The 55,722-nt window shown below is 69.6% G+C and carries 55 protein-coding genes and 2 tRNA genes (1 of these 57 only partly in view); 20 read left to right on the forward strand and 37 right to left on the reverse strand.

Annotation, left to right across the window (positions count from 1 at the left end; all coding sequences use genetic code 11):
- The first annotated feature begins 263 nt into the window (after positions 1-263).
- Positions 264-488 (forward strand): hypothetical protein, encoded by a 225-nt coding sequence (locus J2S41_RS27155; RefSeq protein ID WP_310371733.1) that lies wholly within the window; start codon positions 264-266, stop codon positions 486-488.
- A 538-nt stretch (positions 489-1,026) separates the two neighbouring features.
- Here the strand turns inward: J2S41_RS27155 and J2S41_RS27160 are convergent.
- Positions 1,027-1,677: a TetR/AcrR family transcriptional regulator gene (locus tag J2S41_RS27160; protein WP_310371735.1), complete on the reverse strand. Its 651-nt coding sequence runs from the start codon at positions 1,675-1,677 to the stop codon at positions 1,027-1,029.
- An 86-nt stretch (positions 1,678-1,763) separates the two neighbouring features.
- On the opposite strand from J2S41_RS27160, the gene J2S41_RS27165 reads away from it, so the two are divergent.
- Positions 1,764-3,215 (forward strand): MFS transporter, encoded by a 1,452-nt coding sequence (locus J2S41_RS27165; protein ID WP_310371737.1) that lies wholly within the window; start codon positions 1,764-1,766, stop codon positions 3,213-3,215.
- 213 nt (positions 3,216-3,428) lie between these two features.
- Here J2S41_RS27165 and J2S41_RS27170 read toward each other — a convergent pair whose 3' ends face one another.
- The 7 genes from J2S41_RS27170 to J2S41_RS27200 form a co-directional block, all read right to left on the reverse strand.
- The gene (locus tag J2S41_RS27170) at positions 3,429-4,226 is read right to left on the reverse strand and encodes a carbon-nitrogen hydrolase family protein (protein WP_310371739.1); all 798 of its coding nucleotides are present in this window, start codon (positions 4,224-4,226) and stop codon (positions 3,429-3,431) included.
- Between the two features lie 10 nt (positions 4,227-4,236).
- Positions 4,237-4,887, reverse strand: coding sequence for a GNAT family N-acetyltransferase (locus J2S41_RS27175; protein ID WP_310371741.1), 651 nt, complete (start codon positions 4,885-4,887; stop codon positions 4,237-4,239).
- A gap of 44 nt (positions 4,888-4,931) precedes the next feature.
- Complete coding sequence (gene clpX / locus J2S41_RS27180) at positions 4,932-6,227, reverse strand: ATP-dependent Clp protease ATP-binding subunit ClpX (RefSeq protein WP_307239582.1); 1,296 nt, start codon at positions 6,225-6,227, stop codon at positions 4,932-4,934.
- Between the two features lie 326 nt (positions 6,228-6,553).
- Entirely contained in the window at positions 6,554-7,219 is a 666-nt protein-coding gene (locus J2S41_RS27185) for an ATP-dependent Clp protease proteolytic subunit (protein WP_310371743.1), read from the reverse strand.
- Positions 7,220-7,230: 11 nt separating this feature from the next.
- On the reverse strand, positions 7,231-7,863 hold the full coding sequence (locus tag J2S41_RS27190; protein WP_310371745.1) for an ATP-dependent Clp protease proteolytic subunit: 633 nt from the start codon (positions 7,861-7,863) through the stop codon (positions 7,231-7,233).
- A 192-nt stretch (positions 7,864-8,055) separates the two neighbouring features.
- Positions 8,056-9,390, reverse strand: coding sequence for a trigger factor (gene tig, locus J2S41_RS27195; protein WP_310371747.1), 1,335 nt, complete (start codon positions 9,388-9,390; stop codon positions 8,056-8,058).
- Between the two features lie 187 nt (positions 9,391-9,577).
- Positions 9,578-9,651 (reverse strand) — tRNA-Pro (locus tag J2S41_RS27200).
- Between the two features lie 137 nt (positions 9,652-9,788).
- Between J2S41_RS27200 and J2S41_RS27205 the strand changes: the two genes are divergently transcribed.
- Positions 9,789-9,862, forward strand: a tRNA-Gly gene (locus tag J2S41_RS27205).
- A 145-nt stretch (positions 9,863-10,007) separates the two neighbouring features.
- Here the strand turns inward: J2S41_RS27205 and J2S41_RS27210 are convergent.
- From J2S41_RS27210 to J2S41_RS27265, 12 genes are all read right to left on the reverse strand, one after another.
- On the reverse strand, positions 10,008-11,183 hold the full coding sequence (locus J2S41_RS27210; RefSeq protein ID WP_310371748.1) for a tyrosine-type recombinase/integrase: 1,176 nt from the start codon (positions 11,181-11,183) through the stop codon (positions 10,008-10,010).
- On the reverse strand, positions 11,183-11,401 hold the full coding sequence (locus J2S41_RS27215; RefSeq protein ID WP_310371750.1) for a helix-turn-helix domain-containing protein: 219 nt from the start codon (positions 11,399-11,401) through the stop codon (positions 11,183-11,185). The genes J2S41_RS27210 and J2S41_RS27215 overlap by 1 nt, the downstream gene beginning before the upstream one ends.
- Positions 11,402-11,421: 20 nt before the next feature.
- Positions 11,422-13,143 carry a replication initiator gene (locus tag J2S41_RS27220; protein ID WP_310371752.1) on the reverse strand — a complete coding sequence of 574 codons (1,722 nt, stop codon included), beginning with the start codon at positions 13,141-13,143 and terminating at the stop codon, positions 11,422-11,424.
- Entirely contained in the window at positions 13,140-13,703 is a 564-nt protein-coding gene (locus J2S41_RS27225; RefSeq protein WP_310371754.1) for a DUF2637 domain-containing protein, read from the reverse strand. Before J2S41_RS27225 ends, J2S41_RS27220 begins: the two co-directional genes overlap by 4 nt.
- Complete coding sequence (locus J2S41_RS27230) at positions 13,700-15,133, reverse strand: FtsK/SpoIIIE domain-containing protein (protein WP_310371755.1); 1,434 nt, start codon at positions 15,131-15,133, stop codon at positions 13,700-13,702. Before J2S41_RS27230 ends, J2S41_RS27225 begins: the two co-directional genes overlap by 4 nt.
- Entirely contained in the window at positions 15,124-15,507 is a 384-nt protein-coding gene (locus tag J2S41_RS27235; protein ID WP_310371757.1) for a hypothetical protein, read from the reverse strand. Before J2S41_RS27235 ends, J2S41_RS27230 begins: the two co-directional genes overlap by 10 nt.
- Before the next feature lie 178 nt (positions 15,508-15,685).
- Complete coding sequence (locus J2S41_RS27240; protein ID WP_310371759.1) at positions 15,686-15,880, reverse strand: hypothetical protein; 195 nt, start codon at positions 15,878-15,880, stop codon at positions 15,686-15,688.
- Between the two features lie 122 nt (positions 15,881-16,002).
- Positions 16,003-16,434 (reverse strand): hypothetical protein, encoded by a 432-nt coding sequence (locus J2S41_RS27245; RefSeq protein WP_310371761.1) that lies wholly within the window; start codon positions 16,432-16,434, stop codon positions 16,003-16,005.
- A gap of 122 nt (positions 16,435-16,556) precedes the next feature.
- Positions 16,557-16,946, reverse strand: coding sequence for a hypothetical protein (locus J2S41_RS27250; protein WP_310371762.1), 390 nt, complete (start codon positions 16,944-16,946; stop codon positions 16,557-16,559).
- Between the two features lie 21 nt (positions 16,947-16,967).
- Positions 16,968-17,696 (reverse strand): GntR family transcriptional regulator, encoded by a 729-nt coding sequence (locus J2S41_RS27255; RefSeq protein WP_310371764.1) that lies wholly within the window; start codon positions 17,694-17,696, stop codon positions 16,968-16,970.
- Between the two features lie 78 nt (positions 17,697-17,774).
- The gene (locus tag J2S41_RS27260) at positions 17,775-18,056 is read right to left on the reverse strand and encodes a hypothetical protein (protein WP_310371766.1); all 282 of its coding nucleotides are present in this window, start codon (positions 18,054-18,056) and stop codon (positions 17,775-17,777) included.
- Positions 18,053-18,307: a hypothetical protein gene (locus tag J2S41_RS27265; RefSeq protein ID WP_310371768.1), complete on the reverse strand. Its 255-nt coding sequence runs from the start codon at positions 18,305-18,307 to the stop codon at positions 18,053-18,055. The genes J2S41_RS27260 and J2S41_RS27265 overlap by 4 nt, the downstream gene beginning before the upstream one ends.
- Before the next feature lie 495 nt (positions 18,308-18,802).
- Between J2S41_RS27265 and J2S41_RS27270 the strand changes: the two genes are divergently transcribed.
- Both J2S41_RS27270 and J2S41_RS27275 read left to right on the forward strand, forming a co-directional pair.
- Positions 18,803-19,570: a GntR family transcriptional regulator gene (locus J2S41_RS27270; RefSeq protein ID WP_310371770.1), complete on the forward strand. Its 768-nt coding sequence runs from the start codon at positions 18,803-18,805 to the stop codon at positions 19,568-19,570.
- 21 nt (positions 19,571-19,591) lie between these two features.
- A complete protein-coding gene (locus J2S41_RS27275; protein ID WP_310371772.1) occupies positions 19,592-20,257 on the forward strand; it encodes a YdcF family protein in 666 nt (221 codons plus the stop codon).
- On the opposite strand, the gene J2S41_RS27280 is transcribed toward J2S41_RS27275, so the two are convergent.
- Entirely contained in the window at positions 20,236-20,658 is a 423-nt protein-coding gene (locus J2S41_RS27280) for a hypothetical protein (RefSeq protein WP_310371774.1), read from the reverse strand. The two genes, J2S41_RS27275 and J2S41_RS27280, sit on opposite strands and share 22 nt — an antisense overlap.
- 177 nt (positions 20,659-20,835) lie before the next feature.
- Here J2S41_RS27280 and J2S41_RS27285 point away from each other — a divergent pair, with 177 nt between their 5' ends.
- The 3 genes from J2S41_RS27285 to J2S41_RS27295 all read left to right on the forward strand — a co-directional run bounded on the left by J2S41_RS27285 (position 20,836) and on the right by J2S41_RS27295 (position 22,479).
- A complete protein-coding gene (locus tag J2S41_RS27285) occupies positions 20,836-21,675 on the forward strand; it encodes a helix-turn-helix domain-containing protein (RefSeq protein WP_310371776.1) in 840 nt (279 codons plus the stop codon).
- Positions 21,663-21,854 carry a DUF397 domain-containing protein gene (locus J2S41_RS27290; protein WP_310371778.1) on the forward strand — a complete coding sequence of 64 codons (192 nt, stop codon included), beginning with the start codon at positions 21,663-21,665 and terminating at the stop codon, positions 21,852-21,854. The genes J2S41_RS27285 and J2S41_RS27290 overlap by 13 nt, the downstream gene beginning before the upstream one ends.
- Positions 21,855-22,011: 157 nt before the next feature.
- Positions 22,012-22,479, forward strand: coding sequence for an NUDIX hydrolase (locus tag J2S41_RS27295; protein ID WP_310371780.1), 468 nt, complete (start codon positions 22,012-22,014; stop codon positions 22,477-22,479).
- 202 nt (positions 22,480-22,681) lie between these two features.
- Here J2S41_RS27295 and J2S41_RS27300 read toward each other — a convergent pair whose 3' ends face one another.
- Both J2S41_RS27300 and J2S41_RS27305 read right to left on the reverse strand, forming a co-directional pair.
- On the reverse strand, positions 22,682-22,954 hold the full coding sequence (locus tag J2S41_RS27300; protein ID WP_310371782.1) for a hypothetical protein: 273 nt from the start codon (positions 22,952-22,954) through the stop codon (positions 22,682-22,684).
- Positions 22,955-22,964: 10 nt separating this feature from the next.
- Entirely contained in the window at positions 22,965-26,891 is a 3,927-nt protein-coding gene (locus J2S41_RS27305; RefSeq protein ID WP_310371784.1) for an NACHT domain-containing protein, read from the reverse strand.
- Positions 26,892-27,144: 253 nt separating this feature from the next.
- Between J2S41_RS27305 and J2S41_RS27310 the strand changes: the two genes are divergently transcribed.
- Complete coding sequence (locus J2S41_RS27310) at positions 27,145-27,693, forward strand: restriction endonuclease (protein WP_310371785.1); 549 nt, start codon at positions 27,145-27,147, stop codon at positions 27,691-27,693.
- A gap of 522 nt (positions 27,694-28,215) precedes the next feature.
- Here the strand turns inward: J2S41_RS27310 and J2S41_RS27315 are convergent.
- The 4 genes from J2S41_RS27315 to J2S41_RS27330 all read right to left on the reverse strand — a co-directional run bounded on the left by J2S41_RS27315 (position 28,216) and on the right by J2S41_RS27330 (position 30,904).
- Positions 28,216-28,614 (reverse strand): type II toxin-antitoxin system VapC family toxin, encoded by a 399-nt coding sequence (locus tag J2S41_RS27315; RefSeq protein ID WP_310371787.1) that lies wholly within the window; start codon positions 28,612-28,614, stop codon positions 28,216-28,218.
- Positions 28,599-28,856 carry a type II toxin-antitoxin system Phd/YefM family antitoxin gene (locus J2S41_RS27320; protein ID WP_310371789.1) on the reverse strand — a complete coding sequence of 86 codons (258 nt, stop codon included), beginning with the start codon at positions 28,854-28,856 and terminating at the stop codon, positions 28,599-28,601. Before J2S41_RS27320 ends, J2S41_RS27315 begins: the two co-directional genes overlap by 16 nt.
- Before the next feature lie 727 nt (positions 28,857-29,583).
- The gene (locus J2S41_RS27325; RefSeq protein WP_310371790.1) at positions 29,584-29,892 is read right to left on the reverse strand and encodes a hypothetical protein; all 309 of its coding nucleotides are present in this window, start codon (positions 29,890-29,892) and stop codon (positions 29,584-29,586) included.
- 448 nt (positions 29,893-30,340) lie between these two features.
- The gene (locus J2S41_RS27330; protein ID WP_310371792.1) at positions 30,341-30,904 is read right to left on the reverse strand and encodes a Uma2 family endonuclease; all 564 of its coding nucleotides are present in this window, start codon (positions 30,902-30,904) and stop codon (positions 30,341-30,343) included.
- Between the two features lie 572 nt (positions 30,905-31,476).
- Between J2S41_RS27330 and J2S41_RS27335 the strand changes: the two genes are divergently transcribed.
- Complete coding sequence (locus J2S41_RS27335) at positions 31,477-31,866, forward strand: RDD family protein (RefSeq protein ID WP_310371793.1); 390 nt, start codon at positions 31,477-31,479, stop codon at positions 31,864-31,866.
- Here the strand turns inward: J2S41_RS27335 and J2S41_RS27340 are convergent.
- Both J2S41_RS27340 and J2S41_RS27345 read right to left on the reverse strand, forming a co-directional pair.
- Positions 31,856-33,115 (reverse strand): hypothetical protein, encoded by a 1,260-nt coding sequence (locus J2S41_RS27340; RefSeq protein WP_310371794.1) that lies wholly within the window; start codon positions 33,113-33,115, stop codon positions 31,856-31,858. The genes J2S41_RS27335 and J2S41_RS27340 overlap by 11 nt on opposite strands.
- A complete protein-coding gene (locus J2S41_RS27345; RefSeq protein WP_310371795.1) occupies positions 33,084-33,419 on the reverse strand; it encodes a hypothetical protein in 336 nt (111 codons plus the stop codon). The genes J2S41_RS27340 and J2S41_RS27345 overlap by 32 nt, the downstream gene beginning before the upstream one ends.
- Before the next feature lie 90 nt (positions 33,420-33,509).
- Between J2S41_RS27345 and J2S41_RS27350 the strand changes: the two genes are divergently transcribed.
- A complete protein-coding gene (locus J2S41_RS27350) occupies positions 33,510-34,058 on the forward strand; it encodes a flavoprotein (protein ID WP_310371797.1) in 549 nt (182 codons plus the stop codon).
- Here the strand turns inward: J2S41_RS27350 and J2S41_RS27355 are convergent.
- A complete protein-coding gene (locus tag J2S41_RS27355; protein ID WP_310371801.1) occupies positions 34,045-34,929 on the reverse strand; it encodes a LysR family transcriptional regulator in 885 nt (294 codons plus the stop codon). The genes J2S41_RS27350 and J2S41_RS27355 overlap by 14 nt on opposite strands.
- 100 nt (positions 34,930-35,029) lie before the next feature.
- On the opposite strand from J2S41_RS27355, the gene J2S41_RS27360 reads away from it, so the two are divergent.
- Complete coding sequence (locus tag J2S41_RS27360; RefSeq protein ID WP_310371802.1) at positions 35,030-36,256, forward strand: MFS transporter; 1,227 nt, start codon at positions 35,030-35,032, stop codon at positions 36,254-36,256.
- 17 nt (positions 36,257-36,273) lie between these two features.
- On the opposite strand, the gene J2S41_RS27365 is transcribed toward J2S41_RS27360, so the two are convergent.
- Positions 36,274-37,629 (reverse strand): serine hydrolase domain-containing protein, encoded by a 1,356-nt coding sequence (locus J2S41_RS27365; RefSeq protein ID WP_310371803.1) that lies wholly within the window; start codon positions 37,627-37,629, stop codon positions 36,274-36,276.
- A gap of 73 nt (positions 37,630-37,702) precedes the next feature.
- On the opposite strand from J2S41_RS27365, the gene J2S41_RS27370 reads away from it, so the two are divergent.
- On the forward strand, positions 37,703-38,872 hold the full coding sequence (locus tag J2S41_RS27370) for a trans-sulfuration enzyme family protein (RefSeq protein ID WP_310371805.1): 1,170 nt from the start codon (positions 37,703-37,705) through the stop codon (positions 38,870-38,872).
- A 58-nt stretch (positions 38,873-38,930) separates the two neighbouring features.
- Here J2S41_RS27370 and J2S41_RS27375 read toward each other — a convergent pair whose 3' ends face one another.
- Positions 38,931-40,463: a chitinase gene (locus J2S41_RS27375; RefSeq protein ID WP_374728169.1), complete on the reverse strand. Its 1,533-nt coding sequence runs from the start codon at positions 40,461-40,463 to the stop codon at positions 38,931-38,933.
- Between the two features lie 160 nt (positions 40,464-40,623).
- Here J2S41_RS27375 and J2S41_RS27380 point away from each other — a divergent pair, with 160 nt between their 5' ends.
- Complete coding sequence (locus J2S41_RS27380) at positions 40,624-42,648, forward strand: diguanylate cyclase domain-containing protein (protein ID WP_310371807.1); 2,025 nt, start codon at positions 40,624-40,626, stop codon at positions 42,646-42,648.
- Between the two features lie 127 nt (positions 42,649-42,775).
- Positions 42,776-44,908, forward strand: a complete 2,133-nt coding sequence (locus J2S41_RS27385) for a glycosyltransferase (RefSeq protein WP_310371809.1) — start codon at positions 42,776-42,778, stop codon at positions 44,906-44,908.
- 158 nt (positions 44,909-45,066) lie between these two features.
- On the opposite strand, the gene J2S41_RS27390 is transcribed toward J2S41_RS27385, so the two are convergent.
- From J2S41_RS27390 to J2S41_RS27405, 4 genes are all read right to left on the reverse strand, one after another.
- A complete protein-coding gene (locus J2S41_RS27390) occupies positions 45,067-45,546 on the reverse strand; it encodes a restriction endonuclease (RefSeq protein ID WP_310371810.1) in 480 nt (159 codons plus the stop codon).
- Positions 45,547-45,627: 81 nt separating this feature from the next.
- Positions 45,628-46,134: a restriction endonuclease gene (locus J2S41_RS27395; protein WP_310371813.1), complete on the reverse strand. Its 507-nt coding sequence runs from the start codon at positions 46,132-46,134 to the stop codon at positions 45,628-45,630.
- Between the two features lie 82 nt (positions 46,135-46,216).
- Positions 46,217-46,711 carry a restriction endonuclease gene (locus tag J2S41_RS27400; RefSeq protein ID WP_310371815.1) on the reverse strand — a complete coding sequence of 165 codons (495 nt, stop codon included), beginning with the start codon at positions 46,709-46,711 and terminating at the stop codon, positions 46,217-46,219.
- Between the two features lie 82 nt (positions 46,712-46,793).
- Positions 46,794-47,618: a DUF2726 domain-containing protein gene (locus J2S41_RS27405; RefSeq protein WP_310371816.1), complete on the reverse strand. Its 825-nt coding sequence runs from the start codon at positions 47,616-47,618 to the stop codon at positions 46,794-46,796.
- A gap of 128 nt (positions 47,619-47,746) precedes the next feature.
- Here J2S41_RS27405 and lon point away from each other — a divergent pair, with 128 nt between their 5' ends.
- From lon to J2S41_RS27420, 3 genes are all read left to right on the forward strand, one after another.
- Positions 47,747-50,035, forward strand: a complete 2,289-nt coding sequence (lon, locus tag J2S41_RS27410; RefSeq protein ID WP_310371818.1) for an endopeptidase La — start codon at positions 47,747-47,749, stop codon at positions 50,033-50,035.
- A gap of 123 nt (positions 50,036-50,158) precedes the next feature.
- On the forward strand, positions 50,159-50,986 hold the full coding sequence (locus J2S41_RS27415) for a hypothetical protein (RefSeq protein WP_310371821.1): 828 nt from the start codon (positions 50,159-50,161) through the stop codon (positions 50,984-50,986).
- Between the two features lie 15 nt (positions 50,987-51,001).
- Complete coding sequence (locus tag J2S41_RS27420) at positions 51,002-51,865, forward strand: NAD(+)/NADH kinase (RefSeq protein ID WP_310371823.1); 864 nt, start codon at positions 51,002-51,004, stop codon at positions 51,863-51,865.
- Here J2S41_RS27420 and J2S41_RS27425 read toward each other — a convergent pair.
- The gene (locus J2S41_RS27425) at positions 51,862-53,232 is read right to left on the reverse strand and encodes a nitrate/nitrite transporter (protein ID WP_310371825.1); all 1,371 of its coding nucleotides are present in this window, start codon (positions 53,230-53,232) and stop codon (positions 51,862-51,864) included. The genes J2S41_RS27420 and J2S41_RS27425 overlap by 4 nt on opposite strands.
- Before the next feature lie 227 nt (positions 53,233-53,459).
- Between J2S41_RS27425 and J2S41_RS27430 the strand changes: the two genes are divergently transcribed.
- Together J2S41_RS27430 and J2S41_RS27435 are read left to right on the forward strand one after the other, a co-directional pair.
- On the forward strand, positions 53,460-55,529 hold the full coding sequence (locus J2S41_RS27430; protein ID WP_310371828.1) for a molybdopterin oxidoreductase family protein: 2,070 nt from the start codon (positions 53,460-53,462) through the stop codon (positions 55,527-55,529).
- A 4-nt stretch (positions 55,530-55,533) separates the two neighbouring features.
- On the forward strand, positions 55,534-55,722 hold the 5' end (the start) of the coding sequence (locus J2S41_RS27435) for an FAD-dependent oxidoreductase (RefSeq protein ID WP_310371829.1). Its footprint extends 1,281 nt past the window's final position; 189 of the gene's 1,470 nt are visible here — the first part of the coding sequence; its start codon is at positions 55,534-55,536; its stop codon lies beyond the right edge, outside the window.

A 55,722-nucleotide genomic window follows, 5' to 3' on the forward strand; every position in this document is an offset into this window, starting at 1 on the left:
CCGCTGGCTGTCCTACTCTACCCGGCCGGTTTCGCGGCTCCAAATCGGGGTCCCCCGATCCGGCCACACCACCCGGTTGCCCCGATTCCGGCCTCCCAACGGCTTTCGCCCTGTTCGTCCGGTTCCCCGTGGCGAAGAGAAAGTTACGCGGTCATGGCCGCTCGACACAAATCAGCTTTCGTTGATGGAACCGAATCGGCCGGCCTGGCGTCGATGTCCGCGAGACACTCCCGATGCCCGGTTCGGCGTGCCAGAGTGGCGGCATGGCAACCGACACGCCCGCCACCAGCCCGGAGGCCGACGCCCTGCTCGGCCAGTTGTTTCCGCTGTGGCACCTGGTCATCGGCGCTTTCGTACTGATCGTGCTCGCGCTCTCGATCCGCCGCCTGGCCGCCCGTGGCCAGACCCGGATGACCACTGCCCTGCTGGTCACCGGCGGCGCCATCGCCGGCCTCACCGCCCTCGGAATCTACTTCGACGCCCGCTGACCGCCCTTTCCACCGGCCACACCACGGCATCACCATCCCCCGGGGCCCCTCCGTCCACCGATGAGCACGATGCGGCCCAGAATCACCGCTGCGCCGCCCGGTGAGGAACCGCGAGACCGGCAGCGACGGGAGTAGGGCGCCGAAGCCGCTCCGGGTTCGGGCGCGGCGATCACGGCCATTCCGATCCACCGACCGCGCCACCAGCCGGAGGCGACGGGGTATGCGCCGCCGCTACGAGATCCGGTGCGGCGGCGCCGCCCTCCCGATCCTCCGATCACGCCACCACCAAGCGGAAGGGACGGGATGGTGGCGCTGCCGCACCGCGCTCCGGTGCGGCGGCGCCGCCTTCCCGATCCACCGATCACGCCACCACCGGCCGGGAGGGACGGGTGCGCGCCGCCGTTCCTCGTTCCGGCGGGGCGACACGGCCGCGCCGCCACCGATCGGAAGCAACGGGGAAGCGCACCGGACCCCTGCGCATTCCGGCGCGGCGGCGTCGACCATCCCGCTCCTCCGCTCACGCCGCGGCCGGGAGAGGTCAGGGGCGGCGCACCCGGAAGTGGGACATCGCGGTCTCCACCTCCTCCTCGGTCAGGTGCCGGCCGGGCAGCGGCGTCGGCGCGTCGCGGCGCGCGGCGAGGCCGTCGCGGAGGATGGTCAGGTAGCGCAGCCAGATGTCCGGGCCGACCGGCCTGCTGTAGTCGGCCACGGCCCCGATCATGACCATCAGCACGGGTACGTCCGAGGGCTCCAGATCCTCGCGGAGGACACCGGCGGCCTTGGCGCGGTCGAACAGCCGCGTGACGGCCGGGGTGAGCCGCTCGCGGACCAGGGTGACGCGGTCCCCGGAGTATCGGCCGCCGAGCATCACCTCACGCAGCCCGCGGTCGCCGGCCTGGAGGTCGGCGAGCATGCGGAACCACCGGTCCAGCGCCACGGCGGGGTCGGGTTCGTCCGCCGCGGCCTCGGCGACCTGCGCCAGCCAGGCCATCTTCGACTCGAACAGCGCCTCGACCAGCGCGTCCTTGGTGGGAAAGCGCCGGTAGACGGTGCCGACGCCGAGACCGGCGTGGTGGGCGACATCGTCGAGCGTCACATCGAGACCCTGGGCGGCGAACAGCTCGCGGGCCGCCTGGAGGATCCGCTGCCGGTTCAGCTCGGCGTCCCGGCGCAGCGGTTTGGCGGACATGTGACGAGTCTAGCAATAAGTGGAGATGGCGCCTCAACTTGGCGTTAAACTGGAGGCGACTTCTCCAGTTACCGTTAGGGAATCCCATGACCGACCCGGCCCACGGCCGCCGCTGGCTGATCCTCGCCGTGCTCGGCGTCGCCCAGCTCATGGTGGTACTCGACGCCACCATCGTGAACATCGCGCTGCCGACCGCCCAGCGGGACCTCGGCTTCTCCGACGCCGACCGGCAGTGGGTCATCACCGCGTACGCGCTGGCCTTCGGCAGTCTTCTGCTTCTCGGCGGCCGGATCGCCGACCTGTTCGGCCGCAAGACGACCTTCCTGACCGGCCTCGCCGGATTCGCCATCGCCTCAGCGCTCGGGGGCGCCGCGCCGACCTTCGAGATCCTCGTCGCCGCCCGGGCGCTTCAGGGGATCTTCGGCGCGCTGCTCGCCCCGGCCGCCCTGTCGCTGCTCACCACCACGTTCACCGACCCGTCCGAGCGCGGCAAGGCGTTCGGCATCTTCGGCGCGCTCGCCGGTGGCGGTGGCGGCATCGGCCTGCTGCTCGGCGGCGTCCTCACCGAGCACCTGTCCTGGCGATGGTGCCTCTACGTCAACCTGATCTTCGCGGCCGCCGCGTTCGCCGGTGGCGTCGCGTTCCTCTCCCGGCAGCGGCCCGCCCACCGGCCCACGCTCGACATCCCCGGCGTGATCACCGTGTCGGCCGGCCTGTTCGGCCTGGTCTACGGGTTCGCCAACGCGGAGACCGAGGGCTGGTCCGACCCGAGCTGCTGGGGCTTCCTGGCCGCGGGCGTGCTCCTCATCGCCGTCTTCGTCGGCCTGCAGACCCGGGTGGCGCACCCGTTGCTGCCGCTGCGCGTGATCCTCGACCGCGGTCGCGCCGGCTCCTACATCGCCGTGGCGGTCTCCGGCGCGGGCATCTTCGGCGTCTCGCTGTTCCTGACCTACTACCTCCAGGCCGTCCGCGGGTACAGCCCGGTCGAGACCGGGCTGGCGTTCCTGCCCCAGATCGGCGGCACCATGCTCGCCGCGACCACCGGCAACGCCGTCCTGGTCCGCCGGTTCGGCGCCCGTCCCCTGGTCACGCTCGGCATGGTGCTGTCCGCGCTCGGCATGGCCTGGATGACGCTCCTCGAGGCCGACTCCGGCTACGCCGCCCACGTGCTGCCGCCGCTGGTCACCCTCGGTATCGGCTTCGGCCTGATCATCGCCCCCGCGATGAGCTCCGCCACGTCCGGCGTCGACCCCGCCGACGCCGGCGTCGCCTCCGCCACCGTCAACACGTCCCAGCAGGTCGGCGGGTCGATCGGCACCGCCCTGCTGAACACGCTCGCCGCGTCCGCCGCGTCGGACTACCTGACCGGCCGCCAGCCGACCGCCGAAGCGGTGATCCAGTCGCAGCTGGCCAGCTTCCACACCGCCTTCTGGTGGACGGCCGCCTTCTTCGCGATCGGCGCGCTCACCTGCGGGCTGCTCCTCCCATCCGGCCGCCCGATCCACAACCCGGACGCCGAACCCGCACTGGTCCACTGACCGATATCCCGGAGAGCCCAGCGCGGCCCGCGGTGGCGCGGGCCGCGGCCGGGGACCGGGCCACCGCGGGACCGGCGGCTTGGGACCCACCGCGGGACCGGCTCCGGCGCGGTGACCGGAGCGGAGCGCTAGCGGAGTCGGAGGACACCGCGCGGTTTGCCCGCGGGAGCATGCGGAAAGCGACCTCGCCGGGAGCGGGAAGAGGAAAAGGGGTTAGATCCTGCGGTTGGCCAGGCTGGGCAGCTCGAGGCGGATGGTCTCGAGGCGGTCGAGGTCGAGGTCGGCCACGGCGATCGTGGTGGTGTCGGGGGCCTGGGCGAGGACGGTGCCCCACGGGTCGATGATCATGCTGCGGCCGAAGCAGGTGCGGGCGGGCTCGTGGTTGCCGATCTGGCCGGCGGCGAGGACGTAGCACTGGTTCTCGATGGCGCGGGCACGGAGCAGGATCTCCCAGTGGTCGCGGCCGGTGTGTGCCATGAAGGCGGCGGGGACGACCAGGAGCTTCGCGGCGCCGTCGTCGGCGAGGCGGCGGTAGAGCTCGGGGAAGCGTAGGTCGTAGCAGATCGACAGGCCGAGCGGTACGCCGTCGATGTCGACCACGACGGGGGTGTCGCCGGGCGCGACGGTGCGGGACTCGTGGAACGAGACCTTGCCGGGGATCTCCACGTCGTAGAGGTGGATTTTGCGGTACGCCGCGGCCAGCTCGCCGGAGCGGTTGAAGACGAGGCTGGTGTTGTAGATGTGGTCGGCGTCCGGGCCGGTCTCGTGGAAGGAGCCGGCGTGCACCCAGATGCCCAGCTCGCGGGCGACGTCGGCGAAGAACGTGCCGTACTCGCCGTCGACCGGCTCGGGCTTGGGAGCGCCTGAGGCGGGGCCGAGATAGTCCGTGTACTCCGGGAGGACGGCGAGGTCGGCGCCGGCGTCCGCGGCGCGGGTGAGCAGGTCACGCGCCATGGCGAGGTTGGCGGAACGGTCTTCCCGGGCGTTCAGCTGACACACGGCGACTCGCATGAGGCCGAGCCTACGACGTGCCGGGCGCCGCTACCAGAGGCGTCTGGAGGATCGCCTCGGCCCCGGCGGGGGTGAAGCCGGCGGCGAGCAGCGCGCGGGTGCTGGCGGCGTTTCCGGGCGCGACCTGGGCCCAGACGTGCGCGTCCGGCGGGATGAGGTGGCGGGCGGCGGTGACCAGGGCGCGGCCGAGGCCGGCGTCGCGGTGCGCGGGGTCGACCTCCATGGAGAGCTCCCACCGGCCGGCGAGGCCCCGGCCGACGGTGAGCAGCCCACCGGTGGCGGCGTAGACGTGGACGTGGTCGCGGTATCCGACCGCGTGCCGTACCCGCGGATGGGTGTGATCCTGGATCTCGGCGAGCGGGACCGGCGGCGGGCCGGGCAGCGCGGACGCGACCAGCAGCTGGTCGATGTTGTTGACGCGGCGGCCCAGGTGGCGTTCGAGCGCGTGCAGGAACGGTGGGTTCATCGGCTCGGAGAACTCGTCGCCGGTGTCCGGGAGGTGCGCGTTCACCCAGTCGAGCGTGACCGGGGCGGCGATCACCACCCGCGCGGGGAACGAGAGCACGGCGAAGTCGCGCGCGGACGGTGCCGGGACGATCTCCAGGAACGGCTCGGGCGGCAGCCGGCCGCCGCGGGCCACGTGGTCGAGCAGGGACGACAAACGCCCCGGCGAGATCGCCGGGGCGTTTCGGTCGTGCGTGGCGGTCAGGCCGACTTCTCCTCGCGCTCGCGGCGGGCGCGGCGGCCCGTGAACTCGCGCGGGACGATGGTCGGATTGACGTTCTCCAGGACGACGCCCTTGGTGATGAGCACGCGGGCGGCGTCCGGGTTCGACGGCACCTCGTACATCACGTTCTGCAGGACCTCCTCCATGATGGCGCGGAGGCCGCGGGCGCCGGTGCCGCGGAGCATGGCCTGGTCGGCGATCGCGTTGAGCGCCTCCTGCTCGAACTCCAGCTCGACGCCGTCCAGCTCGAAGAGCCGCTGGTACTGACGGACGAGCGCGTTGCGGGGCTCGGTGAGGATGCTGACCAGGGCCTCGCGGTCGAGGTTGCGCACCGTGGTGAAGACCGGGAGGCGGCCGATGAACTCCGGGATGAGCCCGAACTTCAGCATGTCCTCCGGCATCACCTTGGACATGATGTCGTCGGTGTCCCGGTCGCGGATCGAGCGGAGGTTGGCCCCGAAGCCGACGCCGCCGGCGCCGATCCGGGACTCGACGATCCGGTCCAGGCCGGCGAACGCGCCACCGCAGATGAACAGCACGTTCGTGGTGTCGATCTGGATGAACTCCTGGTGCGGGTGCTTGCGGCCGCCCTGGGGCGGAACGTTCGCCGTCGTACCCTCGAGGATCTTCAGCAGGGCCTGCTGGACGCCCTCGCCGGAGACGTCCCGCGTGATCGACGGGTTCTCCGACTTGCGGGCGATCTTGTCGACCTCGTCGATGTAGATGATGCCGGTCTCGGCGCGCTTGATGTCGTAGTCAGCGGCCTGGATCAGCTTGAGGAGGATGTTCTCCACGTCCTCGCCGACGTAGCCGGCCTCGGTCAGCGCCGTGGCGTCGGCGATCGCGAACGGGACGTTGAGCATGCGGGCGAGCGTCTGCGCCAGGTGCGTCTTGCCGCAGCCCGTGGGGCCGATCAGCATGATGTTCGACTTGGCGAGCTCGATCTGCTCGCTGCCGGAGCCGGGGGCGCCGTTCGCCTCCGCCTGGATCCGCTTGTAGTGGTTGTAGACCGCGACGGCGAGCGCGCGCTTGGCGCTCTCCTGTCCCACCACGTACTGATCCAGGAACTGGACGATCTCCATCGGCTTGGGAAGCTCTTCCCACTTCACCTCGCCGGACTCGGCCAGCTCCTCCTCGATGATCTCGTTACAGAGATCGATGCACTCGTCGCAGATGTAAACACCCGGGCCCGCGATGAGCTTCTTGACCTGCTTCTGCGACTTTCCACAGAAGGAGCACTTCAGTAGGTCGCCGCCGTCACCGATCCGTGCCACCTACGCTCTCCCTGCGCTCATCGGCTGGAAACTCCCAACCCTGGCCTGAGGACGACCTGGTCAAACGGCCTTCGCTCAACGATATTCAATCGTCCACCGGACCGCGATGTTTAGCGGTGCGGCCTCGACGTTACCCCCTGCGGGGGCGTTTCTCCGACCCCCAAAACTGGCGTGTCAGAGACCAACCAGGCTAGCGGGTCACCCTCAGTAGAGGTTTGCTGCTTTATGCCCGATTTCAACGCGTACGTTCGGGCGGTCCAGTCGGCCCCAATATGAAGACCAGCCACAGTAACGTACCCGTGGCTGGTCTTCAGCGCGACGCTGGGTCAGCCGGCCGCGCCGACGCCGATCAGGCCGCTCTTCTTACGGTTCGCCAGGACCGTGTCGACGATGCCGTAGTCCTTGGCCTCGTCCGCGGTCATGATCTTGTCGCGGTCGATGTCCTTGGTCACCAGCTCCGCGGAGCGGCCGGTGTGACGCACCAGCATCTCCTCCATCTGCGAGCGCATGCGCAGGATCTCGCGGGCCTGGATCTCGATGTCCGAACCCTGGCCGTAGCCACCCTCGGTGGCGGGCTGGTGGATTATCACCCGCGAGTGCGGCAGCGCCATGCGCTTGCCGGGCGTGCCGGCCGCCAGCAGGATCGCGGCCGCGGACGCCGCCTGGCCCAGGCACACCGTGACGATGTCGGGGCGCACGTACTGCATGGTGTCGTAGATCGCCGTCATGGCGGTGAAGGAGCCGCCGGGCGAGTTGATGTACATGGTGATGTCGCGGTCCGGGTCCGTCGACTCCAGCGTCAGCAGCTGGGCCATCACGTCGTTCGCCGAGGCGTCGTCCACCTGGACGCCGAGGAAGATGATCCGGTCCTCGAACATCTTGTTGTACGGGTTCGACTCCTTCACCCCGTACGACGTGCGCTCGACGAAGGACGGGAGAACGTACCGGTTGTGCACCGGAGCGAACCGCGGGGGCAGTGCCATGTCCGTCATTGTCGCCTTCCTCAGTTCAGCGTTCCGGCGCCCGTGGGGACCTGCGTCGCCCCGGTGATCACCTTGTCGATGAAGCCATAGTCCTGAGCCTCCGCGGCCGTGAACCAGCGGTCCCGGTCCGAGTCGGCCTCGATCGTGCTCTGCGACTGCCCCGTGTGGAACGCCACGCGCTCCTGGAACATCCGCTTCGTGTACAGCATCTGCTCCGCCTGGATCGCGATGTCGGCGGCGGTGCCGCCCACGCCACCGGAGGGCTGGTGCATCATGATCCGGGCGTGCGGCAGCGCGTACCGCTTACCCTTCGTCCCGGCGCAGAGCAGCAGCTGGCCCATGGAGGCCGCCATGCCCATCGCGACGGTCGAGACGTCGTTGTCGATCCACTGCATGGTGTCGTAGATCGCCATGCCCGCGTAGACCGACCCACCGGGCGAGTTGATCCAGAGGTTGATGTCGCGCTCCGGGTCCTCCGCCGCGAGCAGCAGCAGCTGCGCGCAGATGCGGTTGGCGACCTCGTCGGTCACCTCGCTGCCCAGAAAGACGATCCGCTCCTTCAGCAGCCGGTTGTAGACCGAGTCGTCGAGGCCACCGGCGAGGTTTCCGCCACCCCTTGCCAGAGGCGACGCATGGAGATGCAAGTCGGTCATGGCAGCCCTTCGCTGTTAGTCCGTCGTAGGACCGACCCTAGCCCGTCGTAGGGGCACTTCGGCCGCTCATGGGGCACTGTTCGCTGTAAGCGCACGCCTCCCCGCTTCTTTCTCCCATGAGCAGAAAGGTCTTGCTCCCATGAGCAGAAAGGCCGCCGCGGCAGTGCCACGACGGCCTTTCCCACGCGTCCGTCAGTGCACGTGGTGGTGCTCGTCCTGGATCGCCTCGAGCGTCACCGGGTTGCCGGCCGTGTCCTTGATCGTCACGCGCTCCAGCACGATCTGCAGCGCCTTGCCGCGACGCACGTCACCGAAGACCGCCTGCGCCTCACCGGAGCGGGCGAGCTGGTCGTAGTACTGCTGCGGCTGCATGCCGGCGCGCTGCGCGCGGTGCATGATCTCGTGGCCGAACTCGTCGTCGGAGACCTGCACCTGCTCGGCCTCGGCGATCGTGTCCAGCAGCAGCTGGATCTTGACGCCCTCGGTCGCGGCCTCCTGCAGCTCGGTGTCGATCTGCTCCTCGGTCTTCTCCTCCGAGGCCAGGTAGTCCTCCAGCGAGGCGCCGATCCGCTCCAGCTGGTCGGTCATCGCCTCCTTGCGCTGCGCCACCGCGTCCTTCACGACGCCCTCCGGCGCCGGGATCTCGGCCGCCTCGACGATCTGCGCGAGCACCTTGTCCCGCGCCGCGTAGATCTGCTCGACCTTCTTGACCCGGGTCACCCGCTCGCGAACGTCGTTCCGCAGCTCCTCGAGCGTGTCGAACTCGCTCGCCAGCTGCGCGAACTCGTCGTTCAGCTCCGGCAGCTCCTTCTCCTTCACGGTACGCACCGTGGTGGAGACCTCCGCGTCCTGACCGGCGAAGTCGCCGCCGACCAGCTTCGTGGTGAACGTGGCGGACTCGCCGGCGGACAGGCCCACCAGCACCTCGTCCAGGCCCGGCAGCAACTGCTGCGAGCCGACCTCGTGCGAGATGTTGGACGCGGAGCCGCCCGGCACCTCCACGCCGTCGACCGTCGCGTTCAGGTCCAGCTGCACGTAGTCGCCCTCGGCCGCCGGCCGCTCGACCGTCTTCAGCGTGGCGAACCGCTCCCGCAGGTTGCTCACCTGCTCGTCGATCTCGCTGTCGCCGATCACCAGCTCGTCGACCTCGACCTCGATGCCGGACAGATCCGGGATCGTCAGCTCCGGCCGCACGTCGACCTCGGCCGTGAACTTCAGCGGCTCGTTGTCGGCGAACTCGGTCACGTTCACCTCGGGGCGGCCCAGGAGCTTCACGTCGTGCTCCTGCACGGCCGCGAACAGCTGCTGCGGGATCGCCTCGTTGACGGCCTCGTTCAGCACGGCCTCACGGCCGACGCGCTGATCGATCACCGCCGCCGGGATCTTGCCGCGGCGGAAGCCGGGGATCTGCACCTGAGACGCGATCTCCCGATACGCCTTCTTCAGGCTCGGCTCGAGCTCGGCGAACGGCACCTCGATGGCGAGCCGCACCCGAGTCGGGCTCAGAGTCTCGACGGTGCTCTTCACAGGCGTACTCCTTGATGGATCTTGGGTGATGTGCGGCGTGTCCGCTGTCTGGGCGTCTGCGCTCTGTCTGCGGTCTGCCACTGTTTCATCTGCAGACACGCCGGCGTTACGCGCCGTCGCTCTCGCGAGTTTAGGCCGTCGTCGCGGCACGCTCGCGCCCGGGCTTGAAACCCCGTCCGTCCAGTCGTCGGGGTGGCGGGATTTGAACCCACGGCCCCTCGCTCCCAAAGCGAGTGCGCTACCAAGCTGCGCCACACCCCGTGGCGCTTCGAGTGTAAGCGCCGGGAGCCCGCGACGGATCGGCGGCCCTCGGCTCGCGGGTGGTTCGGTGTGGCGTGCGGGATACCCGCTTGGGAAGATCAGGAAGAGTGGGTAGTCTAGGGCGGCACGTGATGCACGCGGACGTAGCTCAATGGTAGAGCCTCAGTCTTCCAAACTGATTACGCGGGTTCGATTCCCGTCGTCCGCTCCACTTGGGGTCTCTGTGTCAGCGGAAGGCGCTGACCAGGGCGTTCCGCATAAAACCTGGGGGCCGAGCCCCCAGACCCCCACGGTCCGGATGCTTGCGTTCCGGCGTGGTTGATCTTGCGTGCCCCAGGCGTGCCCCAAACGTGCCCCTAGGCCTCAGCGGTGGGCTTTCGCTTGGGCTTCTTCTTCGGCTTCTTGGGCTTGGTGGCCTTGGCGATTCGCTTGTCCATGTCTTCGGCGATCTCGCGGTCGCGCTCGTTGGTGGCGTGCTGGTAGATCAGTGCGGCGCGCATGCTGGACTGGCCCATCCGGACCATCAGCTCGCGCGTGCTCGCTCCCGTTGACGCGGCGAGTGTGTTGCCTGTGTGGCGTAGGTCGTGGAAGTGGAAGCCGGTGGGCATCTCCGCCTTCTTGAGCGCGGTCTCCCATTTCACCGCCCGTCGGAAGTTGCCGGTGCGCAGCAGCGCGCCCTTGTCGCCGGTGAAGATCAGTGCCTCGTCGTCGGCGTCGACGTGCTCCTTGAGGTGTTCCTCCAGTGCAGTCCGTGCGATTGCCGGAAGAGTGACGACGCGGCGGCCGGCCGCGGACTTCGGGGGGCCGAAGACGAGTTCGCCCTTGAGTGCGGCGAGCTTGCGGTGGATGCGCAGCGTGCCGTTGGCCGGGTCGTAGTCCGCGCGCCGGAGCGCCACCAGCTCACCCCACCGGGCGCCGGAGAATGCTGCCGTGACGACCAGCGCGGCGAACCGGGGCGGCATCTGTGCGGCGAGCGCGAGCACCTGGGCGACGGTGGCGGTCGGGCGTTCGGGGGTGTGATAGCGGCCATAGCCGGGGATGCGGCACGGGTTCTGCCGAATGATCTCGTCCTCCTTGATCGCGGTGTTGAGGATCGCGCGCAGCAGGGAGTAGGCCTTGACCGCCTGAGGCTCGGTGGTGCCGTTGGCGAGGAGCTTGCTGCGCCAGGTGCGGATGGAAGCGGGCGTGAGCGCGCCGAGTGGCGCGGCGCCGAGGATCGGCACGATGTGCAGGCGGAAAAGATCCTCATAAGCCTCGCGGGTACGGGGCTGGAGCTTGCGTTCGGCGATCCAGCGCTTGCCGTAGACGGCGAGACGGATTTCCTGCTGCTCAGGTGGCTGCCACGCGCCCTTCAGAATTTCGGCCTCGATGACGGTCAGCCAGGCCGTTGCCTCGCGCTCGGTGAGGAACGTGTTCGGCGCGTCACGGCGGATGCCGTCCGGGCCGCGGTAGCGGGCCTGGATGCGGCCGGAGGGGAGCTTGCGGATGCTGCCGAAACGACGGCGGCTGTTGTCCTTGTCCTTGGCGGGCATCAGGCGGCACCTCGCAGCCAGGCGCGGATCGCGGCACGGTCGGTGGGCTCGATCCGCTGGGCGCGGATGTAGGCCTCCACGTCCGCGGGCTCGAAGCGGACCAGGCGGCCGACCTTGACGTAGGCGATGCGGCGCTCGGAGACGAGACGGCGCACGAATCGGGTGGTGGACTTGAGGCGAGCGGCGACCTCGATCGGGGTCAACAGCTCTTCAGCCATTCGGGTACCTCCTTGACGGTTCATGCGGCCTGGTTCTGGGCTGTGGCGAGTTGGGAGCGCCATCGAATGCGGGCTGAGACGGCGCGGAGGACGCGGTGTTCGAGCGGTGGCACGTCGGGGTCGTCCGGGCGGGCCAGCTCGAAGCGGAACCGCTTCGGGTCCTCCTCGGCTGCCGGTTGGCTGTCCTCGGTGTCGGCGAGGCCGCCGGCCAGGACGGCGCGGACCCAGGAGCGGTTGTCCGCGCGGTGGTCGGCGAGGGTCTTGCCGGACCATTGCCGGGAGACGAGGACGCGGCGGCCGGTGAAGCCGAGCGTCGAGCGCTGGTGGACCTTGCCGGTGCAGCGGCCCGGTGTGAGGCCGGCTTTGGCGCCGTCCGGTTGGACGTTGTAGAGCAGCCAGTTCGCGCAGGTCGGGGAGCACGGGAGCGTGGACAGCTCGGCGTGGAGCCGGTCGAAGTGCGCGCGCTGCGGGTCGGTTTTCGGGGTGGCGTGCTCGGTCAGGTCCTTGGTGACGTACTTCGTCACGTACCGGATGGCGCGCTCGGCGTCCTTGGTGCCGGACTCGATCCCGCGTGCGTCGATCCGGCCGAGCCGGGCGACGTAGGCGGGGTCTTCGTCGATCGCGTCCAGGGCCTCATCCCACGTCGGGAGCGGGGCGCGGGTCTTCGGGTCGACGTAGGCCGTCTGGTCGGCATCCCAGACCGGGGGCTTGCCGACCGTGTACGTCGCGCGGTCGAACGGCGGCCACCACACCTGGTGGTAGGTGGCCGCCGCGACCTGCTTGAGCAGCCGCCGCGGGATCGTGCCCCGGATCGCGAAGTGCGCGTGCGGGGCGAGACGCCGTTGCAGCTCGACGGCACCGGCGTATTGAACGTTCCAACCCGCCGCCCGCCGGAGGTTCTGCCACCAGCGGTCCATCACCCGGGCGAAGTGGATCGCGTCGAGTGCGGCCCGCCGGTAGTCGTAGGTGTCCGGGTCGACCGGTGTGCCGAGTTCCGGGTCGTACTGGCCGTGCCGGGCGCCGCACTCGCACGGCACGACGTAGGCGCCGCGCCGGATGTGCGAGTGGACCGGCCCGTGCGAGTCGAGGGTCAGCGTGACGAGCATCGACGGCCGGTACGTCTTGCCCTCCCGTCCGGCGAAGGCGCGTCCGACCGTGCGCCCGTCGACCGGCAGGCGCGGGAGATCCGGGGAGTCTTGCCGTCGCTTCGTCGATCGCTTCCGCCGCGGGCGCTCGTCGCGGTCGCGTGGGGTGAGGTGCCCGCGGAGGTTCGTCTCGGCCAGCAGTTCGTCAGCCTGCGCGATCTGCTCGTCCAGCGCGGTGATCTGCGCGGCGCGCGCGTCCGGCGTCATCGGCCGGTAGTTGACCGCCTCCCGGTCGAACTCCAGATGCGCCCGCCGCGCCACGAGGTCGAGCACATCCGCCGCGGGCGGGTCCGGGTCGATCGCGGGCTCGTCCGCGAGGTGCCAGCCTTCCCGGATCTGCTGAATCCGCAGCCGCCGGCCGCGCTCGGCGCACGGCTTGCACTTCGCGGCGAGGGTCGCCCCACACGGCACCTCCACGATCTCCGTGACGCCGGTGAACGTGTCGGTGCGGCGCAGGACGACCGGGCGCACGCAGACGCCGTTGTTCTCGGCGAGCTGCCGCAGCGCGTCCTTGGCGAGCGGCTGGCGCATCCGCGCGGCCAGCGAGCCCGGCCGAGGCTCGTCGGCGGCGACCGGGATCAGCGTCGGCTGCGTCATCGCGTCACCTCCGCGTCCGGGCGGGTGAAGGCGAGCGCGGGCACCGGCACCAGGCCGGGCCGCTCATTCGTGACGCGCGGTTCCGGCGCCGGAGGCGCGGGAGCCTCAGCGGTCGCCGCCGGCTCGGTCGGCCCCCACGGCGCCGCCCCCGTGGCCTTCACCGGGGCCGCGGGCATGGCCGGCTTTCCGGAGAGGACGAGCTTGGACAGGCCCATGAACGCCAGCGCGGGTACGGCCGACAGCAGCCAGCCGGAGATGCCCGGCTTGGCGACCGCGAGCTGTGCCGACAGCGACAGCGCGACGCCGCAGACGAGCAGGAACATCGGGTAACCGATCGAGCGGCCCGCGCGCCGTCGCGCCCGGATCGTCAGCAGCGCGGCGATCGGGAGGAGTTCGGAGATCGCGGCGTTGGCCCAGCCGAACCAGTCCGGCGTACCGGCGGGGCTGTTGTCCATGGTCCAGTCGTGCACGTGCGTGAACGACGCGGCACCGGCGAGCGTGCCCACGGTCAGCAGGATGAGGACCAGGACGACGCCCTCGAAGCGCTCGGCGCGGCTCACCGCTCCCCCTCCACGATCTCGCCCTCGACGACCTGCGCGTATCCGTACCGGCGGCAAAGGTCTTGAATGTCGCTGTCGGAGTGGTAGGCGAACCGGACCCGGACCGGCTCACGCACCCCGTCCAGCGCCACGTAGGCGACGCCGGGTGAGGTTTCCGGGATCTCGTCAGCCAGCGCGCCCCGGTTGCGGGCGCCGTCGCCGAGGATGAGGTCGACCTGCTCGGCCTCGGTGAGCCGGAGCGCGATCCGGGTCGGGAACAGGTCGCGGAACGGCAGCACCTCCTTACGCGGGTCCTGAAGCGCGGCGATCACGTGGACGCCGACCGCGCGTCCCTGGGACAGCAGCAGCGACAGCGACTCACGGATGCGGTCGCGGACCTTGCGATCGGAGATGTACGAGGTGAGCGCGGCCAACTCGTCGATCACGATGACGATCAGCGAGTCGCCCGGGGTCGGGGTGTGCTGGCGGGTGACGCCGCGGAGCCGGTTGGCGCGTGCCCGCATGCGCACCACCGCGTCCTCCAGGGCGCCGGCCATCGTCTCGGCGGTGTCGTAGACGAAGCGGGTGAACAGCGGCAGGCCGCCGGCCAGCTCCATGCCGCCCTTCGGGTCGAAGACCCACAGCTCGACGAGCCGCTGCTGGATGCCGCCGGCCAGCGCGGCGATCAGCGCCCAGATCACCGAGCCCTTGCCCGCGTTCGTCGCCCCACCGACGAGCACGTGCGAGCCCGCCAGGCGCAGCGCATACGGGTCGCCGTTCTCCTGGACGCCGAGCGGCAGCCGCTCCAGGTCGAGGCTCGTCGGCACGGGCAGCGGCGCAATCGTCGTGGCCAGGGGGTCGCGGCGCAGGAAGACCAGGACGATCCGGTCGGGACGGCGGTGCGTGCGGGCACGGCCGTCCCGGACACGGAACGTGTACGCCAGGCGCGGCGCGGCCTTGCCCCAGTCGTCCGGATGCTGGCCGGGCAGCATCCGCACGGTCAGCTCGTCCCCGACCGCGGTCGCGCGAACCTTGACGAGCTGCGGCACGTACTTGTCCCCGCCGAACGTGGTCGCCAGCCCGCACGTCGCCATGGCCGGCGCCCAGCCACGCCGGTAGACGAACAGCCGCCGCCACCGGCCCAGCAGCGGCCACCACACGAACCGCCACCAGGACGCCCGGTGCCACCGCCACCACGCGATGCCGGCCGCCGCGAGCGTGGCGAGCACCACAAGGAGCGTCTGCCAGCCGAAGTCGGCCCAGATCCAGGCGACCAGCGCGGCCGGGCCGGTCAGCCACCAGAAGCGGACCGCCAGCACCGTCGCGCGGAAGGCGCCGCGGAGCGTCCACCACAGGACGAGGAGCCAGCCGGGCACCCGCCACACGGGCACCCGAACGTTCATCGGCGCGGTGGGGATCTTGTCCCCCGGAATGACGTTGATCAGCGGCATGACGCCGCCCCGGTGCCAGTGTCGGGGAACAGCGCGATCTGATCCGCGTGCTGTGCGGGCTCCGGTGCCGGCCGCCGGCTGTACTGGCCCGGCTTCGTGTTGGCCTCTGGCACGTGCCGGATCATGGTCGGCAGCCACCGGCCCCGGCCGAGCACCGCGCGCATGTCCCCCGGATCGGAGACGTACGGCGCGATGCTGGCGGGGTCGAGGTGGTTGAGCTTCACGATCGTCCGGGCCAGGGAGGCGGCGGCAGCGGAGATCTCCACCAGCGCCGCCACCCGCAGCACATCGACCGGGCACGAGACGTAGACGTGCCGGACGGCCGCGATCCCCAGCGCCGCCAGCTTCCGCACGACAACACGACGCACGGTCACAGCGACCACCGCCACACCGGACGACCCAACCGCGCCCGGCACCGACGACAGCACATCCGCTTCGGATCGAACCGGCGCGGCTTGACCCAGGACTCGCAATACATGCACCACATCGCGGAGACCGTCGACGGCGCACCACAGTGCAGCCCGACGATCGTGAACAGCGTGGCCGTGGTCATCACGCCACCCCCGAACCGCGCAGCCGGGCCGCGGTCTCCCGCGCCGTGACCGCCAGCTCGACCGCTTCCGCGGACCCGACGCGCTCCAGCAGGTCAGCCTTCGCGTCGAACCACGCCGCCCGCTCCAGGTCGCTCGCGCTCCGGTCCGGCATCGCACGCAGCAACGCCGACAGTTGCGCGCCGATCGACTGCATCGGGGCAGCCTCATCTACCGTGGGCTTCACAGCCCCACTCCTTCCAAGGGGTACGGGTTGGCAGCGCGGGGCCGGGCCGAAGTCTTTGGTCGGAGGACGGCCCGCCCCGCGTCAACATCTGCTCAAGCAGCAGCCGCGCCGGGCACGACCCCCGCGGCACGCATTCCGGTAGCGCGCAGTGAATACGCCATCCGCGCCCGGCATTTGCTCGACGACCCGCCACAGCGGTTGCCGTCCACATACGGCGTGATCGTCAGCCCGTCGAACTCCACCGCCGGCGGATAGCCGGGCACGGTCGACGCCGGCGGCACCGGCTGATGCGGCGCCACAACCTTCACCTTCACCTCGGTCGTCCGCCCGAACTTCCCCGCCTCCGGGTCCAGGTCCATCACCTTGACGACCCAGACCCGCTCCCCCGTCTCCTTGTCCCGCGCCTGGTTGTCCGCCTCCCCGCGCCGATCGAAGTCGACCTGCGCATCCACACCCAGGCAGAGCGCCCCGCGCGGAAAGACGTACTCAGACGGCACCGGCACCTTCAACGTCAGCGGAACCACGAACCAGCCTCCTAGCTACACAGCCACCCAAGCGATGACCGCTTATGTAAACAAGCTAGGCCGGCTTGTGCACACAAGCAACGGCGGATCTTCGGAATTTCAGATGATGAGCATCCGGACGGTTACCGACCGATCTGGTTGAGCACTTGGACGACGGCGGCAACCACATCGAACGTCGACGTTGGACCGTCACCGTGCGGCCACAACAGCGACGGCCTGTCCGCACTGGAAGCCAGACGCACAGGCAACAGGGCCGGCCGCGGCTCGGGAGGCTCGATGACCTGTGCGGTGAAGTCGAAGAAGGGCATCCCATCGCGGGCTTCGCGATCCATGGCGAAGACCCGGACGTCCCGAACTGACAGCGCCATCCGCGGGAGCCCGGAGAACGGCTGCAAGCTGATCTCCAACGCGCCCCCGGACCCGGCCAGCGACAGCAAGAGGCGCTCGGTCCCGTACCCCTGGATGCTTTCTACCGCCTCAAGGACGGGCGCGACGACGTGACCGCCGCTCATCCGCGCGATTGCGCGCCATCGTCAGGGCAGCGGATACGCGTCGTCGATCTCATGCCGCGAACCGGGCATCACCAGCACCGACGCCAACACGGCCTCACCCGAGGACTGATACACCGTAATCACGGTGCTGATCACCGGCTCGTCGTCGGGCACGTCGAGAGCCGCGGCCTCGTCCGCCGTAATGCGGCGGGCGGTCAGCCGCTCGATCACGTAGTCGCCGCGGATGCCGCGCGCTTGGGCGATGTGATCGAGCAGGTTGCCCGTGATCGGGATCGGCTTGATGATGTCCGTGCCGACCGCGACATCCACCGGAACGAACGTGGAGACCATGTCGACCGGCCCGGACTCCGACACCGTCCGGCGCCGACGCTCGTAGACCGGCGTGCCCTCCGGGATGTGCAGCGAGGCCGCGATTCGAGGCGAGGCCAGCACCGGCCCCACATGCAGGATCTCGGTCGCTACGGTCTCGTCCAGATACAACGCTTCGCGCGCGTACTGCGGGGAGACGCCGGCGGCGGAGGGCCGGCCACGCACGAAGTGGCCCTTGCCCTGCTGCGACTCGATCCACCCGTCCTGACGCAGGATGCCCAACGCCTTCAGCACGGTCGGCCGCGCGACCCCGAACTCCTTCGCGAGGGTGTTCTCCGACGGCAGCGACGTGCCCGGCGGGTATGTGTCGTTCTCGATGCGCTCACGGATGGTGTTGAGCACCCGCAGGTACTTCGGCGTTGGCACCTCGTACGCGCTCACACACACCCACCCAGCTCCGACAACCCTACTTGACAACACAAGACACTAAACCTGATACGCATGAGCAGGCAAGAACGGTCACGCGTCAGAGGACTCGTCAACCGCATGAACGCCGAACCACTCCGTCCGGACGCCAACCCTGCGAAGCCCGATCAACTGCGGGCGAGTGGCGCCGGGCTGCCGCGATGGCAACCGTGAGTAGCGACCGAACACTCGCAACGCCGCGCGCCGCAGAGGACATGGTCCCTCAAGGTCGCAGACCGGGCACCGCCCGTCGTTGGCGAGATCGGTATGCCGATCCAACTGCCGCTGCGCCTCCCGCAGCTCGGAACGAGCCTCGGCGGTCAGGTAGACCGTCATCGCCCAACCCTCCTCAACGGCCATCGCCCCGGCGCGGCACATCGCAGACCACCGCGGAGCACGAAGACCTCTCGTCGTACGGTCGCTTCACCAGTCACGGGGTCGAGGACGTAGCCGAGAACCCAGGCCCATCCGTCGTAGGTCGCCCTGTCCGACACCGAGATCACCCGCAGAATCAGCGCGTTGGCGCCGTTGAACTGCACCGACGCTTGCCGATCAACGATCAGAACGTCGCCGGCCTTGGGATTCATTACGTCCTCCACCGAAGTCGGATGGCGAAGGACGCCGAGGCGGGCCCTCCTACTCCTGTTGCGAGCCGGGAGAGAGAATCGGCGCGAGCTTGGCCCGCCTCGACGCCACATCAGGACGCGGCTGCTTCCCAGAGCCGCCGCAGTCCAGGCACGGCCGACGAAACGACGCGTCGGCCCGTTCGCAGGTGTAGGCCATCACGCGCATGGCCGACCGCCTGACCACGTACTTCCAGCCGAACCCCCGACACGAGGCACAGACCAGAAACTCCACAGCAGCGGCGGGAAGCGGATGCCCGACCCGCTCGTCCCGATCCGGGCACCGCTTGGAGACACCCGTCTCGATCTCGCTCGCCGACATCCGACCTCCCAGCCACCACCATTAGAGCTAGCCCTATTAGAGCCGTGGCAGGTCCGAAGTGTCAATAGAGCTACCCCTAACAAAGAAACTGGCGCTCCGAGGTGCTAGCTTCAGGGCGCTCGATCGAGGAGGAACCCATGACCACCGGCTACCGCGAGCTGGCAGCCATCCTGCGAACGGCGATCTTGCAAGGCGAGTACGCCGAGGGCACCACGCTGCCCAAGCAGGACGAGATCGCGACGCTGCACGGCGTCAACATCAAGACCGTCCGCCAGGCGGTACGCATCCTCGAAGCCGAAGGTCTCGTGACCCCGGTCCGCCGTCGCGGCACCGTGGTCCGCCCGCGGGTGCCGATGAAGCGCCTCGGTGCCGACCGCTACGCGAAGAGCAAGTGGAAGGGCACCGGCCTGGTCGCGTTCGCTGCCGACCGCGAGGCCACCGGCCGGCCATGGCAACCCGGAGACCAGACCCAGACGGTACGGATGACGACCGCGGACGCCGACATCGCCGAAGCGCTCGGCCTGGAGGTCGGTGATCCGGTCTACGAGAGGGCACGCCTGGTCAAGGAAGCCAACGTCCCGACGCACACCCTGACCAGCTACTACCGCCCGGAAGACGTCGAAGGCACTCCGCTCGTCGACGCGAAGGCCGGCCCGGCCGGCCGCGGTGGCGGTTTCGCCGTCCTCACCAGCCAGGGCCTGGAGCCGGACAACATGACGGAGACAATCCGCGCCCGGATGCCGTCACCCGACGAGATCGAGCAGCTCCAGCTCCCCGCCGGCGAACCGGTGATGATCCTGCACCGCACCACCTACACGGCCGAGGGACGCCCGATCGAGTTCGCCCGCGGCGTCCACGCCGCATCCCGCTTCGCCTGGACCTACCACTTCCAGATCCCCGACTGACCCACGCTCGGAGGCCACGCCATGCCGAACAGCTCCGCCGTCATCCCCGCCGAGATCCGCGAGGATGTCGAGACCCTGTGGAACTACCACCAGATGGGCCACGAACTCCGCCCGACCGACATCGGCATCGGACTGGGCAGCCACGACATCGGCGTAGCCATGATCGGCACTGACCTCTACCACCGCGGCATGTACCCGATCCTGCTCTTCACCGGAGCCAACGCCCCACCCACGGTCGAGGTCTTCCCCCGCGGCGAAGCCGTGCACTATCGCGAGTACGCCCTTGAGCACGGCGTCCCCGACGAGGCGATCCTCATCGAGACCAAGGCACGGCACACCGCCGAGAACATCATCCTGTCCCGCGAGCTGCTGGAAGAGCGCGGCTACAAGGACATCAAGACCGTCACCCTCATGTCCCGCCCCTACCAGCAGCGACGCGGCTACTCCATCACCAAGAAGCACTGGCCCGAGGTCGAGGTCATCTGCGCCTCGCACCCCCTGCCGATCGACGAGTATTTCGCCTTCATCGGCAACGCCAAGAAGGTCATCGACACCATGGTCGGCGACACCCAGCGCATCGACACCTGGGCCGAGGCCGGCTGGGCAATCCCCCAGCCGATGCCCGACTCAGTCCGCGCGGCATACAAGCGCCTCGTGGCAGCCGGCTACACAAGCCGCCTGGTCTGAGGGCTCAAGCTCGAAGCCGGCCTCGCCTGGCCTGTCCCTCTCGCTCCTGGAATCGCAAGGACCACGGGCCGCGCCATCTCCGTGCCCAAGGCGCGCGACATGGACCCGAGCAGCCAGGAGAACTTCTCAAGGTCTTCCTGCACGAGGATCAGCTCCATCACCGGCTCATCAACGTCGACGGCATACGCCTCGAATTCGACGAAGGTCACGTCCGGCAACGATGTGCACCTGAGCAGGCGGATTCCAACCCGAGTACCCAGCGCATCACTCAATTGAATGAACTCCATGCGCGATCGATGCCATGCACCCACCGTTTCCACCCAGCACTCAGCCGGATCACACCAGAGCGGGTGATCGCCGCTCTTCGTTTCCGTCTCGCCTTCAATAATCTCCGCAGACATCAACTCTCCTCAGACAAGGGCACCAGTCGCGGCGGATGCCACGGCTGCCTCGGCACAAGAACTATTTCCGATAGCACCGATCGATGGAATCGCTCCGACTCCCCAAGACCGAAAGTCCGAAGCAGCTAGCCAGTAAGGGAATCCGAGATCATTCATGAGGAACGGCTGTGGTGCACCATGATCGGGGACCAATCACGTACCCCACACCCGACGCTGGTTTCCCTAGGCAGAGAACTGCGGATCGCACGCGAATCTCGCGGCATAACTCAGCAAGAACTAGGCGCAGAGATCCATTTCTCTGACAGCCAGATTTCCGCCGTTGAGACCGGCCGGCGCCTACCCAGCGACGCCCTCGTCCGGCGTGCCGACGAGACACTCGGCACAGCCGGCCTTCTCATCCGCCTCTTGGAAACCGCCCAGGCGACCGCAACCCGAGAGACCCTGCCCGAGTGGTTCCGCCCCTGGGCAGACATCGAGCAGGCCGCCACCACGCTCCGCTCATACCAACCACTCGTCCTGGACGGCCTGCTACAGATCCCCGCCTACGCGCACGCCATGTTCCAGACCGGCGACCCAGCAGCCGACGAGGACACGCTCCAGCGCGCAGTAACGGCCCGCATCGACCGGCAACAGATATTCAGCCGCCCAAACCCACCACGGCTCATCACGATCCTCGAAGAGGCAGTCCTCTACCGCCCCGTCGGCGCCACTCCCGAGTTGATGCGTCATCAACTCGACCACCTAGCCACGGTCGGCCGCACCGGCACCATCGAGATCCACATCCTCCGCACCGAGGTAGGCACACACCGAGGCCTAGCCGGCGCCTTCGCACTCGCCACAATCCCAGGCCATCCTGAGGTCGCGTACATCGACACTCAACTCCGCGGCCTGGTCATCGAGGCCACGACAGACGTTGATGCCATCCACCACATCTGGGAAGGTCTACTAGGGGAAGCCCTTCCTCAACGGCAGTCCCTCAAGCTGATCCAGGAGGCATCAGAGTCATGGACAACTTGACTTGGAAGAAGTCCACCCGCAGCAGCCCCAACGGCGGCCATTGCGTCGAGGTCGCGACAGTATCAAGCGATCACGTCCTGATCCGGGACAGCAAAGCCGTCCCCGGCCCGTTCCTCCGGATAAGCAGCTCATCATGGAGCGCCTTCATCCACACACTCTCGGGCCAGGCGAACAAATAAGACGCTGGTCAGCTCGCACATCTACGGCAAGATCCGACCGCACACCACCGCCATCCACCTCCGCCGCGCAGGCGAGGACGACCTGTTCAGCACGTACGCTTCGAGCTTCGACGCCATCTGGGCGAACGCGACGCCCGCCGAGCCAGCGGCGGAAAGCATGAGCAAGACCGACTACCTCAACGACCCGCGCGCACCGCAGGCCAACTCGCTCGTCGTCGCGGTCGGCGCCGTCGTCCGGGACGACGAGGGCCGGCTGTTGCTCATCCGTCGATCGGACAATGGGTTCTGGGCGTTGCCCGGTGGCGCTCAGGACCTGGGCGAGTCGGTCAGCCAAGCCGTCGTCCGCGAGGTTGAGGAGGAGACCGGCATCCTCGTCGAGGTCACCGGGATCTCCGGCATCTACTCTGACCCCGGCCACGTGATCGCCTACGACGACGGCGAGGTCCGTCAGGAGTTCTCCCTCTGCTTCCACGCCGAGGCGGTCAGCGGTGACATCCGCACCAGCAGCGAGTCCACCTCGGTTGCGTGGATCTCACCTAGCGAGGTCGACAAGCTCTCGATCCATCCGTCGATGCTGCTGCGAATCCGGCACGGCCTAGCCGGCGGACCACCGTACGTCGGTTAGACGCTCTGCAATCGTTCCTACGTCCGGTCCGCAGCCGCAACGCGTTCTGTTCCGTGAACTGCTCACGAAAACGGGCTATAAGAACACCAAAACCGTCACCCTGCCGTCCGCCCCTATTAACAGCGACGCCGCTACTCCATCTGCGCAAAGCATTATCCTGATGTCAATATCTTTTACTACTCAGGCCCACCCCCATCAGCGACTACTTCAATTTATCGGCACCGAAAAGAAGCTCATCGGCACCACGGTCCGCAACACCCAATGCATCCACGCCTGTGCCGCAGCTGGCCGGGCGATTAGCGCCCAGCCAGCGCAAAGGGCCAGAAAGCTTGAACGGCCCGATCCGTATCCCCGCCCACGGCAGCAGATTGACTATACGCATCCACGAGCCGAGTCCTTTCAGCCCATCGTGTCGAAACTCCCACGAGCAATGAAACTGACACCTCAAGCGCCAATTGATCTGAACCGCAATCACCCGCCCTATATTATCCATTCTCTACCACCACTAGCCGCAGATAAGAAGGCAGGGCGAGGTCGCGCCACACCCCTTCGGTAAGCAAATCACTTCGCCTAGCCGAAAGGACGCGCCTCATTTCCATCACAATACTGTCTAGGTGAGGCGAGCCCACAGCCCTCAGCAGGCGATACAAAGCCACAACCTCAACCTCGAAGTCGACAGAGGTCGCGCACCTCAATGCGCCAATAATTGGCCCGGGGGTAAATTCATCATACTCTGACACCAAGGAGCGCACCTCATCATAAAGGCCCGCAAGTCCCCATGCTCGAACACGAAGAATAACCGCCGCAAACCTTTCCAACGGAGAGAGCACACCAAGACCATCGAGGTCAAGACGGAGAAATTCTATCGTCGGAACCTTGGGAGATTGAGCACACACCGCAAGAGCCGGGAGCACCTTGGAAGAACGCCCCGCCTTCCAAATGGAAAGGGCAATTTGAAAAATCGCAGACGATGATCTCTCGTGATAAAAAACCATATTCATGTCAGAGGAGCCAAACGACTCGATCCACTCTCGCCAGAAAGGATCGCCGAGATCAACTAAGTCAACGTCTTCGATTACCAAGTGCCCCAGCGGCGGGTGCCGCTCTACCATCCAACGCACCGCGCGGTTCATCCACGCGGGACGGCCGACGCGCTCATCGGCGCCATGCGCGGCTCGACTACGCTCGCCGAACATTAGCCCATGGATTGGCAGCGCAAGAAACTCATCCCCGTGCCATCTAGGTAAACTATCGATCAAGTCCAGATAGGCCACAGGGTCATTTGCGTCCTCACCGATTTTCAGATCCGAGCCATAAAGTAGATCGGTGCGTTGAGCTAGCTCCTCCACCGAGATACCGGAAGCAAGAACTGCCTCCTTCTCTACCCAATCAGCCAAACCCAACCCCCAGCGCCCTGCTCTAACATCCACTGCAAGGTCATCCCATAGGGCCATTTCAGACGTTCCAGCAATGAGCGGCGCCAAAAGAGGCCAGGGCGCAAAGGACCTAGCAATCGCCCCTACATCACCCACATCAGCCAAGGAGGCGGTCGTCAGTACATCTATCATCGATTCCACGCTCGGCGAATTTACAAATACAACCATGGCCTTGAGGAAATTCCATTCCGGTCCACTTCCCGAGATATCAAGAATCTCCTGCAGGAAAGGAAGATTTTGGCTTACCGAGATTACCTCAATTCTCACCAAGGTACGACCCTCGGACTCTACAGGAATCTCAAATCTCAGAGCCTGCAGTCGGCGATTTCCAATACCATGCAACTGCTCTAGCCAGATCGGCGGATCCGGCGGACTCTGCCAAATGGAAGCGATAGATCGCGGTGGGCCAATATGCGAAAGAGCCAACGGCGAAAGCCTCAACAACGAAGAAATAAGCGCCTGCCTCAACAGGCCGGGCCTCCCCTCAGAAAGGAACAAAATCGATCTTAACTGCTCTATTTCCGCCGCTTCAACAATCGAGTCAAGATCACGCACCCAAGGTAGTTCAAAATTCGCGCCAAAATCTATTAGCTTGGCTGCAGAAAGAGCTGCGACCCTACAAGAGCTTCCTTGGCCATCACCGTACCTCTCACTAATTTCATCCAAGAACACAGATGCCGTTGTATCACTGTAGGTGGACAGCAGCCGCTTCCAGTGATCGAGGTCTTCCATACCAATTGCCCGAAAGGCAAGTCGTGTCAACATCCTAGAGAAGATAGGCTGTCGAGCCGCTGGTCCATCTTCTAGAAGCTCCAGAGCCAAACGTGATCCCGCCAAGGTATTCATGCTCAGCTCATCCGCTACGTCATCATTAAGTTCTGCACAAATCGACGTAACCTTTTCGCGAAGATACTTACGACCGGTAGCCGTGAAACATCTACCAGCCGCAAAAAGAAGTACATTCCGCCAACTCGATATGGGCGCGATGTGACGAAGTCGACTCTCGATTACATCGTCCTTGCCCTCCAAAATTCCTTCCGCAGCCATGAATTCCTGAAGTGATCGAATCTCGAAACCAACCCTGTCGGACTCCAATCCGACCAGAAAGACCAGCCGATGAGCAGCCGCATCTATAATCCTCTGAGCCAGCGAACCGAGAATAGGCTCCTCATGTCCCTCCTTTTTAAGGTAGTTCAACACGATTGAGGAAAACTGCTCAGTCGTTAGCTTTGCGTCCGTGCTGCCAGAACGCTCACATTCGATCTGCAGAACCAAGCCGACCTGGTTGTGAATTGCATCGATATCGCTGCGAAAGTCGCGAAGAACAGTCGCCGCCGGGATTTGCCTTTCAATCTCCCGCTGATAAATGAGATTGTAGTATTCGCTAAAGAGAGCCCACCTTTCCTGAGGAGGTTGACCCATCCGGTCAACCAACAACGTCATGATTGTCACCTGCAATGGGCTCTGCATCAAGCGCGCCGTTGCAGATTCTACAGATGCACGCTTGAGTCGACTGATGACTTTCTCATACCGAGCGGGATCCGAGCCGAAGCGAATCTGTGTTAGCCGCTCTGCATATTCGAGCGCGATTTTCGGTGGCAAAGGAACGAGATAGAGATGACGATACAAGTCCGGCGAGAAGTCATCGTTATAGCCCTGCGGCCTACTCGTCGCGATTATCAGAATATCAATGCCCTCCGCCGTGGCATCAATGCGGAAATCGCGAACGCAATTTAGTACTTCTGCACGGTTGGTAGAGGAGGGAACCTCGTCCAATCCATCCAGAACCAACAAGGAAGGATGGAGCAGCATGAGTTCTCGGACGTCACTAGACTCAAGCGTGGCGGCAACCCTCTTCGAGATATATTTGGAAAGGTAATCAAGCAGGCCATCACAGGTCCCACTCGCAAGCCTCTCAGCAAATTCGCTTAGAACGATTCGAAATGGCAGCCGCTTGGCAACCGGCATTGGAAGTCGACCAGATCGCCACTGCTCCCTGATATCCATCAGGGCAAGGCGCGCCGACTCCTCAATAGCGATCCCCTCAACCTCGGAGAGTAATGCAGTTCGGTAAATTTGACATACAAATTGCCCTAACGTTGTCTTTCCCTGCCCCGGACCTCCTACCAAAACATATCTACCGGCGTCCCGCTTGCCCTCATTCTTGTCAAGGTTGAGTCGCCGCACGCTAGATAACGGCTCATCGCCAGCAGCCACCATAAGTGATGCAAAATTCTCTCCCCTTTCAAGGTAATACAGAAACGATTCATCTACTCCATTCACTTGGACGTGCGAAACCGGCAGATCGACGAAAACCTGCGAGAGAGGAATCTTGTCGTCCGCAGAGTTGCCGGCCTGTTCAAGCTTTGCGTTCCGGTCGGCAGCTAGATCACTCTGCAAGAGTTTCACTAGAACTTTGTGGAAATCCGGACGTCGGCCGCTCAACTGCTCCGCAAGATCGTACAGAACATCACCAGCAGCAATCCACGCGAAGTTTGATCGCCGAACGTCAAGATTATTGTCTAGCAGAATGCGAATTTTGTCGTAATCCCAAACGGCATAACCTTTAAGGGAATGCTTTTGCGCAAATGCTGACAAGATTGTTTCAATTTTATCTCTAGATCCAGAGTCCTGCACCGCCGTGAGCACTACATTAGTTGCAAAGATATAGTATTCGGGAATTCTTCTCGGGTTTTTTCTTTCTTCAAATGCCGCCAACTCTTTCGCTAGTTCCAGTTCCGCCCAGGTCCCGTCTTTTACTCCATCCCGTTGCTTAAACTTCGCCTGAATAATCCCATATCCATCCCACTTATCACCATCCGCGCCGTAATTCGTCCGGCCCGAGAAGGTCGCCTCGCGCCCTCCGTCTGGGCCGTCACCGAAAGGAGTAACATGGTTTCCTACCTCCTTCAGCGATAGCGCTTGAACTAGATGTTCGAAAGTGCGGGTGGACAGGCCACTCAACCGATAATCCACTCAAGGGCTCCTTCCAGCCTTCACCGCCACCGTGATTCGATGGCGAACGCATCAGTCCGCGCAGATTACACGCAGTTGCATCACGATCACTTGCCCCGCCTGTTGAACTGCCGAATCTTTCTCTCCTGGATCAAGGGCGCCGCAAGCGGCGCCGCGTCGCCGGTGGCCTGCTGGCGGCCTGCGGCCGGCATCGGCCACCGGCGACGCACATGCTGGGCGACTTGTCGGAGTTGAACGCTTCTAGCGTCTCGGCATGGTTTCTTCCGACGATGCCCATGTCGCGCCGGAGCTGGACGCGGATGAGAGTGAGGCGCTGGAGCGGTATCAGCGCTCGATCAGCCGACTCACCTTCTGTTTCGATGAGCGGCCCCACGCGCTCTACAACCGCAGCCTCGTAGGGAGGCTCAGTGGCCAGCCTCAGGCGGTCGAGATGCTGATCTGGGGGCCGGTGGTGGGGCAGGAGGTCGCGGTTGCCATCGAGTGCGACCAAGGCCGGCACGCCGTGGGCACCGGTGCGGTTGAGCGGTTCGCGGAGAAGCTGGTGGACATCGCGGCGGACTGCGGCATCCTCTACGCCGTATCTGGATTCACCACGACGGCCCGAGCCCGCGCCGCCAGGATGCGGCACCCGGCGATCATGCCGATCGCGCTCAACCGCCCCGGTCGCAACCGAGAGCCGATGATCCCTGGGCAGCGTCAGCCGGCGCAGGAAGCTGGGTTTCTTCCGCCGCATGACGCGGAGGAGATCACGGAGATGGACTTCATGCTCTACCTCTGGCTGCGGCCCGGCGAGTCGGTCTGAGAAACGCCCGCGGCGCCGGAGCGTGACGATCGCGTGGGTGGCTGGGTTGCGTCGTGGCGTCCGGCGATCGGCTGCCGCGCCGCTGCGCGGCTTGCCACCGGTCTGCTCGGGTCGGCTTTCGCGCGGTGCCGGACGCGGACGGCAAGTGCCCCGGACCGCTTGCGATCCGGGGCAGTGAGGCCGCCGCCGGCGCTGACGCGCCATGCGGCGGCGGCCGAGACGCCGTGCCACTAACTCAGGCCGCAACCGGCCCCGTACGGTCATGATCGGGCAGCACGTCACCCGCTTTCACCAGGCAAAACCGGACGATCATCCCAACGCGGCGAGATCTTCCAAACTGATTACGCGGGTTCGATTCCCGTCGTCCGCTCCACTTCCGGTCAGCCTGTCAGCGGAGAGCGCTGACCAGGGCGTTCCGCATAATTCCTGGGGGCCGAGCCCCCAGACCCCCACGGTGCGGATGCTGACGTTCCGGCATGGTTGATCTTGCGAGCCAGTAGTGGAGCAGAGCCTACTGTCGCCCTACGGCTGAGTGGCTAAAACGCCAGGCAGGTCTCCGAACCGGGCTTGGGCGTCCGAGGTGATGACGGTACGTCCGGTCTCCGATGCGTGAGCGGCGATGATCAAATCGTGTGCGCCGCGTGGCGTTCCACTCCGTCGTACGTGCGCGATGAGGCGGGCATGATGGGCGGCTGTCGCCTCCGTATATTCGAGCACGTCGACGGACGAAACGATCGCCGCCAGCGCCCGCGCCCGATCGGCTGCACGGGCAGCGCTGTCGGCAAGCTCGATGCCGACACGATATTCGGCGATGGTGACCGCGGCGACCGCGAGTTCGTCGTCATCGAAAACGGCACGGTCGATCTTCCCGCGCTCATAGGCGATGAGCACGTTGGTATCGAGGATCAGGCGCCGGCCCACGGGTCCGTCTCATCGTTGCTGACGTAGGTCAGGGCCTCGGCGACGTCATGCTCGAACTCGTCATCGGGCGGTGGGACCTCGGACAGCGCGGCACGAAGGTCGCGGCCGGTTCGCCGGCGGGCCGGGCGGATCTCGGCGATGGGGCGGCTTCCGCGCGTCACGGTAACGGTCTCGCCGTGCTCGATCGCGTCGAGCAGATCAGAGAACCGTCGCGACGCCTCGGTGGCGGAGATAGTTCGCATGGCACCACCATATCTGATTATCAGATTTCAGGAAGAGATTCCTCGTCAGAGCTGGGCGGGCGCCCCACAGGACCGGACTCTGAGGAACGGCCTCGCGCCTCGCGCAACATCGCAGCGACGGCCAACGCGCGTGCCACCAATCCAGGCCACCACTGGTCGCGTTCGGACAGCACGACACCCGTTTTCACCAGGCAGAACCGGACGATCACCCCAGCCCGGCGAGATCCTCCAAAGGGATTACGCGGGTTCGATTCCCGTCGTCCGCTCCACTTGGGGTTGGTGTGTCAGCGGAAGGCGCTGACCAGGGCGTTCCGCATGCTGCCTGGGGGCCGAGCCCCCAGACCCCCACGGTGCGGATTGCTTGCGTTCCGGCGTGGTCGATCTCGGGTGCCATTAACGTGCCGTTGGCGACTAGGGCTGGTTCCTGCTGGCCGTCTTGGGCTGCGTCGAGACTGCCAGGGTGTTACCGGTGTGGCGCAGGTCGTGGAAGTGGGAGTCGGCCGGCATCCTTGGCCGCCTTGAGTGCATCCTCCCACTTGACCGCGCGGCGGAAGTTGCCGGTGCGGAGCAGCGCGCCCTCGTCACCGTCGTCGTCGTGCTCTTTCGGGTGCGCTTCGAGCGTGGCGCGGGCGATTACCGGAAGAGTGACCACGCGGCGGACGGCGGCGGACTTGGGTTGGCCGAAGATGAGTTCGCCTTGAGCGCGGCGCGGCGACCGGTTGAGCGATCAGGCGTCTATGGCGAGTCGCCGCTGGGGGCCAGGCTCGTTCGGGTGCCAGCCAGCAGCGAGGGCGGTCCGCACGGCGTTCTCGACGATGCGGGGTGTGATCGCTCGTCCCGGGATTTCCAGCCAGTTGTCCGGGCGGTGCCAAGGGGTGAAGACCACGAGGGTTCGGCCCGGATCTACGGCCAGTTCGACCGCGAAGGTGAGCACTGCGCCGATAGCTTGGCTGTAGCTGGGCTTGTGGCGCACCTTCCAGCGGAAGGTGGTGTCGTCGATGGTGAGCAGGCGACTGCCCTTCTTCACGATGGCCATGCATGTCCTCCACTGGGCCGGAATCTGGCGGTGAGCTGATTGAGTCTGCACCTCGCCGACCGCCTGGGCGACGCCTTTCCGGCGAGCGGTCCGCGGGGGCAGGTCCCGACGATCGCTGCGGGTGGCTAAGTGCCGTGGTGGATTCCGGCGATCGGCTGCCGCGCCGCTGAGCTGCTTTCCGGTTCCCTTGGGCTCGATTCCCGTCGTCCGCTCCGCTTGGGGTGTCGGCGGAGTGCGCTGACCAGGTCGTTCCGCACGAAACCCGGGGGCCGAGTTCCCAGACCCGCACGGTGTGGATGCTTGCGTTCCGGCGCTGTTGGTCTTGCCTGCCGTTGGCGATCAGGTGGGCGGCGAGATCTTCGGAATCAGCTTGTTATCGCAGGTCGGGGGTCGGTTTGCGCGATTTGCCGTATGGATTTGCTGCGTAGTTCGCGTGGGCCGTGCGGCGTTAATGTCGGCCGGAGTCGCGGATTCGGTTTCTGCCGGTGGTCATGGCGCGCAGGTCGATGGTGGCGGGCCAGGGCCAATCGGCTTGGAATAGGCGGTCGCCCTGGAAGACCGTTTGGTAGCCGGAAGCGTTCAGGCGGTGGGCGGTCAGCGTGACCTGGGCGGCGTCGGGGTCGATGAGCCAGTAGGCCGGGACGCCGGCGTGGGCGTAGAGGTCGGCTTTCTCGCCTCGGTCCCGGTCCTGGGAGTCGGGGGACAGCACCTCGGCCACGAGCAGCAGGTGCCTCGCCGGGATCGTGGTGCGGCCGAAGTGCCGCAGGGGTGCGATCACGACGTCCGCGCGGGGTGCGTTGTGTCGGTCGACCTCCAGCGACATGTTGCACAGCGGCAGGAAGTTCGCCCAGTCGTGCCGTTCCGGCTCCAGGGCGTCGGCGAGCTTTCGGCAGATGATCTGATGCAGTCCGGAGAGCGTCAGCGGGTACAGGTTGCCGTTGATGAGTTCATGGCGCAGGGTCCGGCCCGAGTCGGCCAGGTCACTGACGGTCATCGCTCCTCGCATCGGCATGCGGTCAACATAATCGACTATGCGGTCGCCCGCCGCCCCTCTCCCCCGATCGAGCGAACGGTGCCATGTCGGCGCACGAGCGCGTGCCGTGGTCGCCCGTCCGAAGGCAGTCGCGCGGACGCGGCCTACCGGTCGGGGAGTTCGTACCGGTACCTGGTAGGTGAGAGGTCACCGTCCGCCGGCTTCCACGACTTGGCGCGTAGAGATCGGCTCCAAGGTCTTCGATCGGGCGATCGGTGATTTCCATCCAGAAACGCTCATCGGGCTGGCCAGCCCACCAGAGGTCCAAAGCCACCGCGTCATTCTGCACGCTCACCGGATCCTGGTGCGGCCGGCGATCGGCTGCCCATGCAGCGGTGCGGTCTACCAGCTGGTCGTCTGCCGCACGGAGTGGATCGCATCGCGGCGAGTCGCTCCGGTGTGGGGTGTGACTTTCGTGTACCGGGGGTGCGCTGAAAGGTGCAGTTCGCGGGCGGGTGGGTCCGTATTTTCGCGGACGCGGTGCGGGGGTGGGTGCTGCCACGCTTCTTGCACGTCGGCCGGTCGAGGCCGATCGTTCGAGGGGAGTGGGCATGACGTTCTCGCCGTGGTCCAGGCGGTTTGTCGCATATCTCGTTGACTCGCTCGCTGTGACGCCGTTCTTTCTGGCGGCGGGGCTGATCGACGGGTCGCAGAATCTGGTGCTCTATTACGTGCTGGCGGGGGTCGGGTTCGCGATATGGGCGTACAACCGGTGGTGGCTGACGGGGCGGACGGGGCAGAGTTGGGGGCGCCGGCTCGTCGGTATTCGGCTGGTGGGTGCGGAGACGGAGCAGCCGATCGGGCCGCTGAGGGCGACGGTGCGGGATTTCGCGCACATACTCGACGATCTGATTCTGTACGTGGGCTATCTGATGCCGCTCTGGACGCGCAAGCGTCAGACGCTGGCGGACAAGGTGATGGGTACGGTCGTCATCCGCTGATCGGGTGCGGGAAGGACTGCGGCAGGCCGAGGCGGCGGCGCTGGGCCGGGACGTTGGCGAGGAGGTCGGCCTGCGCGCCGAGCGGGTCCTCCGCCAGGCGGCGGCGCCAGTGGTCGGCCTCCGCGGCCAGGTCGGTCAGCCGCGCGGGGCCGAGCCCGGCCGGGCGGGTGCCCTCGTGGAGTCGCGGCGCCACCATCGCGGTGAGGCCGTCCAGACTGGACAGCGCGTCGTCGAACCGCTCCAGCAGGATTTCGGTCAGCGCCTGCGCGTGCAGCCGGTAGGGGTCGGACGCGCCGGCGCGGCAGTGGTCCACGTAACCGGCCAGGGTGCCGTACGCGGCGAAGTGTGGCAGCGCGCGGGAGCGGATCGCCTCGGCCAGGTGGTGCATGGCCGGCTCGGCGGACGCGGGGGTGCGCAGCGAGGTGCGGGGCAGGCGCAGGTCGAGCGCGTCGTGGACGCGCCAGCCGGGGTGGCCGGCCGGGAGGTAGAGCGGGTGCAGCACGGCCCGGCCCTGGACGATGGCGCGGGCGATCAGGCCGATCGGCTCGGCGACCAGTTCCTCGTCGAAGACGAGCCAGCGGCCGGGCAGCGACGGCAGCGCGTACCGGACGACCGCGTCGCGCCAGATCGGGCCGGGGCGCAGCTTGATCGGGCGGTCGCCGTGCGGGGCGGTCCACGGGATGCGCAGCGCGTCCAGCCAGGGCTGGAACGGGCCGCCGGGGTGGTCCAGCAGGGCGGCCGGGCGGCGGGTGCGCCGCCGGGCGCGTTTCAGATCCGCGGTGGGTACGCCGTAGAGGTCCGCGAGCGCGGTGATCGATTCCGGGCCGTCGAGCATCCGGCCGCGCCACCAGCCGCGGCCGGGCGAGACCGCGGCCGGCACGTCCAGCAGCACCAGCGGGTCGGCGAAGCGGACGCCGAGGCCGGACGGCTGAATCCGCACGTTGTGCACGCGCCTGGCGGCGCCGGAGCGCCCGTCCAGCACGATCTGCTCGGCACCGTCGGTGCCGTAGTCGTAGGCGATGAACGCGCGTACCGCGTGTTCCGATGTGGACAGCAGCGTCACGATGAGCCGGGCGAGTTCGGGGCCGACGTCGCCGGTGGTGAGTTCCAGGCGCCGCCGGTCGTGGTCCAGCGGTACGACCCGGGCGTAGAGCACGCCGGGGCCGTCCGCGCGGAGCACGTCGAGCACGGCGTCCAGGTCCGCGCCCGGCGCGAGGTCAACCCAGGCCGCCCCCAGCAGTGTCGCCATCCCGCCCCGCCCCGTCCTTCCGACCGGACTGCATGGTAGAGCGCGCCCACATCACGGCGCCGATCGCGACGGCGACCACCACGAGGCCGAGCTTCAGCCCGGTCTTGCCGAACAGCAGTGCGCCGGCGGCGCGCAGGGCCTGGCCGAACCAGTGGTTCGGGTCGCCGAGGTCGTGCCAGGACGTCGTGGTGCCGGTGAGCCGCCAGCCGGCCCAGATCAGCGTCGTGGCCAGGACCGCGGTCACCGCCGCGCCCGCGATCAGCTTCCGGTTGCTCCGCACCTCGGCCACCTCGTTCGTCGTCATGCCTCGAATCTACGAACGGATCGGGTGTGATGAATCGCCCGTGAGGCGGGCAGCGGTCTCTATCGGAGGGTAGAGAGGTACCGTGCGGCCATGGCCGGGAACGTGACAGTGATCGTCTGCGGGGCGCCGCTCGCGGTGCGTACCCCCGATCTGCTCAAGGCCCTGCTGGGCGAGGGCTGGACGCCGATCGTGATCGGCACGCCCGCGTCCCGCGCGTGGTTGCCCGAGGCCGGGGTGCGGGACGTGCTGGGTGCGCCGCCGCAGTTCGAGTTCCGGGCGCCGGGCCAGCCGAAGCAGGGCGGCCCGCCGGACGCGGTGGTGGTCTGCCCGGCCACGTTCAACACGCTGAACAAGGCGGCGAGCGGTGCCGCGGACACGTACGCGCTGGCCCGGCTCTGTGAGGCGCTCGGCGAGGGGGTGCCGGTCGTGGCAGTGCCGACCGTGAACGAGAAGCTGTGGGGCCACCCGGTCTGGCGGCGCAACCTGGCGCTGCTGGAGTCGGCCGGCACGGTGCTGCTGGACGTGCACAACGGCCGGCCCGGCCCGCGCCCGGTCGCGCCGGAGCTGGGCGGCGACCCGGGCGGGATCTTCGAGCCGTCGTGGGTGACGGAGGCGCTGCGCCCGTTCAGCCGATCCTGACGTAGTCCGCGGCCAGCTCCAGGAACGTGCGCGTCGCCGCGGTCGGGCGGCGCCGGGTGGCGGTCGCGACCGACAGCGTCCACCACAGCTCCGGGCCGTCGATCGGCAGGCCCTTCAACCCGGGATGGTCGGCGGGTACGGAGAACGCCGGCATGATCGAGACGCCGAGGCCGTGCCGTACGTACTCCGGCGCCGTGCCGATCTCGACCACCTCCAGTGCGACCCGCCGCCGCAGCCCGGCCGCCGCGTAGGCGCGGTCCACCACCACCCGGTTGCCGAACCCGGCCGGCGAGTCGATGAACGGCCGCTCGGCCAGCGCCGCCAGCGTGACCGCGTCGCCGGGCCACGACGCGGGGACGATCGCGACCATCCGTACCCGGGCCAGGGTGGTGATCGACAGGCCCGCGGGCGGCCGGTCGATGTCGGACAGGAACGCCAGGTCGAACTCGCCGTCCAGCAGCGCCTGGGCCAGCCCGGCGGACCCGCTCGGCGCGGCCCGCATGCGCACGGTCACGCCCGGGTGGTCGGCCGTGAACCGCCCGAGCAGTCCGGGCAGGTCCAGGATGGTGACGGAGGTCATGGCGCCCAGGTGCACGGTGCCGCGCAGCCCGCCGCGCACCTGCGCGACCGCGTCCCGGGCGCCCTGTGCCGCGTCCAGCACCGCGCGCGCCTCCGGCAGCAGGGCCGTGCCCGCGTCGGTCAGCGCGATCCGGTGCGGCCCGCGCTCGAACAGCTCGGCGCGCAGCTGCTGCTCCAGCGCGCGGATGGTGGCGGAGACGCCGGACTGGACGACGTGCAGGCGGGCGGCGGCGCGGGTGAAGCTCAGCTCCTCCGCGACGGCCACGAAGTACTCGAGGTGACGTAGGTCCATCACGATTCATGCTAGGCGCCAGCATGAACCATCGTTGGCGGAGATGACCGGGCCGGGGAACGCTGTGGAACGTCACCACCTTCGTGCAGAGGAGCCCTCGATGTCCGCTCAGACCCTGCCCGCGCCCGGCGCCGTGGTGCGCCGCGGTGTCGGTCACGGCACCGGATTCTGGGTCGTCGCGGCCGCGTTCGGCGTCGCCATGGCGTTCACGGTCGTACCCACCCCGCTCTGGCCCCTCTACCAGCGCGAGGCGGGCTACTCGACGCTGATGGTCACGGTCGCGTACGCCGCGTACGCGGTCGGCGTCACCGTCAGCCTGTTCCTCGCCGGCCACCTCTCCGACCGCCTCGGCCGCCGCCGCGTGCTGGTGCCCGCGCTCGGCGTCGAGATCGCCTCCGGCGTGCTGCTGCTCGCCACCACCGCGTTCCCCGCCGTGCTGGTGGGCCGCGCGCTCAGCGGCGTCGCGGTCGGCATGATCACCGCGACCGCCACCGCGCACCTGGCCGAACTGCACGCGGTCGCGCGGCCGTCGCGGGGGCGCGGCCTGGCCGAGTTGGTCGGCACCGCCGCGAACATGGGCGGCTTCGCCGTCGGCTCGCTCACCTCGGGCCTGCTGGCCGAGTGGGCCGGCGCGCCGCTGCGTACCCCCTATGCGGTGTATCTGGTGTTGCTGGCCGCGGTGGCGATCGGCCTGGCACTGGTCCCGGAGACCGTGACGCCGCCCGCGGAGCGGGTCCGCTACCGGCCGCAGCGCGTGGCCGTGCCCGCCGCCGCGCGTGGCCGCTTCGCCACGGTCGCGGCCGGCGCGTTCGCCGCGTTCGCGGTGCTGGGCCTGTTCGCCTCGGTGGCGCCCGGATTCGTCGGCGGCACCATGGGTCACCCGTCGCGCGCGCTGGCCGGGCTGGTCGCGTTCCTGACCTTCGGCAGCGCCGTGACCGCGCAGTTGGTGTTCGCGCGGGTCGCCGCGCGGCGTCAGGTGCTCGGCGGGCTGGTCTCGCTCAGCCTCGGCCTGCTCACCGCGACCGTGGCGGTGTGGTTGCCGCACCTGCCGCTGTTCCTGCTCGGCGGCGTCGCCGCCGGCGCCGGCGCCGGCCTGCTGTTCAAGGGCTCCGTCGGTACGGTGTTCGGCCTCTCCGAGCCGGCCACCCGCGGCGAGGCGCTGGCCGGCCTGTTCCTCGCCGGCTACCTCGGCCTGTCCATCCCGATCCTCGGTTTCGGCCTCGCCACCGCCGCGGTGTCGACGGAGGTGGCGCTGGCCGGCTTCGCGGCCTCGGTGGTCGCGCTGGCCGCGGTGGTCGCGGTCCGGCTGGTGCGCGAGGCGCGGTAGCCCGCGTGGGCGCGGCCTCACCGGGCGTCGAGGCCGCGCCAGCCGTCCGGGTCGACGCCGCCGGGGACCGGGCCGGCCGGCGCGTAGGGCAGGCGGGTGAAGACGAACGTGCCGACGTCGAGGTGGGTGACCGCGCCGCCGGCGTCCCGCTCGACGCGCAGGCGCTCGCCCTCGAAGTAGCCGCTGATCCCGGTCCAGGCGCCGTCCGGGTCCGGGCGCAGCCGGGTGCCGCGCGAGCCGCCGCCACGCAGCGAGGACAGCTCCAGGAAGCCGTCCGCCAGCGGGCGCAGCAGGTACGGGTTCGGCCCCCAGTACCAGGGCCCGGCCAGCGCGAGCAGGTCCGGGTCGGCCGACGGCAGCGGGCGCCACGGATCCGGGATGCGCGGCTCCCGCTCGGCGACGATCCGGATCAGGTCCGCGGTGATCACGTCGACCGGCAGGCCCGCGGTGGTGTTGCCGAGCACGACCGCGCCGACCCGCTCCTCCGCGTCGACCAGGAGCGTGGACACGAACCCGGGCAGCGACCCGGTGTGCCCGGGCAGCACCCGGCCGTCCGGCTGGCGCAGCAGTTGGGTGCCGTAGCCGTACTCCGGGGTGTGCGAGGCGCGCATCTCCTCGATCGAGTCCCGGCTCAGCACCCGGTCGTCGCCGTCGAGCAGGAACGCGCCGAGCGTCGCCAGGTCCGCGGCGGTCGACCAGAGCTGGCCGGCCGGCGCCATCCGGCCCAGATCGCGCGCCGGCTCCGGCAACAGCACGTCGGCCCAGGGGTGCACCGCCCAGCCGCTCGCGTGCGGCGCGACCGGCTGCGAGCCGGTGCGGCGCATGCCGAGCGGCTCCAGGACCTCGCGGTGCAGCACGTCGCTCCAGGAGGCGCCGCGGACCCGCTCGATCAGCGCGCCGAGCAGTGCGTACCCGGGGTTGGAGTAGTGGAAGCGCAGGCCGGGCGGGAACACGTACGGCGTGGGCGGGAGCACGTCCGCGAGCTCGGGCCGCAGCTCGCCCGGCGTCCGCTCCCACCACGGGCCGGGCGGCTCCGCGGCCAGCCCGGCGGTGTGCGCCAGCAGCGCCCCGATCGTGGCCCCGCCCGCGGCGGTGCCCGGCAGGTGCGCGTCGAGCGCGTCGTCGAGGCGCAGCCGTCCCTCGTCCCGCAGCCGCAGCACCAGGATCGCGGTCAGCGTCTTGGTGATCGACCCGATCCGGTACTGCGTGTCGCCGTCCGGGGTCCGGCCGTCGACCGTGCCCCAGCCCTCGGCCCACACCGTGCGGCCGTCCCGCATCACGGCCGCGACCACCGAGGGGGTGCGCCCCTGGGTCTGGCCGACGGCGAGCCGGTGACGGAGGGCGCGGCGGGTTTCCGGCAGCAGATCCGACATGCCCCCCAAACTACGGCCACCGGCTCGGAATTGGCTCTCTGAGCGGATGCGGCGGCCACCGGATGATCGATGGATGCGACCTGAGACCCGTGCGGTGCATCCCCGTCGTCCGGAGCCGACCGGCAGCACCCCGATCACGACGCCGCTCTACCAGACCTCGACCTGGATCTTCGACGATCCGGACGTGCTCGCGGACGCGTTCCACACGCCGACCGGGCCGTTCCTCTACTCGCGGATGACGAACCCGACCGTGCGCGTGCTGGAGACCGCGGTGGCCGACCTGGAGGGCGGCGCGGCGGGCCTGGCCACGTCGTCGGGGATGGGGGCGATCAACCTCGTGCTCCAGGCGTCGCTGCGCGGCGGCGACCACGTGGTGGCGCAGCGGCGGCTGTACGGCGGCGCCGCGGCCACGTTGCGCGACCTGGGCGAGCGGTTCGGCGTCGAGGTCGACTACCTGGACCAGGCGACGCCGGAGGCGCTCCGCGACGCGCTGCGGCCCGGCCGGACCAAGGTCGTCTACCTGGAGACGATCTCCAACCCGACCGGGTACGTGGCGGATCTCCCGGCGCTGACCGCGGCGGCACGGGCGGCGGGCGCGGTGACGGTGGTGGACAACACGTTCGCCACGCCGCTGCTGTGCCGGCCGATCGCGCACGGCGCCGACATCGTGGTGCACTCGCTGACCAAGTACCTGGCCGGGCACCACGACGTGGTCGGCGGCATCGCGGTGTTCGCCGAGACCGCGCGCTACGAGTCGGTCTGGCACCACGGCGTGGAGTTCGGCGTGGCGGCGGACCCGTTCTCGGCGTGGCTGACCGTGCGCTCGCTGCAGACGCTGGCGCTGCGCATGGAGCGGCACTGCGCGAACGCGGCCGTGGTCGCCGCGCGGCTGGCGGCGCACCCGGCGGTCGAGCGGGTGCACTATCCGGGGCTGGCCGCGCACCCGACGCACGAGATCGCGCGGCGCCTGCTCACCGGCGGGTACGGCGGCACGTTCGCGTTCGACCTGGCCGGCGGGCGGAGTGCCGGGACCGCGGTCAGCAAGCGGCTGCGGCTGGTGGAGCTGGCGCCGTCGCTCGGCGGCACCGGCACCACGCTGATGCACCCGGCCAGCACGTCGCACCGCCAGCTCGACGAGGCGCAGCTCGCCGCGGTCGGCATCGGCGAGGGGACGATCCGGATCTCGGTCGGCATCGAGCACGTCGAGGACGTCTGGAGCGACCTGGAGCAGGCGCTGGCCTAGGTGTGCTGGCCGGGAGGAGTCCAGGCGTCCCGTGCGGGACGCCTGGATCACCCGGCGGTCAGGGCAGCGCACGGAGGAACGGCGCGTGCGAGTTCCGGAACTCCCATCCGTAGTAGCGGTCCCAGTTGATGGACCAGGTCATCAGGCCGCGGAAGTTCGGGTTGGTGCCGCTGCGTGGCGTGTACGACCCGCAGGAGACGCCCTTGACCAGGCAGTTCACCGCCTCCTGGATGGCCGCGGGGCCGACGTATCCGTTGCCGGCGCTGACCGAGGACGGCGCGCCGAACGCGACCTGGTCCTCGCGCAGCGCCGGGAACACGTTCGCCGCGTTGCCCGCGACCGGGAAGCCGGCCAGCAGCATGTCGGTCATCGCGATGTGGAAGTCCGCGCCGCCCATGGTGTGGTAGGCGCCGTCGAGGCCCACGATCGGCCCGGAGTTGTAGTCCTGCACGTGCAGCACCGTGAGGTGGTCGCGAAGGGCGTGGATCACCGGGAGGTACGCACCGGAGCGCGGATCCTGGCCGCCCCACGGCCCGGAGCCGTAGTACTGGTGGCCGAGCTGGACGAAGAACGTCTCCGGCGCCATGGTGAGCACGAAGTTCGCGCCGTACCGGGCCTTCAGCGTCCGTACCGCGGAGATCAGGTTGACGATCGCGGGCGTGGTCGGGTTCCGGAAGTCGGTGTCGCCGGTGTTCAGCGACAGCGAGTGGCCCTCGAAGTCGATGTCCAGGCCGTCCAGTCCGTACCGGTCGATGATCGCGGCGACCGAGGTGACGAACGCGTCGCGGGCCGCGGTGGTGGTCAACTGCACCTGGCCGTTCTGGCCGCCGATCGAGATCAGCACCTTCTTGCCCTGCGCGCGCTTGGCCTGGATCGCGGCCTTGAACTCGGCCTCGGTCTCGACGTTCGGGCACTCCGCGACCGGGCACAGGCTGAACCGGATGTCGCCGGAGGTGGCGGTGGTCGGCTCACCGAACGCAAGGTTGATGATGTCCCACTCGGCCGGCACGTCCGCCATCCGCAGGTAGCCCGAGCCGTTGGCGAAGCTGGCGTGCAGGTATCCGATCAGCGCGTGCTTCGGCAGCATGCCCGGGTTCGGCGTGCCGGGCGGCGTGGTCGGCGGCACGCTGGGGGTCGGGCTCGGCGAGGGCGACCCGGTGGGCGATCCGGTGGGCGAGAGCGTGGGTGTGCCCCCGCCGCCGCAGGAGGCGCCGTTCAGCGTGCAGTTCACCGGCGTGCCGGCGCCGTTGGCCAGGAACCCGAAGGACACCGACGCGCCCGGCGCCACCGTCCCGTTCCAGGACCGGTTGGTGAACGTGTGGCGCTGCCCGGACGAGGTCATCAGGGCGTCCCAGTAGCTGCCCATCGTGGTGCCGGCCGGCAGGTCGAACGCGACGGTCCAGGACGTGAGCGCCGCACCGGTGCCGTTGGTGATCGTGTACTTGCCCTCCCACCCGGAACCCCAGTCCGAGGTCTTGGCGAACGTGGCGGTGACCGCCGCGGCCGAGGCGGGGAGCGCGAAGAGGACCGCGGAGGCGACCGCGGCGAGCAGGGGGATCAGGGTCAGAGCGATAGATCGAGACCGTTTCACGGCAGCCTCCTCCATCGGCGGCGGTGCACGTCACCGCGGCCGTTGGAGAATTATTAAGACTCTTAACTGATGATGTCCATGGTGCGGTCCCACATTTAGGACAGCGATAACGTTTCGGAACGCCGAGACCCGTACCCTCCGGTTCTGAGACCCTGATCTTGTGGAAGGGCTGACGGTCGGGGTGCTGGCGCCGTTCGTCGGCGGCGACTACTACGGCGGCCTGATCGCGGGCGTGACCGGGGCCGCCGCCGCGCGCGGCGGACGCGTGCTGGCCGTCCAGACCCTCGCACCCGGCGCCCGGCGCGCCGACTCCGAGGGCATCCCGGACTGGGACGCGCCCGTCGGCTGGGCGCACGCGGACGCGTTCGTCGTGGTGATCGGCGCGGTCGACGAGCAGCACCTGGCCCGGCTGCACGCCACCGGCAAGCCGGTCGTGCTGATCAGCCACCGGTCGGCGACGCTGCCGCTGCACGCGGTCCTGCCGGACAACCGAGCGGGGGTACGGGACGCGGTCACGCACCTGATCGGGCACGGGCACACCCGGATCGCGTTCGCCGGCGCGCTGAACGTGCCGGACATCCGCGAGCGGCTGGCCGGCTACCGGGCCGCGCTCGCCGCACACGGCCTGCCCGAACTGGTGATCGCCGCGGCGGACAACCACGAGCGCGGCGGGCGGCTCGCCGCGGAAACGATGCTGGCGGACGGGCTGCCGTCCACGGCCGTGGTCTGCGGCACCGACCGCAACGCGCTGGGCCTGGCCGAGGCGCTGACCGCGGCCGGGCACCGGCTGCCGGACGCGCAGGCGGTGGTCGGCTTCGACGACATCCCGGCCGCGCTGCACGCCGAACCCGCGCTGGCCAGCGTGGCACAGCCGCTGAACCGGATCGGCGCGGCCGCGGTCGCGGCGCTGTCCGACGGCGCCGGCGTCACGTACGTACCGACCGTCTTCGTGCCGCGCGAGAGCTGCGGCTGCGACCGGCCCGCGCCGCTGCCGCTGGACCCCGCGCTGGCCGCGCGGCTGGCCGACCCGGCGGTCGGAGTCGCGGAGGTCGCGGACGCGCTGCGCGGCCACCTGCTCGCGGAGCTGGACCAGGCGCTGTACGGCCTCGTCCCGGACCGCCGCGCCCGCGCGATCCTGCTGCGGGTGGCGCAGGCCCAGGCGCGGGCGAACTTCGGCGACATCCGCTACCTCCAGGACACGCTCAACGCGCAGTACCAGCTCGGCACGGAGCTGCTGCGCACGGACGAGCAGGACCCGCGCGCGCTCGGCTGGCTGCGCCGGCTGCCGGTCCGGGCCGGCTGCCTCGGCCTCTGGAGCCGGGACGGGCACCGCGCACTGGAGATCTCCGGGGCGTTCCACTGCGAGACCGGGCCGAGCCCGGCCCCGGTCGAGGACTTCCCGCCGGCCGGGCTGTTCGCGGCCGCCCGCCCGGAGGCCGGCGAGATCGTCTTCGTGATCTCGGTGCGCAGCGTGGCACAGGACTGGGGGCTGCTGGCCACGGTCGCGCGCATCCAGGACAAGACGCCGCCCGGCCGCGAGCCGATGAACCAGTCCGGCGCGCTGCTCGCCGTCGCGCTCGATCAGGAGTTCATGCTCCGCTCCCTGCGCGACCAGGAGGAGCGACTGCGGCGGACCGCGCTCTACGACCAGCTGACCGGGCTGCCCAACCGCGGGCTGTTCCTGGACCGGCTGCGCCGCGCGGTGGACCGGGCCCAGCGCGACCCGGCGTACACGTTCGCGGTGCTCTTCCTGGACCTGGACGGCTTCAAGTCGGTCAACGACACGCTCGGCCACGCGGCCGGCGACCAGCTGCTGGTGCAGACGGCCGCGCGCATCTCCGCGCTGCTGCGCGACACGGACACGGCCGCGCGGTTCGGCGGCGACGAGTTCCTGGTGCTGCTCGACGACATCGACGGCCCGCAGGGCGCCGCCGCGGTCGCGGAACGCGCGCACCTGGCGCTGGCCGAACCCTTCGAGCTGCACGAGGGTACGGCCCGGGTGTCGGCCAGCATCGGCAGCGCGCTCTCCACCGACGGCCATCCGAACGCGGAGGCGCTGCTCCGGGTCGCCGACTCCACCATGTACGAGGCGAAGTCCGCCCACCGGGCGTCGGCGCCCCCGGGTGCGACTCGGTTGCCGATTGGTCTCAGCCCGGTGGACGAACGGCCGACGAGGGAGGCATGAGCGAGCTCGCGGGCGAATCATCAGCTCAGCGCCGACCACACGGACACCGCAGCCTGAAGGGGCGGCCCGGCACGAGTGGGCTCGCGAGCGAATCATCAGCTCGGCGCGGCGTGGGGGGCGGTCCGGCATGAGCTCCGGAGCCCTGGACGTGGTGGTCACCGGCGGCGGCACGCCCGCGGAGCTGAAGGCCACGCTGGAGGCGCTGCGGCCCGCGCTCGGCGTGCGCGACGAGGTGGTGTGCGCGGTGCCGCCCGGCCGCGCCGACCTGTCCCGGGTCGTCGCCGCGCTCCCCTGGGTGCGCGAGGTGCCCGGCGGCCGTGCCGAGGCGGTCGCCGCGACCGCGCACGACCTGCTGCTCCTGGTCGACGGCGACATGATGCTGCCCCGCCACTGGCTGGACGCGGTCCGCGAGGCGCTGGACGACGGCACCGTGGTCGCGGCCGGCCCGCGCTGCATCGGCTCGATCGGCCCGCAGCGCGCCGAACTGGACCCGCCCGCGGGCGTACGCGAGCTGCGCGACCTGGCCCGCGACTGGCGCGAGCGGCACCGCGGCCGGCGGTACGACGTGGACCGGCTCGGCCCGGTCTGCGTGGCGCTGCGCCGGTCGGCGCTGCTCGCGGCCGGCGGCCCCACCCCGGACCTGCCGTACGAGCGGCTGCGCGACCTCGGCCGGATCGTGCTGGTGGACGACGCGCTGGTCGCGCACGCCGGCTCGGCCGCGTGCGGGCTGCGGGTCGCCACGGAGTCGCCGCTGCTGCTCTCCGCCAGCATGATCGTCCGCGATGAGGCGCGCGGAATCGGCGCCGCCGTCGACGCGATCACGCCGTTCGTGGACGAGGTGGTCGTCTACGACACCGGTTCGCTGGACGACACGGTCGCGGTGGCGCGCGCGCACGGCGCCCGCGTGATCGAGGGTTTCTGGGACGAGCACTTCGGCGACGCCCGCAACCGCGCGATCGCGCACTGCACCGGCCGCTGGGTGCTCTGGGTCGACGCCGACGAGATCGCGGTCGGCGACCCGGCCGTGCTGCGCCGGCGGCTGTCCGGCCCCGGCCCGGCCGCGTACCGGCTGCGGCAGGTCAACGAGTACGCCAACGGCACCCAGGTGGTGGTCTTCCCGCGCCTGTTCCAGCGCGACGCGGTGCGGCTGGCCGGCCGGCTGCACGAGCAGGTGGTGGACCGGATCACCGGCGGCCCGGCCGGCGGCCCGGAGATCGGCGACGTGGAGCTGCGGCACGCCGGCTACCAGTTCGCCACGTTCGTCACCAAGGACAAGGCCGAACGCAACCGCCGGCTGGCGCTGCGCGCGGTCGAGGACCGGGTGATGGCCGCGGACGCGCTGGTCAACCTGGCCCGCGCCGAGTACTCCGCCGGCAACCTGGAGGCGTCCGTCGACGCGGCCCGCCGCGGCCTGGACGCGGACGGGCGCCGCCCGGTCCGCATCAAGCTGCTGACCACGCTGATCCGCGCGAGCACCGCGCTCTCCCGGGTGGACGACGCGCTGCGCGCCCTGGACGAGCTGCGCACGCTCGCCTCCAAGCAGGTGACCGTCGACCACATGGAGCTGCTGGTCCGATACGCCGAGGGCGACGACGAACGGGTGGTCGCGCTGGCCCGGGCCGTCCCCGAGCTGGCCGAGGACGACGGCGCCGTGCTGGTCGCGCGCAGTCAGCTCGCGTCGTACGAGATCCACAGCCTGATCCGCCTGGGGCGCACCGCCGAGGCCGCGGACCGGCTGCGCTCGGAACTGCGGGCCGGCCGCATCCCGATGCCGGTGGTCGGCATGGCCGACACCATGCGCCAGGCCGGCTCCGACGCCGCCGAGCTCGCCGCGCACGTGCCGCCGTCCGGCCTGCGCGCGATGATCCACGAGATGGGCCAGGCCCCGGTCTCCATCGCCGAACCCCTGGCCGACGGCCTGTGGCACCGCTTCCCCGACGACCGGACCGTACTCGCGTTCGCCGCCTGGCTCGGCCCGCGCATGCCGGTGCTGCGCGCCCTGGAGTGGTCGTCCCGCCTCCGCCGCGCGGGTCACGACGCGCAGTGCCCGCTGCTCGGTGTGGCCCGCAACCCGGACCGTACCGCCCGCGACCGCTCCCTGGCCGCGGCCGTCGCCTTCGAGACCTTCCACGACCCCGGCGCGATGCCCCTGCTCTCCACAGCCCTCGACGAGATCCCACCCGACGAGGAAACCGCCGTCCTGGACGAACTCCGCCTGATCGCCCCCGGCATCGCCGCCGCCGTCGAGCCCGCCACCTGACCCCACCGCGCGCCAGCCCTCGTCGTCGATCTAGGGCGGAATCCAGCGCTTCGATCTCCGTTCACGCGAATCCGCCCTAGATCGACGAAGGCTGGCGGGCCGGAGGCGGGCCGGAACGGGACCGCGCCGGAAGCGGGGAGGCGGTCGCTGGGCGTCCCCTAGTGCGGCTGGTGGACGGCGGGGTAGCGGAGGAAGGCGGCGTAGTCGAGTTCGCCGATCAGGTCCGCGAGTGGGCCGGGGCCGGTGCGGCGCTGGCGGGGGATGAGACGGGGGTGTGGGATGAAGGAGACGGCGAGTACCGCGGGGTCGTGGGTGTGGGCGGCGCGGCTGGTGGCGGGGGCGGTGAAGCCGGCGCAGGAGTAGAGGATGCCGCGGTCGGCGCCGATGTCCTCCAGTTTGGCCACGAAGTGGTCTACGGAGGCGATGCCGACCGGGCGGTTTTGCTGGCGGCATTCGACCGCGACGGTGACCGGCAGGCCCGCCACCGCGCCGTAGATCATCACCTGGACGTGCCGGGGTGATCCGCTGAGCCGGCCCGCGTGGCGCCGGTTGTAGACGACCTGGGCGTAGTCGAACGCGGCGAGCAGCCGGGTCAGCGATTGCTGGTAGCGCTGGAGCTGACTGTCGGTGGGAGACATCCGCCGACGCTACGAACGAGGGTCGGGCCGGTGTCGCCCTGGTTGTCCGTTGGTCGTTCGATCGTGCCCGGTTACTACCCGTCAGGGGGTCCAGAGGTCGGCGGTGCCGCCGAGGCGCAGGAAGATCGCGAAGTCGGCCTGGTCGACCTCGGTGGAGTCGTGCGGCGGGAGCGCGTCGCGGATCAGGCGGCCGTCGCCGAGCGTGATGGCCATGACCGGTGGGGTCTGCGCGTGGGCGGCGCGGGCGCGGGCCCGGTCGGTGAAGCCGGTGCACGAGTAGATGACGCCGCGGTCGGCGCCGATGTCGAGCAGCTTGCCGATGAAGCGGTCGACGGCGCCGACGTCGGCCGGGCGGCGCCGGCGCTGTACGCATTCGACGGCCGCGGTGACGTGGACGCCCAGGACGGCGCCGCGGACGAGGACGTCGACGCGGCGCATCGACCGGCTGAGGCGTCCCTCGACGCGACGGTTGTAGCCGACCTCGACGGGTGGCTCGAAGCCGCCGAGCAGCCGGCCGATCGAGGCGTCGAAGAGCGTGAGGTGGTGGAGCTGGGGATCCGGCGGCGGTTCCGCTTCCGCTGGGTACACAACTTTGAGCGTAGAACGAGGCGGTGCCGGACCATCGCCCAAATTGTGCGTCTTTGTTGTTAAATCTGGAGAAAGGTACCGGTCAGCCGCACGGCCAGAGGAACAGCGCGAAGTCCGCCTCCGTGATCTCGTCCACCCCGCACGGCGGCAACGGCACGCCGGCGCCGGACCGCCGCTGCCGCGGGAGGCGCACGCCGCCGCCCAGCGACACCGCCATCACGGCCGGGTGGCGCGCCGCCGCGGCCCGGGCGCGGGCGCACCGGGTGAACCCGGACCGGGAGTAGAGCACGCCGCGGTCCGCGTCCACGTCGAGCAGCTTGCCGATGAACCGCTCCACCACGCCCACGTCCGCGGCGCGACGGCTGTGCCGGCACTCCACCGCGACCGTGACGCCGGTGCCGAACACGCGCCCGCGCACCAGCAGGTCCACCCGGCGGGTCGCGCCGCTGAGCAGTCCCGGCACCCGTCCGTCGACCGCCACCTCGGCGTTGCCGTCGAGGCTGGACAGCAGCCGCGTGATCGACAGCTGATAGCGCTGAAGCGGCGAAACACATGGAAACAGGTCGAAGACGGTCACCCAGCGAAGTTAAGAGCGGGCGGTGGGTGAATGTCGCCCACCGTGTGCGATGCCGCCCGGACGGCGTAGACCGCGGCGGCGCTCAGAGCGGGGCGAAGAACGGCGAGTTCAGGCCGGGGTGGCGGCCCTGGAGGCGGTCGTAGGCGCGGACCAGGTCGTCGCGGCTCAGCCACACCGGCGGCGCGATCTCCAGGCGCTTCAGCCGCTCCCCCACCGCCAGCGCGGCCAGGTCCTCCGCCAGCCGGTCCAGCGCGATCCCGCAGTCGAAGCCGTGCGTCACCAGGCGGACGCGTTCGAGCAGGTGGCGGCCCTCCGGCAGCTCGACCCAGGCCCAGCCCTCGGCGCCGTCCGGCGTGCTCACGTGCAGCCCGCGGATGATCGGGTCGGCCAGGTCCCGCCCGACGTACGCGTCGACCGCCGCCGCGCGGGCCAGCGTGCTCAGGTCGTTGACGAAGCCGTCCCGCCCGTCCGGCAGCCGCCCGACGATGTCCCGGAAGCCGGGGCCCTCGCCGTCGCCCGCGGTGGCGTCGCGGAACGCGCGCGCGTCGATCAGGTACTCGACCGTGCGGCGGGCCTGGGTCGTACCGCCGATGATCGGCGAGACGATGCGCAGCCACTCCAGCCCGACCGCGCCGCAGACGGTGGCCAGCATCCGGTCGAGCCGCTCGTCCTCCGCGGCCGGGTCGGCGAACTCGACCGCGAAGACCGGCAGCCGGGTGGCGGGGTCCAGGGCGACGAAGTCACAGCGGGTACGCAACGCGGTGTTCCACTGGTTCGGGCTGACGCCCTCGGGCCGGCGGGCGACCAGTTGGCTGAGCCGTTGGTCAGGCTGGACGACCCAGCGGCCGCGCGCGAAGAGCCGCTCCTCCGCGGTGGCGACCGGGCGCAGCGGTGACGGGATGCTCATGACCCACCACTGTAGGGACCCGGACCGGCGGCGAGGGCTCCGGCGCGGGTCGTGTCGCGCGTCACGCGCGGGAAGACGGACACGGTGGGCGAGGTTGAGTCGGTCAGGCTCAAGAATTGAGGTGTCCGATGGCCACACTTCCCGTACTGCCGTTGACCGACGACGTGCTGCTCCCCCGCATGGTTACCCCGGTGGAGCTCGACTCCGCCACCCAGGCCGCCGTGGACGCGGCCCGGACCAGCGGTGACAAGCGGGTGCTGGCCGTACCACGCATCGACGGCGTCTACGGTCCGGTCGGAACCGTGGCCGTGATCGAGCAGGTCGGCCGGCTGCCGAGCGGCGAGCCGGTGGCCGTGATCCGCGGCCTGCACCGCGCGCGCATCGGCTCCGGCGTGTCCGGCCCGGGCGCGGCGCTCTGGGTGGAATCCACCGAGATCGACGAATCGCCGGTGACCGGGCGGACCCGGGAGCTGGCCCGTGAGTACAAGGCGCTGGTCCGGGCGCAGTTGCAGAAGCGCGGCGCGTGGCAGGTGATCGACGCGGTCGAGCGGATGACCGACCTGTCCGAGATCGCCGACTCCTCCGGCTACTCCCCCTGGATGTCGCTGGAGCAGAAGCGCGCGCTGCTCGACGAGACCGACCTGACCGCCCGGCTGGAGCTCCTGGTCACCTGGATCAAGGAGCACCAGGCCGAGGAGGAGGTCAGCGAGAAGATCAATTCCGAGGTACGCGAGGGCCTGGAGAAGGGCCAGCGCGAGTTCCTGCTCCGCCAGCAGCTCGCCGCGATCCGCAAGGAACTGGGCGAGGACGAGCCGGAGGGCGCGGGCGACTACCGTACCCGCGTCGAGCAGGCCGACCTGCCGGAGAAGGTGCGTGAGGCCGCGCTGCGCGAGGTGGGCCGCCTGGAGCGGGCCAGCGACGCGTCGCCGGAGTCCGGCTGGATCCGCACCTGGCTGGACACGGTGCTGGAGATGCCGTGGACCACGCGGACCGAGGACAACACGGACCTGACCGAGGCGCGCGCCGTGCTGGACGCGGACCACGCCGGCCTGGAGGACGTGAAGGACCGAATCCTGGAATACCTGGCGGTACGCAACCGGCGCGCGGCCCGCGGCCTGCACGTGGTCGGCGGTCGCGGCTCCGGTGCGGTGCTGGCGCTCGCGGGCCCGCCCGGGGTCGGCAAGACCTCGCTGGGCGAGTCCGTCGCCCGCGCGCTGGGCCGGAAGTTCGTCCGCGTCTCGCTCGGCGGCATCCGGGACGAGGCGGAGATCCGCGGTCACCGGCGCACCTACGTGGGTGCGCTGCCCGGGCGGATCGTCCGCGCGATCCGCGAGGCCGGCTCGATGAACCCGGTGGTGCTGCTCGACGAGATCGACAAGATCTCCGCCGGGTACGCCGGCGACCCGGCCGCCGCGCTGCTGGAGGTGCTGGACCCGGCGCAGAACCACACGTTCCGGGACCACTACCTGGAGGTCGACCTGGACCTCTCCGACGTGCTGTTCCTCGCCACCGCGAACGTGGTGGAGACCATCCCCGGCCCGCTGCTGGACCGGATGGAGCTGGTCACGCTGGACGGCTACACGGAGCGCGAGAAGGTGTCGATCGCGCGCGACCACCTGTGGCCGCGGCAGCTCGACCGCGCGGGCCTGACCGGCGAGGACGTGTCGATCACCGACGGCGCGCTCGGCCGGATCGCCGTGGAGTACACCCGCGAGGCCGGCGTCCGGCAGCTCGAACGCGCGCTGGCCAAGGTGCTGCGCAAGGTGGCCGTCAAGAACCACCGGGTGGACGTGGACGAGGACAACCTGAAGGAGTTCCTCGGCCGGCCCCGGTTCTTCTTCGAGTCCGCGGAGCGCACGGCCGTGCCCGGCGTGGCGACCGGGCTCGCGGTCACCGGCGCGGGCGGCGACGTGCTGTTCATCGAGGCCACCGCGATGCCCGGCGAGGGCGGGCTGGCGCTCACCGGCCAGCTCGGCGACGTGATGAAGGAGTCCGCGCAGATCGCGCTCTCCTACCTGCGGTCGCACGGTCAGGCCGAGCCGCTGGACGGCAAGCGCCTGCACCTGCACGTCCCGGCCGGTGCGGTGCCGAAGGACGGGCCGAGCGCGGGCATCACCATGGTCACCGCGCTGGCGTCGCTGGCCTCCGGCCGGCCGGTCCGCCCGGAGGTCGGCATGACCGGCGAGGTCACGCTGGCCGGCCGGGTGCTGCCGATCGGCGGCGTGAAGCAGAAGCTGCTGGCCGCGCACCGGGCCGGACTCACCGAGGTGATCATCCCGGCGCGCAACGAGCCGGACCTCGACGACCTGCCCGCCGAGATCCGGGAGCAGCTGACCATCCACCCGCTCGCGGACGTGGCGGACGTGCTGGAGATCGCGCTCCGGCCGGACACGGCGGCGCGGGCGACGGCGGCCTGAGGGAATCCGAGCGGCCCGGGTGCTTTCCCACGCACCCGGGCCGCTCCGCGTCCGCACCCGTTCCGCAACCGGCGACCCTTCTGATTCTCGGCAGCAACCCGCCGACAACCTTGGGACGACCGCATGCAGAACCTCCGCCGCCGGATGATGACCCCGCTTCTGGCCGCCACCGTCGCCACCACTCCCCTGCTCGGCCTCGCCGCGCCGGCGTCCGCCTCGGACAGCGCGCCGGCGATCCCGTTCGGGCGGGAGTACGTCGCGCAGGAGGAGGAGCCGTGGACGTGGAACCCGGCGAGCATCAGCGTGACGTCCACGAAGATCACCAAGAAGGCGTTCACGCTGAGGTCCTCGGCCGGGTGCGCGAACCGCGCGCACATCACCGCCGCGCTGAGCGGCCCGATCCCGACCGAGAACGTGTGGGCCTCGGGGGTCGGCGTGGACATCTGGCACGGCGGCGAGCTCTACGACTACACGCTGCTGACGAACACGCGCGGCAACATCTGGGAGGGCGACCTCGTGGTGTGCGGCAAGGACCCGGCCGGCGCGTACCGGACCGAGCTGTACGCCGCGTACATCACGGGCACCGGCCTGGACGACCCGAACGCCGCGCTCTACCGCACCAATGTGGTCACCGGCGGGTACACGGTCAAGCGCCCGGCGTCCGTGACGCTCAACGCCGCGCCGGAGCCGGTGCGGAAGGGCGCGAAGATCACCATCAAGGGCACCGTGACCACGGACGGCCGCACGGCGGGCAACACGAAGGTGCAGATCTGGTTCAAGGCCGACGGCGCCGCGGACTACACGCTGCGCACCACCGTGACCACGGACGCGAAGGGCGCGTACCGCAAGACCGTGAAGGCCACCACGTCCGGCACCTGGAAGGTGGTCGTGCCCGGGACCGGCACGCGGAACGAAGTCGCGGCCTACGACGCCGTGAAGGTCAAGAAGTAAATACCATCATCAGGCATGGGCATGGTTCACACCGTCGGGCTGGTACTGCATCCGCAACGGGACTCGAAGGTCGCCATCGACACGATCGTCGAGTGGGCACGCAGCCGCGGCGTGACCGTGCTCGGCCTGCCGGACGAGATCGCGCGGATCGACTGCAGCGCGGTCCCGGTCGGTGAGGTGGAGCTGCTGGACCGCGCCGACCTGCTGGTCAGCCTGGGCGGCGACGGCACGATGCTGCGCAGCATGCGGCTGTCGGCCGGCCGGACCACGCCGGTGCTCGGCGTGAACCTGGGCCGGCTCGGCTTCCTGGCCGAGATCGACGTGGACGACCTGCCGGAGACGCTGTCGCTGATCGACGGGCACGAGTTCACGGTGGAGTCGCGGATGGCGATCGCCACCAAGCTGCCGGACGGCTCCGAGGTCACCGCGTTCAACGACATCGCGATGGCCCGTGTCCCCGGCGAGGGCATGGCCGCCGTGGCGATCTCCGTGCAGGGCGCGCCGTTCGTGCGGTACGCCGCGGACGCGGTGATCGTGGCCACGTCGACCGGCTCCACGGCGTACAGCTTCGCGGCCGGCGGCCCGATCGTGTCCCCCACCGTGGAGGGCTTCCTGGTCGTGCCGTCGTCCGCGCACTCCAGCTTCAACCGCGCGCTGGTGCTGTCCGCGGACGAGGAGGTCGTGCTGGACCTGCTGCCGAGCAGCGGCGAGCTGGCGCTGGAGGTGGACGGCATCGTGTCCGGGCGGCTGCGCCCGGGCGACCAGATCTGTGTGCGGGCGCACCGCGCCGCCGCGAACGTGATCCGGCTGGGCCGGACCACGTTCTACGAGCGGGCCCGCCGCAAGCTGCGGGTGAACGGCTCGGCCGAGGTCGACTAGACGCCCGCGAGCCGGCCCGGGGACGGGCGCAGGTAGACGAACCAGGTGACCACCAGGCAGAGCGCGTAGTAGGCGATGAACGCCACGTACGCCGCCTCGGCTGAGCCGGTGCTCAGGAACGACTGGCGGAACGCGACGTTGACCAGCACGCCGCCGAACGCGCCGACCGCGCCCGCGATGCCGATCAGCGCGCCGGAGAGCCGGCGCGCCCTCGCCTCGGCCAGTTCCGGCGGCAGGTCGCTGAAGAGGCTCTTCGCCTTGAAGATCGCCGGGATCATCTTGTACGTGGACCCGTTGCCCACCCCGGAGAAGACGAACAGCAGCACGAAGCCGACCAGGTAGAGCGGCAGTGAACGGGCGGACGAGGCGTACAGCACCACGGCCGCGCCCGCGCCCATCGCGCCGAAGTTGACCAGCGTGACGAACGCGCCGCCGAACCGGTCCGCGAGCGCGCCGCCGACCGGCCGGATCAGCGAGCCGAGCAGCGGGCCGAGGAAGGTCAGGTACGCGGCCTCGACCGGCGTGCTGAACGAGTCCTTGAACTGCACCTGCAGCACCTGGCCGAAGGCGAAGCCGAAGCCGATGAACGACCCGAACGTGCCGATGTAGAGCAGCGACATGATCCAGGTGTGCGGGTCCCGGCTGACCTCGCGCAGCGCGCCCCGCTCGTTCGACGCCTGGGTCAGGTTGTCCATGTACAGCGCGGACGCGACCGCGGCGATCACGATCAGCGGGATGTAGATGCCGGCGATCAGCCCGGGCCGGCCCGCGCCGACCGTGGCCAGCACCGCCAGGCCGACGACCTGGACCACGGCCACGCCGAGGTTGCCGCCGCCCGCGTTCAGGCCGAGCGCCCAGCCCTTGAGCCGCTGCGGGTAGAACGCGTTGATGTTCGCCATCGAGGACGCGAAGTTGCCGCCGCCGACGCCGGCCACGCACGCGATGATCAGCAGCGTGCCGTAGGAGACGCCCGGCTGGATCAGGAACGCGGCCAGCCCGGCCGGGATCAGCAGCAGCAGCGCGCTGATGATGGTCCAGTTCCGCCCGCCGAACGTGGCGACCGCGAACGTGTACGGCAGCCGGACGATCGCGCCGAGCGCGGCCGGGGCCGCGGTGAGCAGGAACTTCTGGGCCGGGTCGATGCCGTAGGCGGGCCCGAGGAAGAGCACCAGCACGGACCAGAGCGTCCAGACGGAGAAGCCGATGTGCTCGGAGAAGATCGAGAAGATCAGGTTCCGGCGGGCGATCCGAGCGCCGCCGTTCGCCCAGAACTCCGGGTCCTCCGGCCGCCAGTCGTCGATCCAGCGTCCGTGCCGCCGCGCCGCTGCGGCAATCGTGTCGGTGGGGGCGAGCGTCGCTGTGCTCATGATCAACTCCGGTTTCGGCCGTGAAGAATCAGCAACACGGCGAAACGCTAGGAGGAGGCGGTTTCCCTCGGGTTCGAGTCGTGAGTCAGCCCGGAAACACGCAGCTAACCGTCTCTGACCTGCGGATGTGAGTTCACACCGACGCACCGGGCGCGGTGAGAGCCAGTTGACACGGCCGTCATGAACGAGACGCGGGGGAGAAATCCCGCCTGGCGACGCTTCGGTACATGACCGATGGCGAGCGCGTCGAAACGCACTGTCCGTACTGCGCGTTGCAGTGCGGCATGACGCTGCGCGCCTCGAATGATCTCATCTCCGTCGAGCCGCGCGACTTCCCCACCAACCGCGGCGGCCTGTGCCAGAAGGGCTGGACCGCCGCCGACCTCCTGGACCACCCCGAGCGGATCACCACGCCGCTGGTCCGCCGGGACGGCGAGCTGCGCGAGGCCACCTGGGACGAGGCGCTCACGCTGGTCGCGTCCAGGATCAAGGACATCCAGCGGCGGTACGACGAGAACGCCGTGGCCGTGTTCGGCGGCGGCGGGCTGACCAACGAGAAGTCGTACGCGCTCGGCAAGTTCGCCCGCGTCGCGCTGCGCACCCGCAACATCGACTACAACGGCCGGTTCTGCATGTCGTCCGCGGCCGCCGCCGGCATCCGCGCGTTCGGCATCGACCGCGGCCTGCCGTTCCCGCTCTCCGACGTGGGCAGCGCGGACACGCTGCTGCTGGTCGGCGCGAACGTGGCCGAGACCATGCCGCCGTTCGGCCGCTGGCTGGCCGACCAGAAGGCGCGCGGCGGCACGCTGATCGTGGTCGACCCGCGCGCCACCCCGACCGCGAAGCAGGCCACGCTGCACCTGCAGCCCACGCCCGGCACCGACCTGGCGATCGCGAACGCGCTGCTGCACATCGCGCTCACCGAGGGGCTGCTGGACAAGGACTACCTGGCCGAGCGCACCACCGGCTTCGACGACGTGCGCCGGACCGTGGCGAACTACTGGCCGGCCCGGGTGGAGCGGATGACCGGCGTACCCGTGGCGGATCTGGAGGCGGCGGCCCGCGCGCTGGCCGGCGCGGAGCGCGCGATCATCCTGACCGCGCGCGGCGCGGAGCAGCACGCCAAGGGCGTGGACACGGTCACCGCGTTCATCAACCTGGCGCTCGCGCTCGGCCTGCCCGGCCGGCCCGGCTCCGGCTACGGCTGCCTGACCGGCCAGGGCAACGGCCAGGGCGGCCGGGAGCACGGCCAGAAGGCGGACCAGCTGCCCGGCTACCGCAAGATCGACGACCCGGCCGCGCGCGAGCACGTGGCCGGCGTCTGGGGCGTCGACGCGGCGAGCCTGCCCGGCCCCGGCGTCTCCGCCTACGAGCTGCTCGACTCGCTCGGCACCGAGGCCGGCCCCAAGGCGATGCTGCTGTTCGGCTCGAACCCGGTGGTCTCCGCGCCGCGCGCCGGCCGGGTCACCGAGCGGATCGAGAGCCTGGAGTTCCTGGTCGTCGCGGACTTCCTGCTCTCCGAGACCGCCGCGCTCGCGGACGTGGTGCTGCCCACCGCGATGTGGGCCGAGGAGAACGGCACCATGACGAACCTGGAGGGCCGGGTGCTGCGCCGGCACGCCGTGCGCCGCCCGCCCGGCCAGGCCCGCACCGACCTGTCGATCCTGCACGAGCTGGCGGCGCGGCTCGGCGTCGAGCGCGGCTTCCCGGAGGACCCCGCGGAGGTGTTCACGGAGCTGCGGCGGGCCAGCGCCGGCGGCGTCGCGGACTACCACGGCGTCACCTGGGAGCGGATCGACGCGGCCGACGGCGTCTTCTGGCCGTGCCCGGACGAGGACGGGCCGGACACGCCGCGCATGTTCACCACGCGGTTCGGCACGCCGGACGGCCGCGCGCGGATGGTGCCGGTCGAGCACCGCGCCGCGGCCGAGGAGCCGGACGCGGACTACCCGTACTACCTGACCACCGGGCGGGTGCTGGCGCAGTACCAGTCCGGCACGCAGACCCGGCGGGTGAGCGCGCTGCGCAAGGCCGCGCCGCACGCGTTCGTCGAGCTGCACCCCGACCTGGCCGCGCGTCTCGGCGTCGCGGACGGGGAGCGGCTCACCGTCACCTCGCGGCGCGGCGAGGTCACGGCGCCGGCCCGGCTCAGCGACGCGATCCGGGCGGACACGGTGTTCATGCCGTTCCACTGGGCGGGCGCGGGCCGGGCGAACTCGCTCACCAACGACGCGCTGGACCCGACCTCCCGCATGCCGGAGTTCAAGGTCTGCGCCGTCCGCGTGGAAAGGGCCTAGAAGCGTGAAGGTCACCATCATCGGGTACGGCATGGCCGGCTCACGTCTCGCCGCGGAGCTGCGCGCCCGCAACGCGGACGTGAAGGTCACCGTGCTGGGCGCGGAACCGCACCGCGCCTACAACCGGATCATGCTGTCGAACCTGCTGGCCGGCAAGGTCGGCGAGGCGGACGTGGAGATCACCGAGGCGGCC

The organism is Catenuloplanes atrovinosus (assembly GCF_031458235.1).
GTDB lineage: Bacteria > Actinomycetota > Actinomycetes > Mycobacteriales > Micromonosporaceae > Catenuloplanes > Catenuloplanes atrovinosus.

What these genes read in the sequence shown, in the direction of transcription:
- J2S41_RS27420 (WP_310371823.1), top strand. Translation starts at nt 51,002, where the DNA reads ATGGGCATGGTTCACACCGTCGGGCTGGTACTGCATCCGCAACGGGAC.
- J2S41_RS27215 (WP_310371750.1), bottom strand. Translation starts at nt 11,401, where the DNA reads ATGGCTGAAGAGCTGTTGACCCCGATCGAGGTCGCCGCTCGCCTCAAG.
- J2S41_RS27320 (WP_310371789.1), bottom strand. Translation starts at nt 28,856, where the DNA reads ATGCGAACTATCTCCGCCACCGAGGCGTCGCGACGGTTCTCTGATCTG.
- J2S41_RS27325 (WP_310371790.1), bottom strand. Translation starts at nt 29,892, where the DNA reads ATGGCCATCGTGAAGAAGGGCAGTCGCCTGCTCACCATCGACGACACC.
- J2S41_RS27170 (WP_310371739.1), bottom strand. Translation starts at nt 4,226, where the DNA reads ATGCGAGTCGCCGTGTGTCAGCTGAACGCCCGGGAAGACCGTTCCGCC.
- J2S41_RS27405 (WP_310371816.1), bottom strand. Translation starts at nt 47,618, where the DNA reads ATGAGCATCCCGTCACCGCTGCGCCCGGTCGCCACCGCGGAGGAGCGG.
- J2S41_RS27340 (WP_310371794.1), bottom strand. Translation starts at nt 33,115, where the DNA reads ATGGCGACACTGCTGGGGGCGGCCTGGGTTGACCTCGCGCCGGGCGCG.
- J2S41_RS27185 (WP_310371743.1), bottom strand. Translation starts at nt 7,219, where the DNA reads ATGACGGACATGGCACTGCCCCCGCGGTTCGCTCCGGTGCACAACCGG.
- J2S41_RS27365 (WP_310371803.1), bottom strand. Translation starts at nt 37,629, where the DNA reads ATGTCGGATCTGCTGCCGGAAACCCGCCGCGCCCTCCGTCACCGGCTC.
- J2S41_RS27385 (WP_310371809.1), top strand. Translation starts at nt 42,776, where the DNA reads ATGAGCTCCGGAGCCCTGGACGTGGTGGTCACCGGCGGCGGCACGCCC.
- lon (WP_310371818.1), top strand. Translation starts at nt 47,747, where the DNA reads ATGGCCACACTTCCCGTACTGCCGTTGACCGACGACGTGCTGCTCCCC.
- J2S41_RS27425 (WP_310371825.1), bottom strand. Translation starts at nt 53,232, where the DNA reads ATGAGCACAGCGACGCTCGCCCCCACCGACACGATTGCCGCAGCGGCG.
- J2S41_RS27160 (WP_310371735.1), bottom strand. Translation starts at nt 1,677, where the DNA reads ATGTCCGCCAAACCGCTGCGCCGGGACGCCGAGCTGAACCGGCAGCGG.
- J2S41_RS27220 (WP_310371752.1), bottom strand. Translation starts at nt 13,143, where the DNA reads ATGACGCAGCCGACGCTGATCCCGGTCGCCGCCGACGAGCCTCGGCCG.
- J2S41_RS27295 (WP_310371780.1), top strand. Translation starts at nt 22,012, where the DNA reads ATGAGCAAGACCGACTACCTCAACGACCCGCGCGCACCGCAGGCCAAC.
- J2S41_RS27265 (WP_310371768.1), bottom strand. Translation starts at nt 18,307, where the DNA reads ATGAATCCCAAGGCCGGCGACGTTCTGATCGTTGATCGGCAAGCGTCG.
- J2S41_RS27355 (WP_310371801.1), bottom strand. Translation starts at nt 34,929, where the DNA reads ATGGACCTACGTCACCTCGAGTACTTCGTGGCCGTCGCGGAGGAGCTG.
- J2S41_RS27260 (WP_310371766.1), bottom strand. Translation starts at nt 18,056, where the DNA reads ATGACGGTCTACCTGACCGCCGAGGCTCGTTCCGAGCTGCGGGAGGCG.
- J2S41_RS27250 (WP_310371762.1), bottom strand. Translation starts at nt 16,946, where the DNA reads ATGAGCGGCGGTCACGTCGTCGCGCCCGTCCTTGAGGCGGTAGAAAGC.
- J2S41_RS27290 (WP_310371778.1), top strand. Translation starts at nt 21,663, where the DNA reads ATGGACAACTTGACTTGGAAGAAGTCCACCCGCAGCAGCCCCAACGGC.
- J2S41_RS27275 (WP_310371772.1), top strand. Translation starts at nt 19,592, where the DNA reads ATGCCGAACAGCTCCGCCGTCATCCCCGCCGAGATCCGCGAGGATGTC.
- J2S41_RS27330 (WP_310371792.1), bottom strand. Translation starts at nt 30,904, where the DNA reads ATGCCGATGCGAGGAGCGATGACCGTCAGTGACCTGGCCGACTCGGGC.
- J2S41_RS27165 (WP_310371737.1), top strand. Translation starts at nt 1,764, where the DNA reads ATGACCGACCCGGCCCACGGCCGCCGCTGGCTGATCCTCGCCGTGCTC.
- J2S41_RS27280 (WP_310371774.1), bottom strand. Translation starts at nt 20,658, where the DNA reads ATGTCTGCGGAGATTATTGAAGGCGAGACGGAAACGAAGAGCGGCGAT.
- J2S41_RS27345 (WP_310371795.1), bottom strand. Translation starts at nt 33,419, where the DNA reads ATGACGACGAACGAGGTGGCCGAGGTGCGGAGCAACCGGAAGCTGATC.
- J2S41_RS27370 (WP_310371805.1), top strand. Translation starts at nt 37,703, where the DNA reads ATGCGACCTGAGACCCGTGCGGTGCATCCCCGTCGTCCGGAGCCGACC.
- J2S41_RS27230 (WP_310371755.1), bottom strand. Translation starts at nt 15,133, where the DNA reads ATGCCGCTGATCAACGTCATTCCGGGGGACAAGATCCCCACCGCGCCG.
- J2S41_RS27430 (WP_310371828.1), top strand. Translation starts at nt 53,460, where the DNA reads ATGACCGATGGCGAGCGCGTCGAAACGCACTGTCCGTACTGCGCGTTG.
- J2S41_RS27240 (WP_310371759.1), bottom strand. Translation starts at nt 15,880, where the DNA reads ATGCAGTCGATCGGCGCGCAACTGTCGGCGTTGCTGCGTGCGATGCCG.
- J2S41_RS27415 (WP_310371821.1), top strand. Translation starts at nt 50,159, where the DNA reads ATGCAGAACCTCCGCCGCCGGATGATGACCCCGCTTCTGGCCGCCACC.
- J2S41_RS27190 (WP_310371745.1), bottom strand. Translation starts at nt 7,863, where the DNA reads ATGACCGACTTGCATCTCCATGCGTCGCCTCTGGCAAGGGGTGGCGGA.
- J2S41_RS27270 (WP_310371770.1), top strand. Translation starts at nt 18,803, where the DNA reads ATGACCACCGGCTACCGCGAGCTGGCAGCCATCCTGCGAACGGCGATC.
- J2S41_RS27360 (WP_310371802.1), top strand. Translation starts at nt 35,030, where the DNA reads ATGTCCGCTCAGACCCTGCCCGCGCCCGGCGCCGTGGTGCGCCGCGGT.
- J2S41_RS27350 (WP_310371797.1), top strand. Translation starts at nt 33,510, where the DNA reads ATGGCCGGGAACGTGACAGTGATCGTCTGCGGGGCGCCGCTCGCGGTG.
- J2S41_RS27390 (WP_310371810.1), bottom strand. Translation starts at nt 45,546, where the DNA reads ATGTCTCCCACCGACAGTCAGCTCCAGCGCTACCAGCAATCGCTGACC.
- J2S41_RS27310 (WP_310371785.1), top strand. Translation starts at nt 27,145, where the DNA reads ATGGTTTCTTCCGACGATGCCCATGTCGCGCCGGAGCTGGACGCGGAT.
- J2S41_RS27155 (WP_310371733.1), top strand. Translation starts at nt 264, where the DNA reads ATGGCAACCGACACGCCCGCCACCAGCCCGGAGGCCGACGCCCTGCTC.
- J2S41_RS27335 (WP_310371793.1), top strand. Translation starts at nt 31,477, where the DNA reads ATGACGTTCTCGCCGTGGTCCAGGCGGTTTGTCGCATATCTCGTTGAC.
- J2S41_RS27285 (WP_310371776.1), top strand. Translation starts at nt 20,836, where the DNA reads ATGATCGGGGACCAATCACGTACCCCACACCCGACGCTGGTTTCCCTA.
- J2S41_RS27210 (WP_310371748.1), bottom strand. Translation starts at nt 11,183, where the DNA reads ATGCCCGCCAAGGACAAGGACAACAGCCGCCGTCGTTTCGGCAGCATC.